This is a genomic window from Arthrobacter sp. H35-D1, from assembly GCF_030063185.1.
Classification (GTDB): domain Bacteria; phylum Actinomycetota; class Actinomycetes; order Actinomycetales; family Micrococcaceae; genus Specibacter.
In genome coordinates, this window is the sequence record NZ_JASISP010000008.1 from 55,408 (window position 1) to 111,021 (window position 55,614).

Below are 55,614 nucleotides of genomic sequence, written 5' to 3' on the forward strand. Positions count from 1 at the left end.
CGATGTGGTCAACCAGGCCGTCCAGCCCTCCGGGGCGGATCCGGAAGGTGTCCGTGTGCATCGCGACCAATCGGCTTGTGGGACACTTTTAATGCGCCTATACGGGACGCGCCTCACGGCTCGATTCGTCCAATTTTAGACGATGGGTTTCCTCTAACGGCTCGCATTTCGAGCTAGGCGCGACGCAGTGCACCTGCCACCTGCACCTGCCACCTTCGCGGCAGGCTACACAGCTAAGGACAGGAATTCTCTCGGATTCAAGGTCCGCATCAGACCGCGCAACCATGGCATAATTCCCTCCCCCGCTTCATAGAATCGAGGGTAGTCGCACGTCCAGGAATCGAAACGGGTGAGGTAACCATCTGCCTACTTCCAGACGACAGTGGCTAGACTCGATGACTAATCAATGAGGTAAGGGGAACCACATGAGTACGCCCACGGTGCCGACTCGCGCAGAGACTGGCCAACTGAACAAACTTGCTGTCGCCGCCATCGTTTTGGCTGTTTTGGCTGCAGCAGGAATCTGGCTGCTCGGGATACCGGGCTTGGCTGTCTTTGCGGTTGGCGCTGGACATGTGTCGCTGAATCAAATCAAGCTCAAGGGCCAAAGGGGCCGCTGGCTGGCGATGGCAGCTCTCGCGCTCGGATATGCCATAGCGATCATGGCTCTCATCAGCACACTGAGATACATCCCCGCACTACTCCAGCAATAATCGCCAACTACCCAAAGTTTCGCGTGACCAAACTGTCTGCGAAATCCGGCGGAGTCAGCCTTTCATGGTGACTTCGTTGTGGACGGTGTGCGCGAGGTGATCGAGTTTCCGAACCAGCAAGGTGCCCTTGGCGCACATGCCGTAACGGCCCAGTTCTCCTGACCGTGGCATGATCCGCCACGTCAACCGTGACCCGTCCTGGCGGGCGGCGTGACGCACGGGTGAGGCACTGGCGTCGGATATTTCACTTTTTTTAGAAGCGGCCCCCATACTGTCTGCTGCCTCGATCAATCTGGTTTTGCGCCTCCCTGAGGTCCCTCGCAACGTCGGAATTTCTGGCTTCGCTGTTGTCCGCGGTCTTGGCAAAACGTCGGAACGACCGAAACAAGACGGGCAGCAGACACAGAATGATGATCCCGGCGATGATCAAAATTGAAACAATATCCATTGGCGAGTTTCCCCCTACGTTTGCAAGCCAGCTGACCACGCGAGTTTAGCCTTTCGCGAGCCTAATCTTCGAGACTACCCCCGGCCGTCGCTTGACGAACAAAGGCTTCGTCGATTCTAAAGCCGGGCTCGTACTGAAGACGGCACATGCCTGTCCTCTCCAGGGTTCCGCTTATGGGCTCCGCGGCAATGAGAAAATTGGATCATGAGGACACGAACCAGCGATTTCGAGTTGACCATGGGCGAGCTGCGAGTCGTGGCACGCCATGTGGCGGAGGCGGCGCAGGAAGTCCTTCTGGTGTTTGAGGCAGCCACCGAATCCGTACGACTTGCTGCACGCACTGCGGGCGACGCCGCAGCCGCTGCGTACCTGCACCCAATTGCGAAAGCCACTCAGGTGGCTCATATCCTGCGCGGACCCGCAAGTGCGGCGCGTATAGCTGAGTTGGTTACAGCTGAGGATCCCGAGGTTGGTGGCATATTCATTGAGCGAGCCAAGAACCACGCCACACCAGTTTTGATTGATGTTCTCCGCCGGTATCCAATCGCGCCAAAGGGAAAGAACCGCGTCGCGCACCTCATGAGCACCTTGGACTCCAAACTTCGCGAGTCCCGCTGGGAGTACCCTTTCTGGAACTGCCATGGGGGGACTCTTCAGCTCATGTGCGCGCATGAATTCAAGGGTCGGTCGCCGACCGGTTTTTGGAACCGTGCACGGAAGGTTGTGCGCGAATCACTGTCGCATAGTTTCTGACAATTCCTCCGGGCTCAGCCGTCGGTCTGCATAGACAAGGCGAATCGCATTCGGGTCCGGGTTGCCAGCATCGATACCTCGATGAGCAAGGGAGAGTCCGACCTTTTCGGACACTCGTGCTGAAGCCACATTGTGTTCGAGCAAATACGCCACGATCGGCAGGCCGGGGAGGCTCATCTTCGCCTGCCTCACGGCTTCAAACGAGAGCTCGGTGGCATATCCATGGCCCTGGGCATCGAAGGCGAATCGGTATCCCAGATTCCAGAACGCACCTTGTTTGATAGAGCAGCCACCATAGCCGACTATCGTCTGGCTTCCGGGAATCCTTACGATCCAGGTGCCCAGCTTGTCGCGCTCCCACGAGGCAATCCATCGATCAAGCATCTCGCGAGTCTGTTCAATTTCGGAATGTCGCAGGCTGGGGAAATGAGTCCAGACTCGCGGATCGCTGCAGATGACGTGTAAACCAGCGGCATCCTCAGTCGTCGGACGGTCCAGGAACAGGCGTTTGGTCGCAGTGATCATTTGGAGATTCTAGTTACAAATCGTCGAATAGTCCCCCACACGGTTCTCCGTGAGGGCCGCTGAGCGTCGCGACCCTGGCGCTTGGGGATGCGTTATTTTGCGTTGAAAACCACAGCGGGCACCCCTCAATCCTGCTCCAGACCTCGTCCACGTTTTCAGTGACCAGCCCTGCCCGTTGCAGGCGTTCAATTTCCGCCAGACCGCCTTGTTGGAACGCATGGTGTTGTGGTCCGATGTCGGTTGATGTCCCAGGAACTGGCCACAGCCGTTGGGTTGCCCGTCCTTGCCCGCCATCTTCGAGGCCCCCGGAGTCTGCCATCCCGTCAAGGAAAGACTTGGCGTCGTCGGCGTTGAGCGCCAGCAGCTTGGCCACCGTATCCAGTTCCGCTGCAACAGTCTGCAGCGTGCGTCGAAGGACCGTGTTCCAGTCGCGGCGGAAACGGTCGCTGTCTTCTCCATACCAGCGGATGCGCGCGAGAACAGTGCTCAAGGAAAAGCCAATTCGGGTCAAACGCGGCGAATTCTAGGCCAGTTCCTTGGCGAATTCACGCAGCGCTGGAACATCTGCACCTTGAAAACCACCCGGCATTGCCCGTCCATTCAAAGATTGCTAAAAGGCCGCACACCGTGGCCATGCGTGACCATCGCAGAAAGCGACACCCGATGCGGTTCGAATTGGCGTCCCCGCGCAGGGTCCGGCAGCCGAGCGGCTGCCGGGCCTTTTCGCTATTTACCCCACACGATGGGGTTCTTGCGGTACTGGTTGTCCTTGTAGTTTTCGTAGTTGAAACTTGAATCGTCGTAGCTTGCTGTGGTCACGGCGTCGCCGGCAGGTGCCAGGAACACGTTGCACATGGTCTTCGTGGAGCCCACCACATAGGTGAAGTCGTCGTCGTCGCCGTCAGTGTCGAAGGAGCCGGATTCACAGTCGGCCATGGAGCCGAACACGATGAGCTTCTGTGCCTCGGTGCCGTCCTTCAAGTGTCCTGTGATGCGTGGATCGCCGATGCCGGCCGACGGCTTGGACAGTGAGGTCAGCAAGACGTCGGTGAAGACATAATAGGGGGTTTGGCCGGCAAACTTGGCCGCGTCCTCGAATTCGGCCATGTCCGCTTCGCTTCCTGCCACGATCTTCGTGACCTTGGTCTCGTAGGCGGCCTCCTTGTACTCCTCCGATCCGGCGTCTCCGCTGTTGCTGTGCGTGTAGGCAACTTCGCCGAACTTCAGGGATGTCCCGGGTTTGGTCAGCTTGGCTGCGTCGGCCGGGGCGGCGGCTTTGGGTGCCTGTGTGGAGGCCGGGGCAGAGTCCACTTCTTCGCCACCGCGCTCATTGGCAGCCACGGTCTCAACCGGTGCCGATGACTGTTCCTGCGCGGCAGGGCTCTCCTCGGCGGGGGCCTTCTCTGTGTTCCCGCCGATGCAGCCCGTTAGCGACAAGGCCAAGGCAATGCCCGTTCCCAGGGCTGCCATCGAGTGCTTGGTGCCAATGCGTGCGTGGTGTGTCATGGTTCTCCGTCTGTTCCGAATCGGGCGTTCGCCTCGCCATTAGCGTAATCATGGGCCGGGACGTCCGCGATGGGGAGGACTCACCATCCGCAGGGCCCGGGTGCGGATATACTTCAAAGCGTGCTTTCTGGACTGGTAATCGTAGACAAACCGCAGGGATGGACCAGCCACGACGTGGTGGGCCGAATGCGAAGGCTTGCAGGGACCCGAAAAGTGGGCCACGCAGGCACCCTTGACCCCATGGCGACGGGCGTGCTCGTGGTGGGCATCAACAAAGCCACCCGGCTGCTGACCTACATTGTGGGCACCTCGAAGACCTACGAGGCCACCATCAGGCTGGGTGCCTCCACCGTCACCGACGACGCCGAGGGCGACGTCACCTCCACCACCTCCACCGAGGGCGTCGCCAACAGTGCCATCGAAGCCGGAATCGCGGCCCTGCGCGGCCCCATCGAACAAGTCCCCAGCAGCGTCAGCGCCATCAAGGTCAACGGCGAGCGGGCCTATGCCCGCGTGCGCTCCGGGGAAGACGTCAAGCTCGCCGCCCGCCCGGTAACCATCCATTCCTTCCAGATCCTGGACATCCGCCGCGGCATGCAGACACAGGGACCAGGGGAGCTGCAGGATCCGGAAGTGCCCGGAACTGGGCTGCCCGCGACTGAGCTGCAGGGCGAGGATCCGGTGGCAGAGCACGACGGCGTCGCCTACATTGACGTTGACGTCGCCGTGCGCTGTTCCTCGGGCACCTATATTCGGGCCCTTGCCCGCGATCTGGGTGCCGGGCTGGGCGTTGGCGGACACTTGAACGCCCTGCGTCGCAGCAGCGTCGGCCCCTACAACCTGGAGCAAGCCCGCACACTGGAGGAACTGGCAGGAAAGCTGGAAGTCCTTGACATCGCCGACGCCGCCCGGGCCCTGATGCCCGTCCGCGAACTCACCGCCGCCGAAGCCGTTGAACTGTCCTTTGGCCGGCGCATCCCTGCCAGCGTCGAAGGCATGCACACCGTGGCAGATCCGGCCGCAGCTTTCGCCCCCGACGGCACGCTGGTGGCCCTGCTGGCGGACGCCGGCAAACACGCCAAACCGGTTTTGGTCTTCCCTCCGGATCCGGCACCTACCACGCCGGCACCCGCCATGCCTGGGGGCGCCGCGACTGCCACGCCGGGGGAAGCCAAGGAGCCCCTGTCGTGACCCTTGACGCCTGGTTCATCATTGGCACCATTGTGGGACTGGCCTCAACGGTGATCTGCGTCGTTGCGGCAGTGCTGAAAAAGAAACCCAACGATGTCACCTTGCTGGGCCTGGCCGCCGTCGAACTTTTCATTGTGGTCTACGCCATTGGCTCCCTTGTGCGGGTGCTGGGCGGGCAAAACATGGTGGGCGAGGCCTGGGAATTTTGGGGCTACATGTTCACCGCCGCGATGCTGCCCGTAGCAGGGTTCTACTGGGCCATGATGGAACGCACGCACTGGTCAAACTACGTCATGGGCGCAGTGGGGGTCACGGTGGTGGTCATGCTGGCCCGGATGGCACAAATTTGGTACGGCACCACCATGGCCGCGCAAGCACTGCAACCGCTGTACTTGCACCTAATGCAACAAGGAATTGGATGATGAGCACCCCTGACACCACTGCCCAAGAAGCCCCCCACGGACGCACCACGGGCGCCGGGCGGCTGCTGATCACCGTCTATGGCATTTTCGCCATCTCGGCCACGGCCCGGGCGGGCTACCAAATCGCCACCCATTTTGCCGATGCGCCGCTGGCCTACCTGCTCTCCGCCTTCGCCGCCGTGGTGTACATCGTCGCCACCATTTCACTGGCCAAGCCGGGTCGTGGCTGGGCGAAACTTGCGGTGGTCGCCATCTGCATTGAACTGGTGGGCGTGTTGGTCATTGGCGCCCTGAGCGTGTTTGATTCCGCAGCTTTCCCGCACGACACCGTGTGGAGCACGTTCGGCCGCGGCTACGGCTTTGTGCCGCTGCTGCTGCCGATCATCGGCCTGATCTGGCTGTACAGGCACCGGGAAGTGAAGTGAGCACGCTGGAACTTTCGACGGCGTGGCCGGTCCTCAGCGACGGGCTGACGTCCCTGCGCCGCTTCGGCCCCGGGGATGCGCCCGCGCTGGCCGCCATGCACCGCGACACCGAGAACGTCCGCTGGACCGCCTCCGAGGCAGCCATGGATGACGCCAGAGCAGCGGAGCTGATTGAAGGCTCCATTGCCCAAGGCTGGGAAACCGGGAGCTACCTGCGCTTTGCCGTGGCCGAAAACCGCGGCGGTGGGCAAGAAATCGTGGGAACCCTGAGCCTGCACGAAGTCTTCGCCACCTCCGGCGGCGGATCCGCGAGCGTGGGCATCAAGATGCTGCCCTCCGGGCGCGGCACGGGCAGCGCCCAGCGCGCCGTGGAACTGCTCACCGGCTATGCCTTTGGCAACCTCGGCCTGGAATTCCTGCACTGGCGCACCACGGCCGGGAACGCACGCAGCACGGCCTTGGCGGAGCGTTGCGGATTCATTCTTGTCGCAGAAATTCCCGGCTACGGCCATCTCGACGGACAAGTTGCCGACGGACTGGTATTTAGCCAAACGAGTGCCCAATACCGGGACCACGTGCAGGGCACAGCGCAGCAGCCGGCCCTGGACCCCCGGCCCACCGTGCCGGAGCTGCGCTCCGAGACGGTGGTGCTGCGTGCGCTGACCATGGCCGACGCGCCGCAACTGGTGGAAAACTGCAAGAACCCCGAGGCGGTCCAGTGGACCACGGTGCCGCTGAACTACACAGCCGAGCATGCCGAGTTCTTCATCAACTCCATCACTGCCCAGGGGTGGTCAACGGGGGAGACGTTGACCTTTGCGGTGGCCGATGCCGGCACCGATCGCCTGCTGGGCACAGTGGACTTGCAATGCAAGAACCCCGGCTCGGCTGCGATCGGGATCAACTTTGGCTCACAAGCGCGCGGCACCGGCGCGGCTCTTGCCGCCGTGCGCCTGCTGCTGGACTACGCCTTCAACCAGCTCAACCTCAGCTATCTGCACTGGAGCGCGCTGGTGCCCAATTGGGGCAGCCGCAAACTTGCCTGGAAGCTGGGCTTCAGTTTTGACGGGCAAATCCGCGGCGACTACAACGACCGTGGCACGCCGGCAGACCGCTGGGTGCTATCTCTCGCCGCGACTGATCCGCAAGCACCGCAGCAACCCTGGACGGGACCGGTGCCTCCCAGCAGGTAATCTTGAAAGGCCGGGCCCGCCCGGCACCGTCCCACGAGCAATCAGTGAAAAGGAACAGTAGTGCAGATTTGGAACTCGCTGGATGAAGTTCCCCGGGACTTTGGGCCCTCCGTGGTCACCTTGGGCAACTTCGACGGCTTGCACCGCGGGCACCAGGAAGTGCTGGCCCAGGTGCGTGCCGAGGCTGCCGCACGCAATGCCTTTTCCGTGGCGCTGACTTTTGACCCGCATCCGGCCGTCGTGCACCGGCCGGAATCGGCCCCCGAGCAGATCATGGGCCTGGTGGACAAGCTGGCCGCCATGGCGGCCCTGGGCCTGGATGGCGTCCTGGTCCTGCCCTACACCTTGGAATTTGCCCAGCAAACCCCGGAAGAGTTCGTCAAGAGCGTTTTCGTCAACGCCCTGGGCGCCTCAGCTGTCGTGGTGGGCCACGATGTTCGCTTTGGCCGGGGGAACACGGGGGATCTTGGCACCATGGTGGGGCTTGGCGCGGACCTGGGGTTCGACGTCGTCGTGGTCAATGACGAAGGCCATGACCGACGCTGGTCCTCCACCTGGGTGCGCGAAGCATTGCACAAGGGCGAGGTGCACACGGCCGCACAGGTGCTGGGACGCGCGCACACCATGAGCGGGGAAGTGGTGCACGGTGCGGCCCGGGGACGCGAACTTGGATTTCCCACCGCGAACCTCTCGCCCGACGCGTGCGGGATCATCCCGGCCGACGGCGTGTATGCCGGGTGGCTGACCGACACGCACGGGCACCGCTGGCCGGCAGCCATCTCGGTGGGCTCCAACCCCACGTTTGTGGGCGTCAGCCGCCAAGTGGAGGCATACGTCATCAACCGGCCGGAGGAGCCCGTGGAAGCCTTCAACCTCTACGGCCAGCACGTCAGCGTGGAATTTGTGCGGCGTTTGCGCGGCATGGTCGCCTACACGGGCCCGGAAGCGCTCATCGAGCAAATGCACCACGACGTCGACGACGCCCGCGCCCTTCTGGGCTGAAGCCGCTTCCAAATCGCGAGTCGCGGCCGATGAGGCGCATCTCACCCTCCTGCTTCGACAGATCCGGCCTTTCTGGACTAAACTGAAAGGTGGAATCCGGCTGCAGTCCGTGGTGGCTGGATTCTTCCGTGCTTGGCCAGGCAACTGTGCAGGGCGCGGAAACCATGTTCGCGGTACATTCAAGGAGTTACTTGTGGCATTAGAAGCCGCTGTAAAGCAAGAAATCATGCAGGCTTTCGCAACCAGCGAAGGCGACACCGGTTCGCCCGAGGTTCAGGTTGCAATGCTCACGCGTCGCATCACTGACCTGACCGAGCACCTGAAGATGCACAAGCACGACCACCACACCCGCCGCGGCCTCATGGGCCTGGTTGGTCGCCGTCGTCGTCTGCTTGGGTACCTCAAGGACACCGACATCGCCCGCTACCGTACGCTCATCGAGCGCCTCGGCCTGCGCCGCTAGTCTGTGAACAAAGGCGGTCTTCCTCCTGTCAGGGACCTTGCGTCCCCGGCAACAGGAAGGCCGCCTTTCACAGTGCAGGATCTTCACCGTGCAGGAATCCTGCGCCGTGAAAACATGTGCCGGGCGCCAAGGCTCGCGGCACGCACCTCTGCAGTACCAAGGGCAAAAACGCAAGCATTCACGCATTCGCGGTCCTCGGTAGTGGCTTCCGGGAGCAGACACTAAGAAGTGTTGTGCGCCCGTGGGCCTCGATCGAAGACCGGGTGTTGTACAGGGAGCCACAGCATTATCCGGTGGTGACTCTGGGAAGAATAAGCGCCGGGCTCTTGGGCAGGGGCTCAAAAGAAGCACATCTACCAAGAAATGGAGGTGACTCTCATATGGAGGGTCCCGAGATTCAGTATTCAGAAGCCGTCATTGACAACGGCCGCTACGGCAAGCGCGTGGTCCGCTTTGAGACCGGCCGCCTTGCCCAGCAGGCAGCCGGCGCAGCAACGGTGTACATCGACGAAGACACCGTTTTGCTCTCCGCCACCACGGCCGGCAAGCACCCGCGTGAAGGTTTTGACTTCTTCCCGCTGACAGTTGATGTGGAAGAGCGCATGTATGCCGCCGGCCGCATCCCGGGCAGCTTCTTCCGCCGCGAAGGCCGCCCCTCGACCGAAGCCATCCTGGCCTGCCGCCTGATGGACCGTCCGTTGCGCCCAGCCTTTGTCAAGGGTTTGCGCAACGAAGTGCAAATTGTTGTCACGGTTCTGGCGATCAACCCGGACGTGCTGTACGACGTGGTGGCCATCAACGCCTCCTCGATGTCCACCCAGCTTTCCGGCTTGCCCTTCAACGGTCCCATCGGTGGCGTTCGCGTCGCCTTGATCGATGATGGACAGGGCCCCCAGTGGGTGGCTTTCCCGAAGCACTCCGAGCTGGAAAACGCCGTGTTCAACATGGTGGTGGCCGGCAAGGTGACTGGCGACGACGTCGCCATCATGATGGTGGAAGCCGAAGCAACGGACAACTCCTGGAAGCTCATCAAGGAACAGGGCCACGCGGCCCCCACCGAAGAAGTCGTTTCAGAGGGCCTCGAAGCTGCCAAGCCGTTCATCAAGGCCCTGTGCGATGCACAGGCGGACCTGGCTGCCCGCGCTGCCAAGCCCACCGCTGACTTCCCCGTCTTCCTGGACTTCGAAGATGACACCTACGCCGCTGTCGAGAAGGCGGCCGCCACCAAGCTGGCCGCCGTATTCGCCATCGCCGACAAGCAGGAGCGCGAGAACGCCTCCGACGCTTTGAAGGATGAGACTGTCAAGGCCTTGGCCGGCAGCTTCGAAGGTCGCGAGAAGGAACTCTCCGCAGCCTTCCGCGCCGTAACCAAGCACGTCATCCGCCAGCGCATCCTCACCGAGCAGGTCCGCATCGACGGCCGTGGACTGACGGACATCCGCCAGCTCACCGCCGAAGTTGAAGTTCTGCCTCGCGTGCACGGCTCGGCAATCTTCGAGCGCGGCGAGACCCAGATCATGGGTGTCACCACGCTGAACATGCTCAAGATGGAACAGCAGATCGACTCGTTGAGCCCGGTAACGCGCAAGCGTTACATGCACAACTACAACTTCCCGCCGTACTCCACCGGTGAAACCGGCCGCGTGGGCTCGCCCAAGCGCCGCGAAATCGGCCATGGTGCCTTGGCGGAACGGGCCATCATGCCCGTGCTGCCCAGCCGTGAAGAGTTCCCTTACGCCATCCGCCAGGTGTCCGAGGCGCTGAGCTCCAACGGCTCAACGTCCATGGGCTCGGTATGCGCATCGACCCTGTCGCTGCTCAACGCCGGTGTCCCGTTGAAGGCTCCCGTTGCAGGCATCGCCATGGGCTTGGTCTCCGACCAGGTTGACGGTCAGACCCGCTACGCTGCCCTGACGGACATCCTCGGCGCCGAAGATGCTTTCGGCGACATGGACTTCAAGGTTGCCGGCACTGCAGAGTTCGTCACGGCCATCCAGCTGGACACCAAGCTTGATGGCATCCCGGCGTCGGTTCTGGCCGCTGCCCTGAAGCAGGCTCGTGAAGCCCGCTTGCACATCCTCAGCGTCCTGACCAGCGCCATCGACGTACCGGACGAGCTCTCCGAGTTCGCGCCCCGCGTCATCGCGGTCAAGATCCCCGTTGACAAGATCGGCGAGGTCATTGGGCCGAAGGGCAAGATGATCAACCAGATCCAGGAAGACACCGGCGCGGACATCTCCATTGAAGATGACGGCACGGTCTACATCGGTGCAACGAACGGTCCCTCAGCGGATGCCGCACGTTCAGCGATCAACGCCATCGCGAACCCACAGGTTCCCGAAATTGGCGAGCGCTACCTGGGTACCGTCGTGAAGACGACCACCTTCGGCGCCTTCATCTCGCTCACACCGGGCAAGGATGGCCTGCTGCATATCTCAGAGCTGCGCAAGCTCTCCGGTGGCAAGCGCGTGGACAACGTTGATGACGTGGTCGCCGTCGGCCAGAAGATCCAGGTGGAAATCACCAAGATCGACGACCGCGGCAAGCTCTCCCTCTCCCCGGTGGTTGCCGAGGACCAGGAAGCTGCCGAGGCTGTTTCCGAAGGCGCTGCTGAATAACTCATGGCGATAACCCTTTTGCCGCTGCTCAGCACTGCCGACGGCCTGGCTTCCGAAGCATCCTCACTCGTCTCCGGCACGGCGGGCGGCGCCGTGGTGCGCCGCTCGATCCTCCCTGGAGGCGTGCGGGTCCTGACCGAGGCCATGCCCGGGCAGCGCAGCGCGACAATAGGGTTTTGGGTTGGTGTTGGCTCTCGGGATGAATCCGAGGGCCAACACGGCTCGACCCATTTCCTTGAACACTTGTTGTTCAAGGGCACCAAACGCCGCACGGCGCTGGAAATCGCGTCCGCCTTTGACGAGGTGGGCGGGGAGTCCAACGCCGCAACGGCCAAGGAAAGCACGTGCTATTACGCACGGGTTCTTGACACCGACCTGCCCATGGCCATCGACGTCATCGCCGACATGGTCACCTCCGCCGTGATTGATCCGGCCGAGCTGGAGCAGGAACGCGACGTCATCCTGGAGGAAATCGCCATGGACGGCGACGACCCCACTGATGTTGCGCACGAATATTTTGTGGCTGCCGTGCTCGGCCGGCACGCCTTGGGCCGCCCCATCGGCGGCACACCCGACGCCATCAATGCGGTGGACCGCGAGTCGGTGTGGGAGCACTACCAAAAGCACTACCGCCCCGAAACGCTTGTGATCACCGCAGCTGGAGGCTTGGACCACGACGCTGTCTGCGCCCACGTCTTCGAAGCGCTGGGCACTGCGGGTTGGTCTCTTGACGAAGGGGTCGCACCTGTACAGCGACGCTCCAGCGACTTTGCTGCCGTGGCTGGGACCGCCGGCTTGCAGGTCATCAACAGGCAGGTGGAGCAGGCCAACATCATCCTGGGCTGCCCTTCGCTGCGTGCCACCGACACCCGCCGCTACGCCATGAGTGTGTTGAACTCCATTCTGGGCGGCGGCATGTCCTCGCGCCTGTTCCAGGAAATCCGGGAGAAGCGCGGCTTGGTGTATTCCACCTATTCCTTCGCTTCGGCCTATGCCGACACGGGCTATTTTGGCATGTATGCAGGATGTGCCCCTGCCAAGGTTGGCCAGGTTATCGGCTTGCTGAATGACGAGCTGGAGAAACTGGCTGAAACCGGCATCAGCGCCACTGAATTGACCAAGGCTGTCGGGCAACTTTCCGGTGGGATCGTGATGGGCCTTGAGGACAGCGGCTCGCGCATGTCCCGCTTGGGCCGCTCGGAGCTTGTCACGGGCGAGTTCCTGGACCTTGATGAATCCCTTGATCGGATCCGCAAGGTCACGGCTGCCGAAGTGCAGGAGCTGGCCCGGGAACTGGCGGCTTCCCCGCGCACCATCACCGTGGTGGGTCCCTTCGACGAAACCGAAACCTTCGGCCTGTAGCAATGCCGGGCGGGGCCGGTCCCCGCGGAGTTGGTGGTGCGAGGCCGGTGTGTAATTCTGCTCACGGTTGAAACCTAACGGTGCGCCACTGCTACGGTGGCGCACCGTTCGAGTCCCATGGTGCGCAGGTGTTGTGTTGAGCCCCGTTGGCCGAGTCTGCTGAGACTGAGTCTCGGGGTGGTGGTGCGAGGCCGGTGTGTACTTCTGCGCACGGTTGAAACCTAACCGTGCGCCACTGCTACGGTGGCGCACCGTTCGAGTCCCATGGTGCGCAGGTGTTGTGCGGAGGCTTCCCTTTAACCGCCGGCGAACGGCGGCAGCACGTCCACGACGTCGCCCGGACTGAGCTGATGGGTCAGGTTCCGCGTAGAGACCTCGTTGACGAGGAAGCTGCATCGCGGGAGAATTTCCGCCAGCGGGGGAGTATGCCCGGATGCCGAGACGGGGAAGGACTCCACGAGCAGCTCCGACAGCCCCGCAAGGGTGAACGGTTCCGCTTCGGCCAAGGCGCCCACGTCAACACGTTGCTCTTCAACACCTGTGGCCGCTGCGGCTGCGGCAAAGAAACGTACGTTCATGCTCATCCTCCGATGGCACTCATGCTGCGGTCCGGCTGGACAAAGTCTGCGTCACCCAGTCCGGGGTGGCCCATGCCATGGGCGCGGGGCTTGGCCCACATGGCGTCCTGCCATCGATCGATGACGGCATCGTCGTCGCTCGGAGCATCACCGGCACGGAGCAGCGCCAGCAAGTCGACCTCCGTGCGGGAAAACAAGCAGCTCATCACCTTGCCTTCGGCCGTGATCCGGGTGCGGCGGCAGTCGGCGCAAAACGGCTCCGTGACGGAGGCGATGATGCCCACCGTGCCCAACAGCTTGGCGTTCCCGTGCAGCCTGACCTCGAAGCGTTCGGCCGGGGCGCCGTCGCGGGCACGGGGATCGTCGGACAGGTCAAAGCTGCCGGCGAGCAAATCGCGGATTTCAGCGGCGGTGATCATGCCTTCACGCGTCCAACCGTGGTCGGCGTCCAGCGGCATTTGCTCGATGAAACGCAGTTCATATCCGCGGTCAAGCGACCATTGCAGCAGCTCGGCCGCATGGTGGTCGTTGACGCCGCGCAGCAGCACGGCATTGATCTTGATGGGCGCCAAGCCTGCGGCGGCGGCAGCCTCAATCCCGGCCAGCACCTGGTCAAGGAAAGGCCGGCGTGTCAGCTGTAGGAACGCGTCGTGGTGGAGGGTGTCCATGGACACGTTCAGCCGCGTCAGTCCGGCGTCGGCCAGTGCCTGCGCCTTCTTGGCCAACCCCACACCGTTGGTGGTCAAAGAAATGGGTAGCTCGGGGTGGTTCGTGCGCAGCCCGGCGATGATGTCCACGAGGTCGGCCCGCACCAGGGGCTCGCCGCCGGTCAATCGCAGTTCGCGTACGCCCAACCGCTTAACTCCGAGGCCCACGAGCCGGACAATTTCGGCAGCGGTGAGCACCTTGTCCTTCTTCAGCCATTCCAGCCCGGCTTCGGGCATGCAATATGTGCAGCGTAGATTGCACTTGTCGGTCAGTGAGAGCCGCATGTCGGTTGCGACCCGGCCGAACTGGTCCAGCAGCCCCGTCTCCGCACCTCCGGTGCGAGGCGCTCCGGAGACCGAGAGGTCGGGGGCGGACAAGTCGGGGCGCACCTCTGGCATGCCCAGCGAAACAGATTCAGTGTCCATACTTCAACGCTACGCCATATCTGCGTTCGTGGGGCGCCGCGAGGCAAACTCGACGGCGTGGCCAGCCCCATGCATTCATCCCGCATCGGAGTGGAAAGAGGCAGACTGATCGACGCGGCTGCCACGAAGGACCGCAAACCTATCCCAAGGCGTGCTGGACGAAAGCCTTTGAAGCTTCGATGTTGCGCAGGATTCGTGCTTTGCGCCGACTCTCCGGGAGGGCCGCCGCGGCTGCGATCTCGGCGGCGGTCCATGGCAGGACGTCACGGGTGCCGCCCGCTGCCCGCCACCGGCGGTACCACGGCGGGCCAAGGAACGGCGGCCACCACACGATCGAGAGCATCAGCAGCGCCATGGGGATCCAAAACGGCACAGCCCAGACGAACGTTCGAGCGCTCTCCCAGTGCAACGCCTCAAACACGAGTGAAGGCATTGCGGTGAGGACCGCCAGCCCCGCGAACAACAGCGAAAATGGAAAATAGGTGGTTGGCCTGCGCCACTGCAGGTTGTTGGTGGGAGGTGCCACCGTCCAGGACCGCCAGTCGCCTCGCAGCGCCAAATAGGCGGGATAGAGGAGCGCGGCAACCACCATCGTCATCAGCGGGATGCCCACAAGGATTGCTTCATCCAGAAGCCAACTCATGCTCGAGGGGATTTTCATGGTGCCTTTCGCTCGTCCAGAAATTTTCATGGTAGCAAATAATCCGCCCGTTCCGCCCGCCATGGCGCCCTCGCCTAGGATGGGGGAAAAGGGTCGCCGCCCGGCCCCCTACGGAAGGAATCCATGCGGAGAACCGTTGCCGATCACCAAAAGGCCGTCGCGGACTTGTTGGGCGGTGCCTGGAAAGTCCTGCCTGGGAACGGCGGAAGAGACGTTGGCTCGCCGGTCCCGCTCTTGGAAGCCCGGGGACGGGTGTTGGCCACCGACCTGGTGGCTCCCATCGACCTGCCGCCCTTTGCCAATTCGCAAATGGATGGTTATGCCATCCACATGGACGCGCTGCAACCTAAAAGTGTTGATTCGAATCAATCAACCAGTTATGCGGTGGTGGAGACCATCGCTGCCGGATCCGTTCCTGAACGGCTGGCCGAGGGGTCGGCGGCGCCCATCATGACGGGTGCCATGCTGCCGCGCGGAGCCAACACAGTGGTCCCCATCGAAAAGGCCTTGCCGGACACCTTTGCAGCCGCGGGCGAGACAGTTGAACTGCCGGCCACCCTGGCGGGCACCTTTGTCAGGGAGCAGGGAAGCGACGTGCAGCTGGGTGAGACGGTCATTGCCGCCGGAACCCTGCTCAACGCGGCGCATTTGGGACTTGCAGCAGCTCTTGGTTGCACGCAGCTGACGGTCGCGCGCAAGGTGCGTGTGCTGCTGTTGACAACCGGAGACGAGGTGCTGGCCCCCGGCGATCCGCTGGCCGCCAACGGCTTGCCGCCGGGCATGATCTTTGATGCCAATGCGGCATTGCTGCGCGCGGCCTTGGCCGAGTCGGGCCTGGAGGTGATTCAGGCCGATGTTGTCAACGACGATCCCGCCGCACTGCTGCGCCTCTTGGAGGAAAACGTGGGCGGTGTTGGTGGGGGCCCGGACGACGCGGCGCAGCCCGGTTGCCAGTTGATCATCTCAGTGGGTGGCATCAGCGCCGGGGCCTTTGAAGTGGTGAAACTGGCGCTTGCCAACGCTGGGCCCCAATCCGACATGGCATTTTGCTCCGTGGCACTGCAACCGGGCGGTCCGCAGGGCTTGGGAACCTTTCGCGGGGTGCCGTTCCTGGCCTTCCCGGGAAATCCCGTCAGCGCTTTTGTCTCGCTTGAAATGTTCCTGCGCCCGGCCCTTTCCACGCTGTTGGGCACCCCGGCACCGCGTCAGCGGGTGGTCGCCGTGCTGGAGCACCCCATGACTTCCCCGGCAGGCAAGCACCAGGTCCGGCGTGGCATCTACTCAGGACCCGCCTTTGAATCGGCGCCCTCCGTGCGGGAGGTCGGTGGGCAGTCCTCGCATTTGCTCGGCGCCCTGGCCAAGGCCAATGCCCTCATCAACGTCCCGGCAGGTGTTACTGAATTGCAGGCCGGAGCAAAGGTGGAAGTATGGCTGTTGTGACTAGCGAACAAACACCTTCCCTGACCCATGTGCGGCAAGACGGAACCGCCGCCATGGTTGACGTCTCGGCCAAGCCGGAAACCAGCCGCGAAGCCACCGCCACTGGCACCGTGGGCACCACCGCAGCAGTGATGAAGCTGCTCGGCGCCGGCGGACTGCCCAAAGGCGACGCCCTGGCCGTGGCACGCATTGCCGGCATCATGGGAGCCAAGAAGACCCCTGACCTCATCCCGCTGTGCCATCCCTTGCCCATCTCCAAGGCGACGGTTGACTTTGAACTGGGCGAAACCACCGTCAGGGTGTTTGCCACCGTGAAAACCCGCGGCCCGACGGGTGTGGAAATGGAAGCCCTGACAGCTGTTTCAGTGGCAGCCCTCAACGTGTACGACATGATCAAGGCCGTGGACAAACACGCCGTGATCTCCGACATCCACGTGCTGGCCAAGAGCGGCGGCAAAAGCGGCGACTGGAGACTTGCCCCAGAGACCCTTGCCCCAGAGGCGGAACAGGACCCGACGCACGGCCGGGAAGCACCCACCGAAGGGCCCCTGGCATGAGCGCCTGCGAACCCGGAGCAGCCTTGGGCACGGCCGCCGTCGTCATCGCCTCGACTCGCGCAGCCCTGGGCGTCTATGAAGACAAAACGGGACCGGTCATCGTCGATTGGCTGAAGGAGCACGGCTTCGAGACCATGGCACCGGTGGTGGTCCCCGACGGCGCCCCGGTCGGTGCGGCGCTGCGGGCAGTGCTCACCCAACACCCCGCCGTCGTCATTACCAGCGGCGGCACGGGCCTGAGCCCCACGGACCAAACCCCGGAAATGACCCTGCCGCTGCTTGAACGCCAGATCCCCGGCATCATGGAAGCCGTCCGGGCCGCCGGTCTGGCCAAAACGCCGATGGCCGCACTGAGCCGGGGACATGCGGGCCTGGTCGGGAGCACGTTCGTCATCAACCTGCCCGGCTCGCCGTCGGGCGTCATGGACGGGCTGGCCGTGCTGGACCCCATCATCAAGCATCTTTGCGATCAGGTAGGCGGACACCATGGGCATTAATGTTGACGTGGTTTACGCCGCCTTGAGTACCGAGGCCATCTCCGTCGACGCGGCCATCGCCGCCGTGGAATCGGACGCCGCCGGCGCCGTGGTCAGCTTCAGCGGCGTGGTCCGCAACCACGACGGCGGCAAGGACGTCACGCGGTTGAGCTACAGTGCGCATCCACTCGCCACCGGCGTGCTCAACGACATTGTGTCCTCCCTCGCCGGCGGCACCGCTGACCCCGACGGCCACCCCGTGCGTGTTTGGGTGGCACACCGGGTGGGGCCGCTGGAAATTGGTGAACCGGCGCTGGTCTGTGCTGTCGCGTCCTCGCACAGGGCCGAAGCCTTTGAGCTGTGCTCGAACCTCGTGGAACGGATCAAGGCCGAGGTGCCGATTTGGAAGGAACAGTTCTTCAGCGACGGCAGCGTCGAATGGGTGGGTGCCGGAACCATCCCGAACGAAGGCGCCGGGGAAACCCAGTAGGCTTAAACGCATGACTGAAATGCTGAAGGTCGCCGTGCTCGGCGCCAAGGGACGAATGGGAACGGCTGCCGTGGCGGCCATTGATGCGGCACCGGATCTGGAATTGGTGGCAGCCCTGGGCCGCAGGGACCCCTTGGAGACGCTGCGTGACTGCGGCACCCAGGTCATTGTTGACCTGACAGTGCCGGACTCCACCGAAGCCAACGTCCGTTTTGCCGTCACCCACGGCATTCATGCAGTGGTGGGCACCACGGGCTGGGACGCCGCACGCTTGGCCGCACTCGAGGAACTATTGGCGCAACACCCCGAAACCGGCGTCCTCATCGCGCCCAACTTTGCCTTGGGATCGGTGCTTGCCACCCGCTTCGCCACCCAGGCCGCCAGGTATTTCGACTCGGTGGAAATCATTGAATTGCACCACCCGCGCAAGGTCGACGCCCCCTCCGGTACGGCACTGCGCACAGCCCAGCTCGTGGCGTCGGCCCGCCTGGCTGCCGGTGTGCCAGCGGCCCCGGATGCCACCACCACCGAGCTCGACGGCGCCCGCGGCGCTTCGGTGGACGGCATCCCGGTCCACAGCGTGCGGCTGGCCGGGCTCACGGCCCACCAAGAAGTGCTCTTCGGCAGCCACGGGGAGGCGCTGACCATCCGCCACGACTCCTTCAACCACGAGTCCTTCATGCCCGGGGTTCTCCTCGGGGTGCGCACCGCCGGCACTCGCCCCGGTCTGACCGTGGGCCTGGACGGCTACCTGGACTTGGAAGGCTAGGGCCGTGGCCAAAGTGACGCTGTCCAAAACGAAGATCTGGGTGGCGCTGATCGCCCTCCTGCTCGTGTTTTATCTGGTCATCATGATGCAGCGGGCCGTGCTGCTGCTGGCCGCCCCGGAGTGGATCGCCAAGCTGATTGGCTTAGCCTTCCTGGTCATCCCGTTCGTGGCGGCGTGGGCGCTCATCAGCGAAGTCCGCTTTGGCGCCACCACTGAACGCATGGCCAAGCTGCTGGAAACCGAAGGCGGGCTGCCCGAAGACAATCTGCCGCGCACCCCCGGCGGCCGGATTGTCCGCGAAGCCGCCGACGCGGAATTTGAAAAGTACAAGGTCGAGGCCGAAACGGCGCCCAAGGACTGGCGCTCCTGGTTCAGGCTGTCGTGTGCCTACGACGCCGCCGGCGACCGCAAGCGCGCCCGCCAGTCCATGCGGGACGCCATCGCCCTGTTTCGCGAAGCCTGAGCGTGGCTCTCGCACACAACCCGGCCGACGGCGCCGAGCTTTCCTATGACGCGGTGGGGGAGGGGCCGCCCATTCTGCTGGTGCACGGCAGTGCCCTGAGCAAGGCGATTTGGCGCGGATTTGGCTACACCAAGGCGTTGCGGGAGGATTACCGGGTCATCGCCATGGACCTGCGCGGGCACGGTCGCAGCTCCAAGCCGCACACCGCCGGGGCCTACGCCATGGACACACTGGTGGCCGACGCCCTGGCCGTGCTGGATGACGCCGGCGCCGCGCAGGCCCACTTTGGCGGCTACTCCGTGGGCGGGCGGCTGGGCTTTTCGTTGGCCGCGGCCGCCCCCGAGCGGTTGCTGTCCCTGGCCACTTTTGGCGGGACGTACAGGATTCAGCCCGGCAGCGTGGGCGAGCTCTTCTTCCCCGAGTACGACGCCGCTCTCGGCTCCGGAGGCATGGCCGCCTTTGTCGCGGGCTGGGAGGCGCACATGGGCACCAGCCTCGACGGTCAGACACGGGCAGCCTTTTTGGCCAACGACGGCCAGGCGCTGCGGGCCTATTTTGCCCACACCGAGGCCGAACCGGCCATCCCCGAGGACGTGCTGGCCGCCATCGAGGTGCCCGCGCTGCTCATGGCCGGCACGGCGGACACCGCCCGGTTGGAGGATTCCCGCCGCGCCGCCGCCCTCATGCCCCGAGCCCGCGTGGCGGCACTGCCCGGCCGCACCCACGGTTCCAGCCTTGTCCCGGCCCAACCCGTGCTGGATGAATGGCTGCCCTTCCTGCGCGGTCTCTAGCCCCAAGTGCGGCACCAGTCATGGCGGAAGAGTCGGCATGCCCACGCAAAGCCTGGACTGCGACTCGTGGACTGCTTTGAACAAAATCAGCATCCAGCAGGTAACGTTTTACCCATGTCTGTCTCTAAAACCGCCCTGCGTCCCTTTGGAACTTTGGTGCCCGCCATGGCCACCCCCTTCACCGTCGACGGGGAAGTGGATTACAAGGCTGCCGGCGAGCTTGCCAACAAACTTGTCGACGACGGTTGCGACGGCATTCTTGTCACAGGCACCACCGGGGAAACATCCACCCTGACGGATGAAGAAAACCTTGGCATGTTTCAAGCCGTGATCGACGCCGTGGGCCACCGCGCCCGGGTCATTGCCGGCACCGGAACCAATGACACCCGCCACTCCATCAACCTGTCCCAGCGCGCAGCCAAGCTTGACATCGACGGGCTGCTGCTGGTCGCCCCGTACTACAACAAGCCCAGCCAAGCCGGCATCCAGGCCCACTTCGAGGCGATTGCCAACTCCACCGAACTGCCCGTGATGATTTATGACATCCCCGGGCGCAGCGGCATTGCCATCAGCACCGAAACCATCATTCGCCTGGCCGACCACCGTCGCATTATTGCCTTGAAGGACGCCAAGGCCGACTTCACCGAAACCAGCCGTGTGCTGGCCAACACCGATCTCGATGTTTACTCGGGCGACGACGGACTGACGCTGCCGCTGATGGCTGCCGGCGCCGTCGGACTTGTCAGTGTCAGTGCACACATTGCTGCACCCGCTTTCCGTGCCCTCATTGACGCCGCGGCAGCCGGGGACTTCGTCACGGCCCGCCGGATCCACTTTGCACTGGACCCCGTCATCCGGGCCGTGATGGGCCATGTGCAGGGCGCCGTGGGTGTCAAGCAAATTCTCAAGTGGCAGGGATTCCTGCCCAACTCGGTGGTCCGGCTTCCCTTGGTGGAACCGGGCGAGGCCGAGATCGCCTTGATCAAAGCTGACCTTGCAGAAGCCGGAATGGAAGTTTAGGCATGACCCAAATGACTGAGCCGGGGCTGCGAATTCCGCCCAGCCTGGCCAAGGGCACGCTGCGGATTGTCCCGCTGGGCGGCATTGGCGAGATTGGCCGCAACATGACCGTCTTTGAAATGGACGGCAAGCTGCTCATTGTCGACTGCGGGGTGCTGTTCCCGGAAGAGGACCAGCCGGGCGTTGACGTGATTCTGCCCGACTTCTCCTACATCAAGGACCGGCTCGAGGACGTGGTGGGCGTGGTGCTCACGCACGGGCACGAGGACCATATTGGCGCGGTCCCGTACCTGCTGCGCCTGCGCAACGACATTCCGCTGATCGGCTCGCAACTGACGCTGGCGTTCATTGAAGCGAAGCTCATGGAGCACCGCATCAAGCCCTGGACGCTGACCGTCAAGGAGGGCCAGGTTGAACAGCTGGGCCCGTTCCAGTGCGAATTTATTGCCGTCAACCATTCCATTCCGGACGCCATGGCCGTGTTCCTGCGCACCGAGGGCGGCTCCGTGCTGCACACGGGCGACTTCAAAATGGACCAGCTGCCGCTGGATGGCCGGATCACCGACCTGCGCCACTTTGCCCGTCTCGGGGAGGAAGGCGTGGACTTGTTCCTGGTTGACTCCACCAATGCCGACGTGCCCGGCTTCACCACCAGCGAAGCTGAAATTGGACCCACTCTGGAAGCGTTGTTTGGCAAGGCTGACAAACGCATCATCGTGGCCAGCTTCTCCTCCCACGTGCACCGCGTCCAACAGGTGCTCAACGCCGCGGTGCTGCACCGCCGCAAGGTCGCCTTCGTGGGCCGTTCCATGGTCCGCAACATGGGCATCGCGGAAAAGCTGGGCTACCTGCACGTCCCGGCCGAGGTGCTCGTGGACATGAAGAACGTGGGCAACCTGCCGGACAACCAGGTGGTGCTGATGTCCACCGGTTCACAGGGCGAGCCCATGGCGGCACTGTCCCGCATGGCCAACGGCGACCACAAGATCACAGTGGGCAAGGGAGACACCGTCATCCTGGCGTCCTCGCTCATCCCGGGCAATGAGAACGCCGTGTTCCGCATCATCAACGGCCTGCTGAAGCTCGGTGCCGACGTCATCCACAAGGGCACTGCCAAAGTGCACGTTTCCGGCCACGCCGCGGCCGGCGAGCTGTTGTACTGCTACAATATCCTGACGCCCAAAAACGTCATGCCCGTCCACGGGGAAACCCGCCACCTCATCGCCAACGCCAACATTGCCATCTCCTCCGGCGTGCCAGCCGAGAACGTGCTGTTGACCGACGACGGTTCCGTCATCGATTTGAAAGACGGCGTGGCGAAGATTGTGGGCCAGGTTGAGTGCGGCTTCGTCTACGTCGACGGGCAAAGCGTGGGCGAGATCACCGACGCCGACCTGAAGGACCGCCGCACGCTTGGCGACGAGGGGTTCATCTCCATCATCACCGTCGTGAACCGTGCCACCGGGAAGATCGTTTCCGGCCCGGACATCCACGCACGCGGTGTTGCCGAGGACGATTCGGTCTTCGATGACATCAAGCCCAAGATCGCCGCGGCCCTTGAAGAGGCAGTCATGGCGAGCACCGAGCACACCACCCACCAGCTGCAACAGGTGGTGCGTCGCGTCATTGGCACATGGGTCAACCGCAAGCTGCGTCGCCGCCCGATGATCATTCCGGTGGTCCTGGAGGCCTAGCCGCGGGGGAGGCAACCGCACCATGACGGTCGTTATGGTTCACGGGGTGTTCGGGCGTAAAGTAGTCACGCAAAACGGTTCATTTGGGGGTGGACCGGGAAATTATCAGCGTGAGCGGAGCCCTCAGTGAACCAAGCAAAACCTTCAAAAACGCCACCCGGCAAGGAAGGCTCCCGCAGGCTGGTGTACACGATCGCCATCGTCACGGCGATCGGCGGCTTGCTGTTCGGCTACGACACCGGGGTCATTTCCGGAGCGCTGCTGTTCATCGGAGACGAGTTCGAACTTGATGCCCTGTCCGAGGGTATTGTCGTCAGTTCGCTGCTGATCGGTGCCATGGTTGGAGCGATGGGCTGCGGCCCGCTGGCAGACCGGTTCGGCCGCCGGTACTCCATCACCGGGGCGGCCGCGGTTTTCGCCATTGGTGCCCTTGTGGCCACCGTCGCTCCGAATGTCGAGACGCTGATCCTTGCCCGGGTCGTCCTCGGCGTTGCCGTAGGCGCTGCCTCGGTGCTGGTCCCTTTGTTTATAGCCGAGGCGGCGCCGCCGGAAATCCGCGGCAAGCTAGTCTCCTTCAACCAGCTCATGATCACCATCGGCATCTTGGTGGCCTATCTGACCAACGCCGCGTTCGCCTATGAAGGTGGCTGGCGCTGGATGTTCGGACTGGCGTTGATCCCCTCGGCTGCGCTGGGCATCGGGATGCTGTTCCTGCCCGAAACACCGCGTTGGCTGGTGGAAAAGGGCAGGTTCGAGGAGGCTGCGGCGGTGTTGCGCCGGCTCCGCGGAGATCGGGCGGGCAGTATTGAACTGGCCGAAATCCGGAAGACGAAAGAGAACGAACCACGCAAGTCCACGCTGCGCGACCTGGCCAAGCCTTGGGTCCGTCCGGCGCTGATCGCAGGCATCGGCGTCTCCGTCATCGGCCAGGCCAGCGGCGTCAACACGGTCATCTATTATGCGCCGTCCATTTTCAACGCCACCGGCCTGGGGCCGTCGGCGGCCATCCTCGCAACTGCCGGTGTTGGTGCCGTGAACGTGGTGATGACCCTGGTCGGCATGTCCCTGGTGGATCGGGTGGGGCGCCGGAAGCTGCTCATGGTCGGCTTTGCCGTGATGGCAGTGAGCTTGGTCATACTGGGCCTTGTTCTGATGCCCGATCCGCTGCCGGCCTTTGCCGGTTGGGTTGCGATCGCCTGTGTTGCGATCTACATTGCCGCGTTCGCCACCAGTGTCGGTGTGGTGGTGTTCGTGCTGCCCTCCGAGCTCTACCCGCTGAGCATCCGTGGCTCCGCCATGAGCACCACGTTGCTGTGCAACTGGGGGATGAACTTCATCGTGTCGCTGACGTTCCTGTCCCTGTTTCAGAGTCTTGGCCGGTCCCCGGTGTTCTGGCTCTACGCCGTCGTCTGTGCCCTGGGCTGGCTGTTTGCGGTCAAGCTGGTGCCGGAGACCAAGGGCAGGAGTTTGGAAGAGATCGAGGAATGGTTGCGGAACAAGGGCAAGGTGACCGGTTCGGTACAGCAGCCCTGACGAATTGGGGATGGACCGGGCCGTCGCATCGGCGGGGGTGTGGCGTGCCGGGCGGTGCGCCACCACCCCTTCGTGGGTGTAAATCCGCGGGGAATCGCACCAAGGCGGGTAATGTGGCGGGTATGGCGACTCGTTCTTCCCCCGCCCGTACATCCGCCGGTCAGAAGGGTGGCGCCTCGTCGCGCGCGCCCAAGACCACCAAGATGCCGCGTGGCAAGGCGCCGGAGCCGGAGGTCTCGTTGGTGTGGCCCGTGCGCATGGTTGTTGGCTTCTGGCAGGGACTGGGCCACTTGATTGGCGGCGCCATCCGGCGCATGGGCACCGACAAGTCGGGCATGCCAACGAATGAGCGCCGCGACGGCTCGGGCCTGCTTTTCATTGTGCTGGCCATCGTCATCGCCACCTTTGAATGGTGGGGACTGCAAGGTGCTGTTGCCAACGCCGTGCAAGGGGTCGTTGAAGGCACGTTCGGCTGGTTCGCCGTGCTGCTGCCGCCCATGTTCTTGATTTTCTCAGTGTTGGTTTTCCGCCAACCCAGCAATATGTCCAGCAACAACCGCACGGCGCTGGGCTTCGCCATCATGACGCTCGCCGGCTGCGCCATTGCGCACGTGGTGGGCGGCAGCCCCAGCATGGCCGAAGGTTTTGACGGTGTCAGGGCAGCCGGTGGCATGGTGGGTCTGTTGGCCGGCGCCCCGATCGCGAACCTGAGCCCGGTGGCGGCCCTGATCGTGTACTCCCTCGTGGCGTTTGCCAGTGTACTTGTTCTCAGCAACACCCCGGTGCGCCACATTCCAGGACGCCTGCACTGGGTCTACGAAAAGCTGATGGGCGCCCCGGAAACCGCGCCAAGCGCCGACGGCCACGACCAAAGTTACCTCTACGACCGCGATAAAAAGCCAAAGAAGACGCGCGGGGCACGCGGACGCCAAAAAACGGCCCAAGAGGAATCGGACGACGACGACGGTACGGCCGGTGCCTTCGCGACGGCACTCATTGGGGGCGACGAGGACGGCGCCCAGGAGCAAGACTCAAGTACGCCGTCGCTACGCCCCGGTGTGCGGCGACCCACCCGGGACGAGCTGGCCGCCGACAAGATCAAGGCCCGCCAAGGGCTGCCGACCACCTCTGAGGTCTTTGACGTCCAGCAGGGCCAGGACGACGACGAGGCCGTCACCGAGGCCATTGGAATTGTGTCCGCCGGTGCGTTGGGCATGGCAGGCCCCGGCACCGCGACCATGGATGCAGCCGTGGCCCGCAAGGTCCCGGCCCCGCCCATGTCTCCGCCGGCACCCATCCCGGCCCGTTCGGAGCAGCTGCAACTCTCCGGCGATGTCACCTACACGCTGCCGGAGTCGGAGTACCTCCCGGCCGGGCCGCCCGGCAGGGATGCCACGGCGGCCAATGACACCGTGGTGGCCGCACTGACGGACACCCTGCAGCAGTTCAACGTCGATGCCGCAGTCACCGGCTTCAGCCGCGGACCAACAGTGACACGCTATGAGATTGAGCTGGCATCGGGCACCAAGGTGGAGCGGGTGACGGCGCTGAGCAAGAACATTTCCTACGCCGTGGCCTCCTCGGATGTGCGCATTCTGAGCCCCATCCCCGGCAAGAGCGCCATCGGCATTGAGATTCCCAACGCCGACAAGGAGATCGTTGTCCTCGGTGACGTGCTGCGTTCTGCCAACGCCCGGCGCACCGAACACCCCATGGTCATGGGGGTGGGCAAGGACGTCGAAGGCGGCTTCGTGGTGGCCAACCTGGCCAAGATGCCGCACCTGCTGGTGGCCGGTGCCACCGGTGCGGGCAAGTCCTCCTTTGTGAACTCCATGATCGTCTCGATCCTGATGCGGGCCACCCCCGATGAAGTCCGCATGGTGATGGTTGATCCCAAGCGCGTGGAGCTCACCGCCTATGAGGGGGTCCCGCACCTGATCACCCCCATCATCACCAACCCCAAGAAGGCCGCCGAAGCGCTGCAGTGGGTGGTGCGTGAAATGGACACCCGCTACGACGACCTGGCCAACTTTGGCTTCAAGCACATCGACGAGTTCAACAAGGCCGTCAAAGCCGGGACTGTGCATCCTCCCGTCGATTCCAAGCGCGTGATCAAGCCCTATCCCTACCTTTTGGTGATTGTGGACGAGCTCGCCGACCTGATGATGGTGGCCCCGCGCGACGTGGAGGACTCCATTGTCCGCATCACCCAGCTGGCCCGTGCCGCCGGCATCCACCTGGTGCTGGCCACCCAGCGACCCTCCGTGGACGTGGTGACCGGCCTGATCAAGGCCAATGTGCCCTCCCGCATGGCCTTCGCCACCTCCTCGGTCACCGACTCGCGCGTGGTCCTTGACCAGCCCGGTGCCGAGAAACTGCTGGGCCAAGGCGACGCCTTGTTCCTGCCCATGGGCCAATCCAAACCGATTCGTGTACAGGGCGCTTGGGTGACGGAAGCTGAAATCAAGTCCGTCGTGGATCACGTCAAGGGCCAGCTGGCGGCCAGCTACCGCACCGATGTTGCCGTCGAAGCGCCCAAGAAGGTCATTGAAGACGACATTGGCGACGATCTTGAGGTGTTGCTGCAGGCCACCGAACTGGTGGTGACAACACAGTTTGGCTCCACTTCCATGCTGCAGCGCAAGCTGCGCGTGGGCTTCGCCAAGGCCGGCCGGCTCATGGACCTGCTCGAATCACGCGGCGTGGTGGGACCCTCGGAAGGCTCCAAGGCACGCGACGTGCTGGTCAAGCCGGACGACCTCGCCGAAACCCTTGCCGCCATCCGCGGCGACGGCCCGGCGGCAGGGGGCTCCGGCGTCGAACCTTCCGAAGAAGGCAGTGCGCCTGCTGCCGATCCAATGACCGCGGCCCTGGCCGAGAACGCCAACGCCAACCACGGTTGGGGCGAGGATCTGGTGGGCCAGGATCTGGAGAACCGGGCCCAGGCGGTCGAATATCACGACGGCGACGACGAAGAGGGCGGCGACGACGCATGGTCGCTGACTGGACGGTGACGGGCCGGGCAACTGCCGAAAATGCGGTTGCCGCAGCTATTGACGATAGCCTTGTGTTGTGAATGACAAGGTGGCGCCGCGCCCATCCAACTGGAACCTGCCCAATGCCCTGACACTTTTGCGCATTGTGATGGTGCCGTTCTTCATCTGGGCCTTCCTGGCCGACGACGGGGCGTACGGGCCGCTGCGCTGGGTGGCGGTGGTGCTGTTTGTGCTCGCCATCTACACGGACAAGCTTGACGGCGACATCGCCCGGGCGCGCGGGCTCGTCACCAGCTTCGGCAAGATCGCGGACCCCATAGCCGACAAATTGCTGATTGGCTCGGCCCTGATCATGCTTTCCGCAGTGGGCGAGCTGTGGTGGTGGGTCACGATCGTGATGCTGGTGCGCGAGGTAGGCATCACGGTGCTCCGATTTGTGGTGATCCGCTACGGAGTCATGGCAGCCTCCAAGGGTGGAAAGCTGAAGACCGTCATGCAAACCGTGGCGATTTTCGTGTTCCTGCTCCCCGTCACCCCGGCGATTCCCTGGCTGTCGGTGGTGGCGTATGTCATCATGCTTGCAGCTCTGGCCGTGACGGTTGTGACGGGCGTGGACTACCTCGTCAAGGCTTGGCAGCTGGTCCGTTCGGGGCGGGGCCGGGCCGGAACCGCCCCGGTCAAGGAGTAGCCGGTGTTGACTGAAACGAGACTGGCCGAGCTGATCGCCTCTGCCGTGTCGGCGGGGCTCACCGTGGCAACGGCGGAGTCGCTGACCGGCGGCATGGTGGCGGCAACCCTTGTCCAGGTGCCCGGCGCATCGGGAATGTTGCAGGGCGGGGTGGTGGCGTACCAGAACGAGGTCAAGGAGCGCTTGCTGGGCGTGTCCGCGGCACTGTTGGAGAGCAACGGCGCCGTCGACCCCCAGGTCGCCTGTGCCATGGCGCTGGGTGCGTGTGCCGCGACCGGGGCTCGGGTGGGGATCTCCACCACGGGAGTCGCCGGTCCCGAACCGCACCAGGGCAAGAATGTGGGCACCGTGTACATTGCCGTGGCACTCGACGGGGAAGCGCAGTCCTATGAATACCACTTCGGCGGAGACAGGGAAATGATCCGGGTGCAGGCCGTGCAGGAAGCCATTTCACTGCTCGAACAGGTCATTAGATGTGCCGGGGAACAAAAGTTGTGACTAGATAGTTAGTCATAGTGAACGCGAAGTGTGCCAATCCACTCTAGGATAAGAACACCAAGCGGTCATGGCGTCCACCGGAATCAGCCGGAACGCACAACCAATTGAATTGTTGTGAACAAACAAGGAGTAAGGCGATACCAATGGTGAAACAACCCGTATCCGTAAACGGCGTCGTGCGCTGGCGGGATGTGGGTTTGGCAGACGAAAAACCGCATCAGCGCAAGGAACGCAAAGTCGTGGTTTTGCGCCACGAAATTGGGGATGTCTTGCGCGATGTGCGTCAACGTCAGGGCCGCACATTGCGCGAAGTCTCACACAATGCACGAGTGTCACTGGGCTACCTCAGCGAGGTGGAGCGTGGTCAAAAGGAAGCATCCTCAGAGCTGTTGTCCTCCATTTGTTCCGCACTCGAGGTGCCGCTGTCTCTGATGCTGCGTGAAGTGAGCGACCGTCTGGCCATTGCTGAAGGCGTGGCTGTCCCGGACACTGTTCCCCAGGAATTCTCAGCCCGTTACGGCAGGGACCTGAATGAGGAACTCTCCGACGAACTGAGCAAGGGCCTGATGTCCAACGCTTTCTAAGCCTGGCTGTCCCGAACGCCGGGGTTGCCCCCTAAACCAAAACTGGATTCCGTCGTTGGACGGGATCCAGTTTTTTGGTCTTAAGCCCTGGTGTTCTTTGTGGCGGACGGTGATGGTTGCGGGGCGTAGCCGGCATTGAGCTTGGCGATGAGTGTTTCCAGGGCCGTCAGCTCAGTTTCGTCCCAGTCCAGCAGGAGATTGCGGAAGGCCAATTGCCGGCCGGCGAGGACGGCACCCATCCTGTCCCTTCCGGTGGATGTGAGCTCGATAATCTGAGCGCGGCCGTCCTTTGGGTCCGTCTCCCTGCCCACCAGGCCCACGGCCACCAGGAAGGTGATCTGCCTGCTGACCGAGGGCTTGCCCACGCCAACGCACCTCGCCAACTCCGTCAGGCGCATTCCGCCCTGGTTCAGCAGCACCGAGAGCAGACCGTAGGCGGCAGGCTCCAGATCGGGGTGGACGCTGCGGCTGAGCTCGTGATTCATCGCCCGGGCCCGGCGCCATAGCAAGCTCAGCTGGGCATCAAGACCTTCCAGCGCGGCGAGCTTCCCGGGGCTTGCTGCGGCTGGCAGGTCCTCGAAGGTTGTCATGGGCCAATTCTATCCATCAGACGGATAAAAGGGTCGTCCGCGCCAAGGCCTGCACATGCGAGAATGGGGGAGTGCGTACAAGTGAATTTTGGAGATTGATGGATGAGGAATTCAGCCAGGGCTATTCGCGGGTTTTGGCCAGGGATCTGGTCCTCAACGGCGTCGGTGGCAACACGGCAAGTGAAGCCCTGAGGGCTGGATACGACCCGAAAGAGATCTGGCGAGAGGTGTGCCGCGTCCAGGACGTCCCGCCCTCGCGCTGGCTGGGCCGGGACATTCCGCTGAAGGACTAGCCTGACACTGCTGGGGGGTCGGGCTGATGGGCCGGGCTCATGGGCCAGGGACGGTGGGCAGGGCCGGGCAGCGACACTCCCGTCCACAATCTTCGAATATCTATTCGATGAGCGCTATAATGGTTTCGAGGCCGCGCCGTGGTGGGCAGAGAAAGTTCTCCACAATTTGCGGGTTGGGGCGTGGAAGCCGCAGACAATGTCAGTGCCTTGAACTAGCGTTTTAGTTAACGAGACAAGCCTGCTCAGGCGTTTGCTGCAGCAGGAAGCCGGGAAACCGGTGAAGATCACAAAAATTGCACAAGCAATGCATAAGACCACAGACCATGAATTGCGCGTTCCGCGCAGCTGCATGGGGGCCGGCAACGGCACAAAGGAAAGACCGAGGTGAATCATGGCCGCTCCCGCAGACCGTGAAAAGGCGCTGGCAGCAGCATTGGCCCAAATCGACAAGCAGTATGGCAAAGGTTCAGTCATGCGCTTGGGTGATGACGTACGCGCACCCATTGAAGTGATCCCCACGGGGTCCATCGCCTTGGACGTGGCCCTGGGCATTGGCGGACTTCCGCGTGGGCGTGTCGTTGAAATTTACGGGCCGGAGTCTTCCGGCAAGACCACGCTGGCCCTGCACGCCGTAGCCAGTGCCCAGAAACTAGGTGGCATTGCTGCGTTTATTGACGCAGAGCACGCGCTGGACCCGGACTACGCGGGAAAGCTCGGAGTCGACGTCGACGCGTTGCTGGTTTCCCAGCCCGACACCGGTGAGCAGGCCCTGGAAATCATGGACATGCTGATTGGCTCCGGTTCCCTCGATGTGATCGTCATTGACTCCGTTGCCGCCTTGGTGCCGCGCGCAGAAATCGAAGGCGACATGGGCGACAGCCACGTCGGCCTCCAGGCCCGATTGATGAGCCAAGCGCTGCGAAAGATCACCGGCCGCCTGAGCCAGACCAAGACCACCGCAATCTTCATCAACCAGTTGCGCGAAAAGATCGGCGTGTTCTTCGGCAGCCCGGAAACCACCACCGGTGGCAAGGCACTGAAGTTCTATGCATCAATCCGCATTGATGTGCGGCGCATCCAGACTTTGAAGGAAGGCGCCGACGCGGTGGGCAACCGCACCAAGGCCAAGGTCGTCAAGAACAAGATGGCTCCGCCTTTCAAGATCGCCGAGTTCGACATTATTTATGGTGTGGGCATCTCGCGTGAAGGCGGCATCATTGACATGGGCGTTGAGCACGGCATCATTCGCAAGTCCGGCTCCTGGTACACCTACGACGGGGATCAGCTGGGCCAGGGCATGGAAAATTCCCGGCGTTTCCTGAAGGACAACCCCGAACTGACGGAAGAGCTTGAGCGTCTGATCAAGGCAAAGCTCGGAGTCGGCGCCATTGTTGAAACCGAGGAGGAGAGCGCTCCCAAGCTCAAGGCCGTCGACGGCTTCTAGGGAGCTTTTGTGAACACCAAGGGACCGGCGCCCGAACTGGATGCTGACGCCAATCCGGCGTCGGCGGCCAGGGCCATCGTACTGCGCCAGCTGACAAACTCTCCCAAGAGCCGGCTCCAGCTCAGCCAGAAGCTTGCCGAACGCAACATCCCCCAAGACGTTGCCGAGGCCGTGCTGGATCGTTTTGAAGAAGTGAAACTTATCGACGACGCTGAATTCGCCCAATTGTGGGTCCGCAGCAGGTCCATGAGCAAGTCACTCGCCAGGGGAGCCCTGCAACGTGAATTGGCGGAGAAGGGGATCGACCCGGAACTGGCCCAGGCAGCGTTGGAGCAAATTGACGACGACACCGAGCGCGGGCAAGCCAAGAGTCTTGTCCAACGCAAGATCCGGGTCTCCCTGGAGCTCAGCGACCGCACCGAACGAGACAAGTACACACGCCGGTGGGTGGCCATGCTGGCGCGCAAGGGATTCAACCCCTCCTTGGCCTACCAAGTTGTTGGCGAGGCCATCGACGAAAGCCTGGAAGAGCACTAGCGCAGCCCACGGATGAGGGCAGCAGCCTCCCGGAGGGTCGGCGTGGGCACACCGGGGGCACGAACCGGCTATGCTAGCGGCATATGAGTAAGCAGCTGCCAACACATAAACGTTTGCTGGCCGTCCCCGTGGCGGCCGGTTTTTTGCTCGTCTCCGGCCTCGTTGCCCTGCCCGCCCAAGCCCAGGAAGCCCCGCCGTCGGACTTTCCCAGCTGGTCCGAAGTGGAGACGGCGAAGGGCAACGCCGCAGCCGCGGCAGTCGAAGCGTCGAAGATCACCCAAGCACTGGATGCGCTTGCAAGCGACGCAGATGTCCTCGGCAGCGCTGCCGTGCAGGCAGGCGCGGACTATGCGCTGACGCAAAACAAGTTGAACGAGGCCACCGCTGAAGTCGGAGTCTTGAACGCACAAGCCGAGCGTGCGGCCGAGCAAGCCGGAAAATACAAGAAGGAGGCCGTGGCGGTGGCCGTGCAAAGCTACAAGCGCGGCGGGACCGGGCTGGGATTGTTTGCCACCATGACGGCACTCGAGTCGCCGGAAAGCCTCAATGGCGTGGCGATGATGCAACTGGTGGGTGAGCAGGCGGCCATGAAACACACACGGGCCAGTGAATCACAAGCCGCCGCAACTGCCTTGGAAGAGAATCGGCAAGCTGCACAAACAGCACAATCGGAGCTGACAGCAGCAGCTTTGCAAAGCAGGGATTCCGCCGTCGCCGCCCAGACCGCGGTGACAGAGCAGCTGCAGGCAAAGAAGACGCAAAGCGCAACGCTTGTGGCACAACTGGCAGCGCTGAACAACACCACTGTCGCCACCGAGCAGGCATACCGCAAGGGCAAGACTGAACTGGCTGCCTACGAGCAGGCCCAGGCTGCCAAACGAGATGCTGCCGCTGCAGCGGAAGCGCGCGGTGCAGCCAGGAGCCAACAACAACGGGCTGTTCCCAACCCGCTGCCAAACGCTGCTCTTCCCAACCCGGCCGTTCCCAACCCGGGGCTACAACCAGTCAAGCCGAACCCGGCCCCGAAGCCAGTCAGTCCAGTTGCACCTCCGGCTCCCGTGGTCCCAAGCCCCGGCGACGGGTACATCCCCGTTGAAGATTTGCTGCCCAACATTCCCGGTGGCGCTGTTAATGACCCCGCCGGAGCCAAAGCCTACGCGGCGTCGCGGCTGGCTGCCCGTGGCTGGGCGCAAGGACAGTTCCGGTGCCTGAACCAGCTGTGGGAACGCGAATCGAACTGGCGCACGAATGCCACCAATCCTTATAGCGGTGCGTACGGAATCGCCCAGGCGCTGCCCCCGGGCAAATATGGGGAGGCGGGGGCCGACTGGCTCACCAACTACCGGACGCAGATTATATGGGGCCTGGGCTACATCAAGAACCGCTACGGTTCGCCTTGTGGCGCCTGGGACCATTCCCAAAGCGTTGGTTGGTACTGACGCGGCGGTCCCGGGCCTCAACCCACAACCCTCCTGCCCCGTACTGGCTGTGCCCCGCTTTGTCTACCCAGCCCTGGCCCGCGTGCCCGTGCCTGGCCCGCGTGCCCGTGCCTGGCCCGCGTGCCCGCGCCTGGCCCGCGAAAGAGAGGTTGCCCGGCAGCGGTTTCGCGGGCCAGGGGCGGGTATGCGGGGAGGGCGCTCTCTCGCGGCCCCAGTAGGGGACGGTTTTCACGGCTGGGTCGCTCCACAGCCGCCATATCGGCCCGGAATCAGTGGCGGAAACGCCTGGTTTAGCGGATAGGCGGTGGCAGGTCTTAAGCTTGTCGGGTGAGCCTGATCCAAAACAGCGTTGATTCGTCCGCCAGCCCAGAGACCCCAAGCACCGGCACGCTCAAGCAGCCCCGCACCTACCAGGTGCGCACCTACGGCTGCCAAATGAACGTGCACGACTCCGAGCGCATGGCGGGGTTGTTGGAGACCGCGGGCCTAGTGGCCGTGGAGGAAGCCGGCCCGGCTCGAATTCTCGACACCAACGGTGAAGCCGTGCCGGACGTGGTGGTTTTCAACACCTGCGCCGTCAGGGAGAACGCCGACAACAAGCTGTATGGCAACCTCGGCATGCTGGCCCACATCAAGGAAAGCAACCCCGGTATGCAGATCGCCGTGGGCGGCTGCCTGGCGCAAAAGGATCGCGACACCATTCAAAAGCGGGCACCGTGGGTGGACGTGGTCTTTGGCACACACAATGTTGGAGCCTTGCCTGTGCTGCTCGAGCGCGCCCGCCACAACGCCGACGCGCAGCTGGAGATTCTGGAATCACTGGACGTCTTCCCTTCCACGCTCCCCACCCGTCGCGACTCCGTGTATTCAGGCTGGGTCAGCATTTCCGTGGGATGCAACAACACGTGCACTTTCTGCATTGTGCCTGCCCTGCGTGGCAAGGAACGAGACCGCCGCCCGGGTGAGATTCTGGCCGAGATCCAAGCCTTGGTGGACGACGGCGCCATCGAAGTGACGCTGCTGGGCCAGAATGTGAACTCCTACGGCGTGGAATTCGGCGACCGGCTGGCATTTGGCAAACTGCTGCGCGCGTGCGGGGAAATCAAGGGCTTGGAGCGCGTGCGATTCACGAGTCCGCACCCCGCCGCCTTCACCGACGATGTCATCGCGGCCATGGCCGAGACCGCCAACGTCATGCCGCAACTGCACATGCCGCTGCAGTCGGGCTCGGACAAGGTGCTGAAGGACATGCGCCGCTCCTACCGCTCGAAGAAGTTCCTCGGCATCCTGGACAAAGTCCGCGAGCAGATGCCGCAGGCCGCCATCTCCACCGACATCATTGTCGGTTTCCCCGGCGAGACGGAAGAGGACTTTCAGGCAACGCTCGACGTCGTCGAGGCGTCCCGCTTCGCCACCGCCTTCACTTTCCAGTACTCCAAGCGCCCCGGCACGCCCGCGGCTGATCTGCCGGACCAGCTGCCCAAGGAAGTCGTGCAGGAGCGCTTCCTGCGCCTGACTGCGCTGCAGGACAGGATCGCCGCGGAGGAAAATGCCAAGCAGTTGGGCCGCAAGGTGGAGGTCATGGTCACCGCCTCGTCAGGGCGCAAGGCTGCCGAAACGCACAGGCTCTCCGGCCGCGCCCAGGACCAGCGGCTTGTTCACTTCAGTGTTCCCGAAGGCGCACAAATTCCGCGCCCCGGCGACCTAGTCACCGTCACCATCACCGAGGCGGCTTCCTTCCACCTTGTCGCTGACCCGGCCACCATGGCCGACTACTCGCTGCGGCGTTCACGCGCAGGGGACGCGTGGGATCTGGCACAGGCCGAATCCTGCGGTGTCCCCACTGCCGGCGGAAACGACGCCGCCCGGCCCAAAGTGAGCCTGGGCATGCCGTCCCTGCCCGTCCGCACGGCGTGAGCACGGGCGCGCTAGAACTGCCGCTGGTCGCCGTGGTTGGTCCCACAGGATCGGGGAAGTCCGAGCTGGCCCTGCAGCTGGCCGAACGATTCAACGGCGAGGCCATCAATGCCGACTCCATGCAGTTCTATCGCGGCATGGACATTGGCACGGCCAAGCTGCCGCCGGAACAGCGCCGCGGGATTCCGCACCACCTCATGGACTTTCTGAGCGTTCGCGAAGACACCACCGTCGCAGCCTTTCAAACCATGGCCAGGGCGGCGATCGCGGACGTTCGCTCCCGTGGAAAACTGCCCATTCTGGTGGGCGGATCCGGACTCTATGCCAGGGCCGCCCTGGACATCCTGGAATTTCCCGGCACCGACCCAGCCGTTCGGACCGCGTTGGAGGACGAGCTGGAGAGCGCAGGGCTGGCCGCGATGCTGGCACGGCTGACAGCAGTGGACCCGGTCTCGGCAGCCCGCATCAGCGACGGAAAGCGCGTGGTCCGAGCGTTGGAAGTGCATGAGCTGACCGGACGGCCGTTCAGCTCCTTCATGCCCGTGCGGCAGTACGTCACGTCCACTGTGCAGATTGGACTGGACGGAAACCGCGCCGAGCTGCATCGGCGCCTGGCTGCGCGCGTGGAAACCATGGTGTCCGACGGGCTGCTCGATGAGGTTGCCTCGCTCATTCCGGAAGGCCTGCGCGATGGCCGCACCGCCCACAAGGCTCTGGGTTACCAGCAGTTCCTGCGCGTCGTCGACGGCACCTCCACGGTGGCGCGGGCCACTGAGGAAACCATCGTGGCGACCCGCCAATTCGCCCGCCGCCAGCTCACCTGGTTCCGCGCCGACCCCCGTGTGCAATGGCTCGATTGGGCCCAACCCGACTTGTTTGACGCCGCGGCAGCCCTCGTGGCCCAGCCAGCCAAGGGTGCGGCGGACGCCTGAGCTGCCGTCCGCCGTCGAACTCAAGGTGCTTTAGGCTTGAAGCATGACTGATCCCGCACCATCCCTGACAGGTCTCCGGTTTGCCAAAGGCCACGGCACCGGCAACGACTTCGTATTGCTGGCAGACCCGGAAGGCGTGCGCGAGCTGACCCCCGGGCAGATCACCAGGCTGTGCGACCGCCACCAAGGCATTGGTGGTGACGGGCTCATTCGTGCAGTGCGTTCCCGGCAGCTGCCCGAGGGTGTGGCCCTGCTGGAGGACCACCCCGAAGCCGAATGGTTTATGGACTACAGCAACGCCGACGGCTCGCGCTCGGAAATGTGCGGCAACGGGGTGCGGGTGTTCGTGCACTTTCTAGTGACACAAGGGCTCGTGGTGTTGGAGCCCGGCGAGGAACTGACCATTGGCACGCGCGCCGGTGCCAAGGTCGTCGCGCGCACCGGTGCAGGCTACCGCGTGGACATGGGCCCGTGGGGTTTCATCCACCCGGAGCTGGCGGCGGAGCGCGGCATGGATTCACTCGTCGAGGCGGCAGGCCTGCCGGTGGAGCGCCCCGCACTGTCCATCACCATGGGCAACCCCCACACGGTTGTGGCGCTGGCAGACTTGGAAGAATTGGCAGCGATGAGCCTGATCCCGACCCCGGCCGTCACACCGCTGCCCCCGCACGGCACCAACGTTGAATTCGCTGTGCCTGCCGATCCGCTGGTGATGGACGACGTCGGACACATCAGCATGCGCGTCCACGAACGTGGCGTGGGGGAGACACTTTCCTGCGGCACAGGGGCGTGCGCCGCAGCGGCCGCCACCCGCTTCTGGGCCGGCACCGGGGCCCCCGACGACTGGGCCGTGGCAGTGCCCGGCGGCGTGGTGGCAGTGCGGTTCTTTCCCGGCGCCGAAGGCCGCGAAAACGTTGAACTCAGCGGCCCGGCCGTCATCGTTGCCGAAGGGGTCGTTGCCGACGGCATTCAGTAGTGCTGCTTGGGCGTGCAACCGGCTGGGTGCCAGTCGGGCAACGCCGGCGGGTCGGGGCCTGGGCCGGCGGGTCAGGGCTTGGTGCGGGTGACCTTCAGTATCCTGAAGGCCTTGTTGGTGGAGTCGCGGGCCACGGTGAAACCAGCTTCCGGGAACTGTTCGCCCAGTTCGGCGGCCAACCAGCGCTGCAGGGAATCCGAGCCGAGGTTTTTTTGCACCACCAGGTAGGCGTTTCCCTGCTGGGCCAGTCGAGGCAGCCACATCAGCAGGATCGAGTGCAGCTCCGACTTGCCCACCCGGATGGGCGGATTGGACCAAATGGTGTTGAACCGCAGGTCGGGGTCGACGCCCTCGGGCGTGGAGGCGTGGACATTGTCCAATCCCAGCGCCTTCGCGTTGTCGTTGGTCAGCTCAATGGAGCGCTCGTTGACGTCCACGGCGTGGACGGTGGCCGCGGGGGAGCGCAAGGCCAGGGTCAGGGCGACGGGCCCCCATCCGCAGCCAATGTCGAGCAGATGGCCTTCGGCGGCCGGCGGCGGCGTCTCGTTGAGCAGGATCACGGTGCCCTTGTCGACGCCGTCGGGGCTGAAGATGCCCCCGGCTGTTTGCAATTGACGCTTTTCACCGACCAAGACGACGCTGAGGGGCCGGCGCTTCATCGGCGTCGACGGTTGTGAACTGAAATAATGATCTGCACCCTGAGTACCCATAGTCATGCCAGATTAGTGCCGATTTGCCGCTTTGTGTATCTAGGCACGCCTTAGCACAACGACTCTCGGCGAATGATTGTCCACAGTGACTGGAGCATGTAGGTGTGCGTGTGGACGCGGCGGACTAAGATTGAGGGTAAGCGCCTATAAGGAGAACATGTCCAACGCATCTGCACACAATGGTTCCGACGACAACACCACACCCCACAACGCCGGGGACGGGGAGACAACTGACAGCTTGGATGCGTCCGGGCAGGAGCTGTCGGTCGCCGAAATTGAGGCTGTGATCAACCGCATTTTGGCCAAGGACGCCGCTGCCGCTGCCACGGAGCGTGCCGATGACGAGGTTGAAGCACAGGACCCGCACCGGGGGACCCCGTCGAGCCGACCACTGTCGGCCCGCGCGCAAGCCGTGTCGTCGCTGGACTTCCAGCACAGCCGCTTTGACGGCGACCAGAGCGAACTGGCCGAACGCAATGCCTTGCGTCGGAAAGCCAGCCTGTCCACCGAGCTCGAAGATGTCACCGAGGTTGAATACCGCCAGCTGCGCCTTGAACGTGTTGTGCTGGCAGGGCTGTGGTCCCAGGGCACCATGGCTGATGCCGAAAACTCGTTGCGTGAATTGGCTGCGCTTGCTGAGACTGCCGGCTCGGAAGTCCTCGACGGGTTGGTCCAGCGCCGGGCCAAGCCTGACCCGGCCACCTATCTGGGCACCGGCAAGGCCCAGGAATTGAAAGAAATCGTTCAAGCCACAGGTGCCGACACCGTGGTTATCGATGGTGATCTGGCCCCCTCCCAGCGCCGCACCCTGGAAGAAGTGGTGAAGGTCAAGGTCATTGACCGCACGGCCTTGATCCTGGACATTTTTGCCCAGCATGCAAAGTCCAGGGAAGGTCGCGCCCAAGTGGAGCTGGCCCAGATGGAGTACCTGCTGCCGCGTCTGCGTGGTTGGGGTGAATCCATGTCCCGCCAGGCTGGCGGGCGCGTCGGCGCAGCCGGCGGCGGCATTGGCTCCCGCGGCCCTGGTGAAACGAAAATGGAATTGGACCGGCGCAAGATCCGCACCCGGATGGCCAAGCTGCGCCGTGAAATCGTTGCCATGCGACCTGCACGCGAAACCATGCGGGCCAACCGCAAGCGCAACAGCGTGCCGTCGGTGGCCATCGCCGGCTACACCAATGCCGGAAAGTCGTCCTTGCTGAACCGGCTGACCGACGCCGGCGTGCTGGTAGAGAATGCCCTGTTCGCCACCCTCGACCCCACCGTGCGCAAGACTGAAACCGCCGACGGCTTGGGCTACACCCTCGTCGACACTGTCGGTTTCGTCCGCTCCCTGCCTACCCAGTTGGTTGAGGCTTTCAGGTCCACGCTGGAGGAAGTGGCCGACGCCGACCTGATCCTGCACATCGTGGATGCCTCGCACCCGGACCCGGAGGGGCAGATCTCAGCCGTGCGGACGGTGTTTGCCGAAGTGGGGGCCATGCAAATCCCCGAGATTATTGTTTTGAACAAGGCTGACATCGCCGACCCGTTTGTTGTTGAACGGCTGCGTCAGCACGAAGCCCGCACGGTGGTGGTGTCCGCCCGTACCGGACAGGGCATGGATGAGCTGATGGAGGCCATCAGCGAGGGAATTCCGCATCCCAGCGTCACCTTGACACTGTTGGTTCCCTACGATCGCGGCGATGTGTTGAATAAATTGCACCGCAGCGATGCTGAAATCATCAGCTTGGAACACGGCGAGCACGGCACGTTGGCCAATGTCCGGGTCCGGGAGGACCTGGCCGCCGAGGTTGAGCCGTTTGTCCAGCATGGCTGAGAGTGAATTTTCAGAACAGGCCATTGAGCTCTTGGACAAAGCCGTTTCAGCAATGGGCGGCCAGCGCCGGGACGGCCAGCATGAAATGGTGCGCCGCGTGGTGGAGGCCATCGAAACTGGCGACCACCTTCTTGTCCAGGCAGGCACTGGAACTGGAAAGTCGCTGGCCTACCTGATCCCCTTGATCGTGAACTCACTCACGAGCGACAAGCCCTCGGTGGTGGCCACCGCAACCCTTGCGTTGCAAGCCCAGATCGTGGGTCGCGACGTGCCCAGGCTGCTGGAGGCCTTGGCCCCTCTTCTGCCGCGGCCCATTGATGTGGCCCTTGTCAAGGGTCGCAGCAACTACGTGTGCAAGCACAAGCTTGGCGGCGGTTTTCCCGCGGAGGACACCGGCGAAGGGGCCCTGTTCAGCCTCGGAGAGGACAGCAGCGTTCCCCACCCTTCCGGAGTAGCCTCCGGCCCCACGTCTCAGCTCGGCAGGGAAGTGGTGCGGCTGCGCGAATGGGCGCAGGATACCGAAACCGGGGACAGGGATGAACTGGTGCCCGGGGTCGCCGACAAGGCCTGGCGCCAAGTCTCCGTGACATCGATGGAATGCCTGGGTGCACAAAAGTGTCCGCTGGCCGCAGAGTGCTTTTCAGAATTGGCGCGGGCTCGAGGCGGTGAAGCAGACATTGTGGTGACAAACCACGCAATGCTGGCCATCAGTGCCTTCGAAGGGATAGCCGTCCTGCCCGACTATGACGTGGTGGTGGTGGATGAGGCCCATGAACTTCAGGATCGGGTGACAGGTGCTGTCACCGGGCAGCTCTCCGTGCAGATGGTGCAGGCTGCCGCCTCCAGCACCCGCAAGCACACAGGTGTTTCAGTTGACGCCCTCCATGCCAGTGCCGCCGCCCTCGACCTGGTGTTGGCGGGCATACCTGAGGGGCTGCAACCCAACGGGTTGAGCGACGTGCAAACGCAAGCTGTTGAACAAGTGCGGGACGCCGTGCGGGCGGCGTTGTCGGATTCCAAGCCGGAAGGAAATTCAGGTGCCGACGGCGGACGCTCCATTGCCAGGTCCCGCTTGAACTTGATCTTTGACCTGTGTGAACGATTGTTGGCCGCCAATGACGCCCGTGAAGTGGTGTGGGCATCGCGCCCGGGCAGCTTCACCCCCGGCAAGGGCTACCAAAAGGCGGATGAAAACGAACCGGCCGTCATCAATATTGCCCCGTTGAGCGTGGCCATGAAACTGCGGGAAGGACTGTTTGCCGACCGCACTGTGGTGCTGACCTCCGCCACGCTGTCCATCGGGGAATCGTTCCAATCCACGGCGGGTGGACTTGGGCTGTTGGGGCCCAGCGCACCCAGCTGGAAGGGGGCCGACGTCGGGTCCCCGTTCGACTATCCCAAGCAGGGCATGTTGTATGTGGCCGCCCACCTGAAAAAGCCCGGCTTCGGAATGTCCCAGGAACAGTTGGATGAGCTCGCTGCCCTCATCACTGCTGCCGGTGGCGGAACACTGGCGTTGTTCTCCTCTCGGCGAGCTGCGGAAGACGCGGCCGAGAAGTTGCGCAAGAAGCTCTCGGTGAAGATCTTGTGCCAGGGCGATTCATCGATGGCCGGGCTCATCAAGGAATTTGCCGCTGAACCGGACACCTGCCTCTTTGGCACCATGTCGCTATGGCAAGGTGTCGACGTGCAGGGGGCTTCATGCCGGCTGGTTGTCATTGATAGAATTCCTTTCCCGCGCCCGGACGACCCGCTTGTCACGGCCAGGGCCAGGGCCGTGGCACAGAGCGGCGGCGATGGATTTATCGCCATCTCGGCAACACACGCAGCCGTCCGCCTTGCCCAAGGAGTAGGTCGCTTGATCCGTTCCAGCGAGGACAGGGGTGTGGTCGCGGTGCTGGATTCACGCCTGGCCAACGCCAGTTACGGCGGCTTCCTGCGTGCGGCACTGCCACCATTTTGGGCCACGAAGGACAAGACAGTTGTCCTTTCAGCGCTGAAAAGGCTATCGGGCCATTGAGCCTGCGCCGAGCCTGAACAGTGCGGCTGACCAGTGCGCCAGAGTCCTCTGCCTGGCCAGTGATCGGCCACTGACCCGGCATAAAAAGAGCACCCCGGTCGTTCCCGTCCGGGGTGCTCTTCGCTGTGCCGACCGGCCCTCCGCGGGGGCGTTTGGCTTGCGGTTGTCTCTTGTTAGAGGCTGCGCAGCACCGAGACAACTTTGCCCATGATGGTTGCATGGTCGCCGAGGATGGGCTCGTAGCGGGTGTTCTGTGGCAAGAGCCACGTGTGCCCGTCGCGCTGGCGGAAGGTTTTCACTGTTGCCTCATCCTCCAACAACGCCGCAACGATGTCGCCGTTGTTGGCTGTTGGCTGCTGCCTGACAACAACCCAGTCACCGTCGCAAATGGCGGCGTCGATCATCGAATCACCTTGGACCCTGAGCATGAACAGCTCGCCGCTGCCCACGATCTGCCGTGGCAGCGGCATAATGTCATCGACTGACTGATCGGCCAGGATGGGGCCGCCGGCCGCGATGCGCCCCACGAGCGGAACAAAGGCCGTGTCCGAGGAACTGCTGAGTTCGGCAAAGTTCAAGCCGTTGGAACTGCGCAGGTGGCTGGGGGAGTTGACTCCCTCAATCTCCACTTTGCCATTGTCAAGTACCAGTGGAATAAGCACTTCCATGGCACGGGGCCGCTTGGGATCGCGCCGCAAATAGCCGTGGCGTTCAAGCTGGGTCAGCTGGTGCGTGACGCTGGAGAGACTCGCCAGCCCCACTGCGTCGCCAATTTCACGCATGGAGGGCGGGTAGCCCTTGTCTGCGATGGAGCGTTGGATGCACTCGAGGATCTTCTTTTGCCTGACGGTCAACCCCTTCATGCCTGCGCGGCTCGGCGCCTGGGGAATGCGGTGCGGAGGGTCTGGAAGCGCCATGGTTCCGAGTTCCTTTCGTGGCTGCCCTGACCAATGTCAGTGCCTGCTGGTGGACTGCATCTAACGCTCAATCCTTGTTCCCCCAAGTTTAAGCCACGAACAGGGTAATTTCAAACATTTGTTCGATCAGGTCTTGGCAAGTGTCGTCCATAGGTGCTAAAACTGTACTAGTAGCAAGTTCGAACATACATTCTAACGAATATGCAATGCATGGAGATTTGATCCAGACGGTGTTGGTGGCCACGGATCCGGATCCATGGCGAAAGGACCAGAAGTCATGAATGCAATGGTTTTCCCGACAGCAGCATTTGGCCGCACCTACAGCCGCCAGAACAAGGGCAGAATCAGTAATGGCAGCAGTGTGGTGGCGAGCAAGGCCGACATCGTGGCCGGTGGTGTTTCGGCGGAAACCACCGTCGGCCTGCAGTTGAACCGCCGCGGCCGGTTGGTGCTTTTGGGCATCCCTGCCATCACCCTTGCAGCGGTTCTGATGTTTGCCTCCCTCGCGTTTGTGTTCGGGTCGATGGCGGCTCCGGCGCACGCCTCGGCGGCGTACCCGGCCGTGGACATGGCCGATTACGCCAGGACGGTGACAGTTCTCCAGGGTGAGAGCTTGTGGAGCATTGCAGCAGCCAGCAACCCGCATGGCAATGTTCGCGAGGTGGTACGCGAAATCGTGGCCCTGAACGAACTTGGCACCGGTGTCCTTCAGGCCGGACAGCAACTGTTCGTGCCCCTTCCCAAGTAGTGCCGGCCGCATGGCCAAGCACGCTCCGAAGGGTGCCAGTGCCGAGGCGAAGTGTCCGCATGGTGTCGCCGTTTCGGCCTTTGGCCCGGTCAGCAAATACCATGGAGCCATGGATCAGTTTGAACGCCTAGGCCAATTGCCACTCCGCGACGACCTGCGCGGACAGCACCCCTACGGTGCACCCATGCTCGATGTCCCCGTGCTCCTGAACGTCAATGAAAACACCTTCGGCGTTCCTGCCGACGCAAAGGAAGCCATCCTGGACGCCGTGGCCGCCGTACTCGAGGGCCTCAACCGCTACCCGGACCGTGAATTCGTTGTTCTGCGTCAAGAACTCGCTTCGTATCTGGGCCACGGCCTCGACGCAGGCAACCTGTGGGCGGGCAATGGGTCCAATGAGGTGCTCCAGCAGCTTCTGCAGGCTTTTGGCGGACCGGGACGGACTGCCATGGGTTTCCCTCCCACGTACTCCATGTACCCGTTGCTCGCCAGTGGCACGGGAACCGGCTATCTCGAGGGCGTGCGCGCTGCCGATTACAGCCTGAGCGCGGAGTCGGCGGCCGAGCAAGTTCGCCTGCACGCCCCGAACATTGTCTTTCTGTGCTCACCCAACAACCCCACCGGGACAGCTCTGGGCCTGGACGTGGTGAAGGCGGTGTACGAAGCAGGCGAGGCATCACAGGCCATCGTTATTGTCGATGAGGCGTATGCGGAATTCGCCCACACCGGCACGGCCAGCGCACTCAGCCTGCTTCAGGGGCGACCGCGCCTTGTGGTCTCGCGCACCATGAGCAAGGCCTTCGCCCTCGCCGGGGCACGCCTCGGGTACCTGGCCGCCGCGCCGGAAGTCGCCGACGCGTTGCGCCTGGTCAGGTTGCCTTACCACCTCTCGGCCATCACCCAGGCAACGGCGGTTGCCGCCCTGCGCAACTCCGCGTCACTGCTGGCCAACGTTGAACAGATCAAGATCCAACGGGATCGAATAGTTCGCGGGCTGAAGGAAATGGGTCTCACCCCGGCTCCCTCGGATTCGAACTTTGTCTTCTTTGGCGGCTTGGACAACCCCGCGGAAGTCTGGGCAGCCTTGCTGGCCCAAGGCGTGTTGATCCGCGATGTGGGAATTTCCGGACACCTGCGCGTCACCGCCGGCACGGAAGCTGAAACCAGTGCGTTCCTCACCGGATTGCGCACCATCCTGGCCGGATAGGCGGCAGCGGGCCTACGCCGTCGACCGTCCCGGACATGGAGCCGGGAGCGGACTGTTTGGGCAATAGCACCGCTCTTCTTCTAAACTGGTGTTATTCACAAGGATCGTTCGTGCGCCCCACTGCGCCCTGCACACGGCAGGGGCACAAGTGCACTTAGCAAAGGACAGCTGCAATGACTGAGATCACGCCCGGCCAAGGACGTACAGCCCGTTTGGAGCGGGCAACGAGCGAGTCGAGCGTCATGGTTGAAATCAACCTCGACGGGACAGGGGTGTCGAACATTGACACGTCCGTGCCGTTTTATGACCACATGCTGACAGCGCTGTCCAAGCACTCCTTGATCGACATGACCATCAAGGCCACCGGCGACACCCACATCGATGCCCACCACACAGTGGAGGATGTTGCCATTTCGCTCGGCGAAGTCCTAAAGGTGGCGCTGGGCAACAAGGCAGGCATCCGCCGCTTTGGCGAGGCCAGCGTCCCGTTGGACGAAGCGCTGGCAAATGCCGTGGTCGACGTCTCGGGTCGCCCGTACCTTGTCCACGGTGGAGAGCCGGCAGGGCAGGAATACCACCTGATCGGCGGCCACTTCACGGGCTCGCTGACCCGGCACGTTTTTGAAGCCATCACTCTTCACGCACAGATCTGCCTGCACATGAGAGTCCTTGCCGGCCGGGACCCGCACCACATCGTCGAAGCGCAGTTCAAGGCGTTTGCCCGTGCCCTGCGCTCAGCCGTTGAAGCCGATCCCCGCGTCACAGGAATTCCTTCCACGAAGGGCCTTTTGTGAGCTCTGCAGGACTCGATTCAACAACCACAAAACCCACTGTGACAGTTCTGGACTACGGTTCGGGGAACGTGCGCTCGGCAGTGCGCGCCCTCGAACGTGCCGGCGCCACCGTGACGCTGAGTGCCAAGAGCGATGACGTGCTCAACGCCGACGGACTGGTTGTTCCCGGCGTCGGTGCCTTCGGCTCCGTCATGGCCGAGTTGAAAAGCGTCGATGCCCTGCGCATGATCGGCCGAAGGGTGGCCGGCGGTCGCGCCGTGCTGGGGATTTGCGTGGGGATGCAGGTCCTGTTCGACGCCGGTGTTGAACACGGCATTGAAGAAGAGGGCATGGGGGAGTGGCCGGGCACAGTGGAACTGCTGCCTGCCGACGTCGTCCCCCACATGGGCTGGAACACTGTCAGGCCGGCAGAAGGTTCCATGCTGTTTGAAGGCATCGAAGACGAGCGCTTCTATTTTGTGCACTCTTATGGCGTGCAGGCCTGGGACTTTGAAGTGCTCCAGCCGAAAATGCGCCCCCCGCTTGTCACGTGGTCCGAGCACGGTGCTCCCTTCATTGCGGCCGTTGAAAACGGACCCTTGTGTGCAACACAGTTCCATCCGGAAAAATCCGGCGACGCCGGCGCTCGGCTCCTGCGCAACTGGGTGCAGTCGCTGTCCAAAGGGGCACACTGATGTGGTCGCTGCTGCTGATGGGTTTGGCCGGTCTGCTGATTGGCGGCGCCTACACGTTTTACCAGCAGAAGACAGCCCGCTGGATACCCGTTAGTTTTGCTTTTCTCGCCGCCATGGCGCTGATTGCAGCATTTCTTTTCACCCAATAGCAGTACCGCAATGACAGGGTCGCTGTGGCAAGACCGCAGTGGCACGATGCACCAACACCGCCCCGAGTGGCCGACGCCCGGTCGCTCCCAATCCGAGCACCAACCCCCGGTGCCAAAAACGTTGAGGATCCCATGACCACCCCCATTTTGGAATTGTTGCCCGCCGTGGACGTAGCGGACGGCCAAGCGGTGCGCCTGGTGCAGGGCGAGGCAGGCTCGGAGACCGGGTACGGTTCACCCCTGGACGCTGCCCTGAACTGGCAAAACAACGGTGCCGAATGGGTTCATCTTGTTGACCTTGATGCAGCTTTTGGCCGCGGTTCCAACGTTGAGTTGCTGCGGGAAATGGTCGCGGCCCTGAGCGTCAAGGTTGAACTCTCCGGCGGCATCCGTGACGATGCCTCCCTTGAAGGCGCCCTCGAGCTCGGGGTTGGTCGCGTGAATCTGGGCACGGCGGCGTTGGAAAATCCGGATTGGACCGCCAAGGTCATCGAGCGCTTCGGGGACAAGATCGCCGTGGGCCTCGATGTGCGCGGCACCACGCTGGCCGGCCGCGGTTGGACGAAGGAAGGCGGGGACATTTGGGAAGTCCTGACCCGTCTCGAAGACGCAGGCTGCGCACGGTACGTGGTCACCGACGTCACGAAGGATGGCACCCTGCGCGGTCCCAACGTGGAACTGTTGCGTGAAATGTGCTCGCGCACCGCAAAGCCTGTCGTTGCCTCGGGCGGTATCTCAAGCCTCGAGGACCTGCGCGTGCTGCGTGAATTGGTGGGCGAGGGCGTTGAAGGTGCCATCATCGGCAAGGCACTCTACTCCGGCCAGTTCACCCTGCCGCAAGCCCTCGACGTCGCAGGCCGCCGCTAACTCATGGTCAAGAAGCCCGCCTCCGAAAGCCCCGGGGCAGAGCTGCCCGAAAAACAGCTGCCCGGTCACATCGCCGCGGCACTGGCAGGCGCCGGCGGAAGCGCCGATTCAGCAGGGCAGCCCTGGGCCGGACGGGACCTTCCGGCGCAGGAGAAATACCACAACTTTGACACGGACGACGGCGCCATGGATGCGGACTTCGCCGCCGCAGTGGCGGACCTCGCCGCAGGGGACGGCACGGAAGCGCAGGTTGTGGCGGCCCTCGCCAAGGCCCGCGTTTTCATTCCCATCGTGGCCCAAGTAGCCGAGACCACAGTGGGGGAGAACGGGCTGGTCTCCGACAAGGAATCGGACATGGCCCTTGTGACCCTCCAGGGACCGGACGGCCGCACGGCACTGCCGGCCTTTTCCCATGCCGAGGCCTTGGCCCGGTGGCATCCGGAAGCGCGGCCGGTGGCCGTCTACGCCGCCCGGGCAGCATTGTCGGCAGTGGCGGAGGAAGCACAGTTGCTGGTGCTTGATCCTGGTTCGCAACGGCCCTTTGTTGTGCGCAGGCCGGCCATGTGGGCCCTGGCCCAACAGCACCAGTGGCTGCCGAGTTATGCCGATCCGGCAGTTGTGTCCGTGCTGGAAGCGTCGCTGGCAGCGTTGAATAATCCAAGCGTCGTTGGCATTTCAGCTAGTGCCGGTGTCGGCGTGAAATCCCAATGGGACACAGGTTCCACCGCTTCGGGTCGGATGGTTCAAGGCGGCGGCAGCGGTCCGGAACTGTGCGTCACCTTGACCCTGCTGCCAGGGCTTGACCAGCCATCGATAAATGGCATGCTGTCCTTGTTGCAGGATTTCTGGGCCGGGAGTGAAGTCTTTGCCCAAGCAGTGGATTCTGTCCAGATTCGACTGCGACACCCAACCCCACACAGCTAATTCATCGCCACGTTGTCCTTGTGATGGATCACAGGAGAGAGTAGTCCCCAACGTGAATTTTGCAGCCTACCGCGAAATACTCGCGGTTGGAGCGGTGCGCAACTTGCTGGTTGTCGCCATGCTTGCCCGCGTTCCCCATGCAGCAGCCGGAGTATTGCTGACCCTGCACGTGGTTGAGACCATGGATTTGGGCTACGCGGCGGCAGGCATCGTCGCTGCCGCCATCACCATCGGCATGGCCTTCGGCGCGCCGTGGCGCGGCCGGCTGGTGGACATATACGGTTTGCGCCGGGCTCTGGCGCCCTCGGTGATTGCTGAAGTGGTTGTCTGGAGCACTGCACCTTTCCTGAATTTCCAGCTACTGATTGTCGCGGCATTCATTGGTGGTCTTTTTGCCGTGCCCATTTTCTCTGTGGTCCGTCAGGCGCTGGGAGTCATGGTTCCCCCTGAACAACGCCGCACCGCCTATGCCCTGGATTCCATGGGCGGGGAAATCACGTTCATGATTGGTCCGGCCACCGGCGTTGTGCTGGCGACCAGCACGCATACGGTGGCCGGCCTGATCATCATCGGCGTCACTGCTTCCATGGCCGGAGTGTTCTTGATGTGGTTGAACCCGCCCACACGGACAGGTCAGAAGGGTTCTTTCGTGGCTGTTGGTGCGCCGGAGATCCAGCCCGCCGACCCAGTTGAAGACCAAGAAGCACCGGATTTTCAAGGCCGCAACGTGCTTGCCCGCTTTTGGGCCCTGCAGCGGCACAATCTACGCTGGATCAACCTTGCCATCTTGGCCATTTTGGGCACTTCACTTGGCGCAGGCCTGGTTCTGGCCGGCACCAACGTTGGCATGGTCGCCACCATGCGCCACAACGACAGGGTGGGCGACCTTGGCATAGTGTTCTTTTTCTGGTGTGGTGCCTCGATTGTTGGCGGCATCATCTACGGGGCGTTGAAGCGCTCGATCAATCCCTTGTGGCTCCTTGGTGCCATGGCCGTGCTGATCATTCCCATGGGTTTTGCCACCAATGCGTGGACCCTTGGGCTGCTGTGCATCCTGCCGGGACTGGTGTGCGCTCCGCTGCTGACTTCGAGCGCCGAACACATTGCGGACATGGTGAGCGAACGACGCCGCGGCGAGGCCATGGGGTGGTACGGGTCTTCCCTGACGCTTGGCAGTGCCTTGGGAGCGCCCTTCGCCGGGGCGGTGATCGACGGCATCGGCTCATGGGCCGGCTTCGCCATTGTGGGTGCGATCTGCACTGTCCTGGCAGCCATCGGACTGATTGCCATGCGTTCCTGGCAACGAGGCGTCGCCGCTGGTCGGTTGGAGGTCGACGAAGAACTCAACGGCCTGGCGGCGGAACCTGAGCTGGTGTGAGAAGGCACTGAGGCCGCCCGACACCGTCTGGCCGGGGGCCACGCAGCAAAAATGCCGTCCTTTGACGGAAATGCCATGGAACAAACTGTGGCATTTCCGTCAAAGGACGGCATTTCTGGTGAAAGCGACCACTGCGATTTGCCTGGGCCCACAATCCCGAGGGGCCCCAAGGGGGTACGCGCCAGCGGTTCTTGCGGGTCGCCTGGGCCCACAATCCCGAGGGGCCCCAAGGGGGTTCGCGCCAGCGGTTCTGGCGGGTCGCCTGGGCCCACAATCCCGAGGGGCCCCAAGGGGGGTACGCGCCAGCGGACCCCCTTGGGGAGGGATTGGGGATTAGTTGACGGCGCCGGTGAACTTCTCGCCGGGGCCTTGGCCGGGGGCGTCTGGATGTGAAGAGGCTTCGCGGAAGGCCAGCTGCAGGGCGCGCAGTCCGTCGCGCAACGGTCCGGCGTGCTGGCTGCCAATTTCCGGGGCTGCAGCCGTGATGAAACCGGCCAAGGCCGTGATGAGCTTGCGGGCTTCATCCAGATCTTTGAGCTCCTCGGCATTGTCACCCTCGGCCAGCCCGCACTTGACCGCTGCTGCGCTCATGAGGTGAACGGCCGCCGTCGTAATGACTTCCACGGCCGGAACTTCGGCGATGTCACGCATGACAGAGGCTGCATGTGCGTCGCTCATGGCCTCTTCCGGGGAGGCCTGAAAGGTGTTGCGGGGGTCCGAATTATTATCTGAGCTACTCATACTGCTAAGCTTGTCACAGACCACCTCGATGCTGTTATTTATCAGCGCCTGAAAAGATGAAAATCAACAGGCTGCAAGAGATGCAGCAGCGAGTTTGCAAGCGGAGTCCTCTCCCACCTTTCGACCCTTCATGGCGTTGTCTGGTTCAGGTCGGTGCCTACTCCCTAGGGGTGGACAGGTCCCTCGTCTGGGACCCTGCGCCGATCCATTCGAGGCCTCCACTGCATCAGCAGATTGGAGGCCTTCTTCGTTGCTGATGGTATTCACCTTTTTCTTAGGCAACAGGAGCAACAGATTAGCGAGCCACGCATCAATGATCGAATCCGCGTCCCCGAGGTGCGGCTGGTTGGGCCAGCAGGCGAACAAGTAGGAATCGTCCGCATTGAGGATGCCCTTCGTTTAGCAGCTGAGTCCGACTTGGATCTGGTTGAGGTAGCGCCGACGGCCAAGCCGCCGGTCTGCAAACTGATGGACTTCGGCAAGTACAAGTACGAAGCCGCAGTCAAGGCTCGTGAAGCCCGTAAGAACCAGACCAACACCGTCTTGAAGGAAGTCCGCTTCCGCCTCAAGATCGACAAGCACGACTACGAGACCAAGCGCGGGCATGCCCTGCGTTTCCTCGGATCCGGTGACAAGGTCAAGGCCATGATCCAGTTCCGTGGACGTGAGCAGCAGCGCCCGGAAATGGGAATCCGTCTCCTGCAGAAGTTCGCTGCAGATGTGGCCGAAGTTGGCGTCATCGAGTCGAGCCCCCGCATTGACGGTCGCAACATGGTCATGGTTATTGGTCCCTTGAAGAACAAGGCTGAAGCCAAGGCCGAGGCCCGCCGCAACCAGCAACGCGCAGAGGCCAAGGCCGAAAACGATGCAGTTGCCAATGGCACGGCCCGCGTTGACGTGGACCGCGACAACAAGGTGCCCATGACGCAGTCTCTCGCAGATCTGCTCCCTGACGGTTTGCACCTGACGGACGGCGACAAGGCTCCCGCAACCGAGGCTGTCCAGGAGGCGCCCGCTCCGGTTGCCGAAGCAGCCCCGGAAGCGTCTGCGGCCGTGGACGCTCCTGAAGCCGCCGCTCCGGCAGCAGAGCCGGCTCCCGCCGTCGTGCCTGCCAAGGCTGAACCTGCCAAGGCTGAACCGGCCAAGGCTGAACCGGCCAAGGCCGCTGCACCCAAGGCTGCCCCGGCGAAGGCTCCGGCACCGAAGGTGGCAGCTCCCAAGGCTGCAGCCAAGCCGGCTGTCGCACCCAAGCCCGTCGCTGCGCCGAAGCCTGTAACCGCGAAGCCCATCCCCATGCCGAAGCCCATGGCAAAGCCTGCAGCCGCAAGGCCTGCAAGCAAGCCCGCCGCCAAGGCAGCAGCAAAACCGGCCGCAACGCCCGCCTCCGCAAAGAGCGAGCCTGCGGCCGAAACCCCCAGCTCAGCTGAATAAGGTATTTCCTTTTCAGCGGTGAATACACCCACACAGTGACCCAACTGGTCGCTGCAAGAGAACCACAGGCAGCGCCGGTGGATACGTAAGGAGACAGGTCCTCATGCCTAAAATGAAGACACACAGTGGTGCGAAGAAGCGATTCAAGCTTACCGGTGCCGGTAAGCTTCGCCGCCAGCAGGCCAACCGCCGCCACTACTTGGAGCACAAGTCCTCCAGCTTGAAGCGCCGCCTGAAGGGTGACCTCTTGGTCGCCAAGGCAGATGTGCGCAACATCAAGAAGATGCTCGGCATCTAATTTCGCAAGTCAATCGGTGTGATTCCCACTTTCGGGATGATCGCCATTCCAAACAAAGCCTTCCCCGGCATGATTGGCTTGGGATCTTTAAACTTGAAGGAGTACGCACGTGGCACGTGTGAAGAGGGCCGTAAACGCCCACAAAAAGCGTCGGGTTGTTCTTGAGCGCGCAAAGGGTTACCGCGGACAGCGTTCACGCCTTTACCGCAAGGCCAAAGAGCAGCTGCTGCACTCGTTTGTGTACAGCTACGGCGACCGCCGCAAGCGCAAGGGCGACTTCCGTCGCCTCTGGATCCAGCGCATCAACGCTGCATCACGCGCCAATGGCCTGACCTACAACCGCTTGATCCAGGGCCTGAAGGCCGCTGAGATCGAGGTTGACCGTCGCATGCTGGCCGACCTGGCCGTGAACGACGCCGGTGCCTTCGCCGCTCTGGTGAAGATCGCCAAGGCTGCCCTGCCTGCTGACACGTCAGCCCCGGCCGCCAAGTAATTCCAGTTTTGCCTTCAGGAACGTATTGGTTCCTGATTCCTGCGAGGTGACTGCTACAGTCCTAAGCATGAGTGAACCCGGGCGCCCGCCAGCAGAAGCAATGACAAATCCTCGAGCAGATCGAGTGAGGGACGTTGCCAAACTGGTCGGGCGCCCGGGCCGTTTAAAACGCCGCCAGTTCCTGGCCGAAGGACCCCAAGCTGTTCGGGAAGCCCTGCGCGCGCACCGTGAATGCCTGGCCGCTGGCGGGACACCTGTGGTGGAGGCGTTGTATGCAACAGTGGAGTCCCTGAAGAAGCACCCCGACCTGCTCGAACCGGACTCTGCGCCGGGTTCGCGTCTGCAGGTGCGCATAGCCAGCGAACTGGTGCTGGCAGCCATGACAGACACGGTGTCCCCTCAGGGAGTGCTGGCCGTGTGCAATTTTGTGGACGTTCCCCTTGCCGAAGTGTTTGCTTCCAAGCCCAAGTTGATCGCCATGCTGGTCCAGGTGCGGGACCCCGGCAACGCCGGAACGGTGCTGCGGGCGGCAGATGCTGCCGGTGCCGATGCCGTAATCTTCTCCCACTCCAGTGTGGACATCTACAATCCAAAGGCCGTGCGGTCCACCGCCGGATCTTTGTTCCACCTTCCCATTGTGCTGGGCGCTGACCTCGCCGAAGTGGTGGAGGCTGCCAATGCTGCCGGCGTGGGCACCCTGGCCGCCGACGGCTACGGCCAGCTGAACCTCGACTTGCTGCAGGACGAAAGCGCGGCGCGTTCCTTCGACCAGCAGATGCCCGACTCCAGCTATGCGCTGGAAGATCCCACGTTGTGGCTCTTTGGCAACGAAGCGCAGGGCCTGGCTGGTGAAGAGAAAGCGTTGGCCGACCACCGTGTCGCGGTGCCTGTGTACGGGGCTGCGGAGTCCCTGAACTTGGGCACGGCCGCCACTGTCTGCCTGTACGCGAGTGCCAGGGCGCAGCGCCGGACGCAGTAGCCTGGGCGTGTAATCAGGCACAGTACGGTGGTGCTAGAGCCAGATCCGGTAGCGTGGCCCTGTAGAATACTTTTCGTTGTGGGCATCTGGCCCATGCCGGCGTGCCAGCAGGGCCGCCACGAACGAGGGGGAAGCCACCGTGTCTCATGAAGGCAGCAACAAGGCAATAATTGCGGCGCTTGTCGCCAATGTTTGCATTGCCGTATTGAAGTTTCTGGCCTATTTTTTGACTTTGTCTTCATCGATGCTGGCCGAAGGCATCCACTCTTTGGCAGATTCAGGCAACCAGCTGTTGCTGTTGGTGGGCGGGAAGAAGGCCAAGCGCCAGGCCAGCCCAGAGCACCCGTTTGGCTACGGGCGTGAACGCTACGTTTATGCTTTCATCGTCTCCATCGTGCTCTTTAGTGTCGGCGGTCTCTTTGCCCTGTATGAGGCCTACCAGAAGGTGCAGCACCCGCACGGCATAGAACCGCAATGGGCATGGGTTCCGGTGGCAGTGCTGCTGGGGGCGATCGCTTTGGAAAGCCGGTCCTTTTATGTGGCCCTGCAGGAATCAAACGCTGCTCGAGGCAAGCGCAACCTGATCCAGTTTATCAGGACGTCTAAAGCACCCGAATTGCCGGTGGTCCTACTCGAGGACGCCGCAGCCCTTGTGGGCCTTGTCTTTGCACTCTTCGGCGTGTCCATGACAATCGTTACCGGCAACGGTTTGTGGGATGCGGCCGGCACTGCTTTGATTGGCCTGCTGTTGGTGTGTGTGGCGGTCATCCTGGCGCTGGAGACCAAGTCGCTGCTCCTGGGGGAGTCCGCCACGGTGGAGGATGTGCGTGCGGTTGAAGCGGCCCTTGTGGGACCAGGGGTGAGTAGCATTATCCACCTGAAAACCTTGCATCTGGGACCGGAGGAGCTGCTGGTGGCGGCCAAGATCGCCGTGTCGGAGTGTGAAACCGGTGCGCAGATTGCCGCAGCCATCAACGCCGCCGAATTGCGGGTACGCGCCGCCGTTCCCATCGCCACGGTGATCTATCTGGAACCAGACATCTATGCGGAGCAAGCACCTGCTCCCAAGCCGTAATCAGCATCGCGCCCCCGCTCCGGGCATTATCTGGCTACAGGCCTGAACAGGCCTGGACAGGCCTGCGGGACAGGCCGGCGTTGGATGCGGCTCAGATTGGCAGGGTGGCCTTGCTGCCGACCTTGTCGAGGAGGCCGCTGAACAGTGCAATGGCCAGCCCCAGTACGGCAAGTGCCGCACCCACCATCGCCGGGGCGGTGTAACCCCAGCCCCAGGTAATGACAAGGCCGCCGGCAAATGCGCCGAGGGCGTTGGCCATGTTCAGTGCGGAGTGGTTCAGCGACGAGGCGAGCGTTGGGGCTCCTGGGGAAACATCGAGCAGGCGAGTCTGCAGCGACGGCACGAGCATGGACCCGGAAGCTCCAATGACGAAGATCATCACCAGTGCCATCAGTGGGATGTGCACGGTGGCTGCGTAGATCACCAGGATCACGGCGATGAAGCCCATCATGGCGTAGATGCTGCCCATGACGGACCAGTCCGCCATCCTGCCGCCAATGTAGCTGCCCGCCACCATGCCCAAGCCGTACAGCCCCACGATGATGGGGAGGAAGTCGGAGGGGAAGCCGGCAACGTCCGTCATGGTGTTGGCGACGTAGGTGTACACGGCGAAGAAGCCGCCGAAGCCGACAACACCCACCAGCAGTGTCAGCCAAACCTGGCCGCGACGCAAGGCGCTGAGCTCACTGCGCAAGCTTGCGTCGGGATGGGCCTTCTGGGCCGGGACAAAGATCGAGATGAACACGATGGTGACGAGACCAATGATGGCCACCAGCACGAACAACCAGCGCCACCCAAATTGTTGCCCCACAAAGGTGGCCAGCGGTACGCCCAGCACATTGGCCACGGACAGGCCCATCATGACCATCGAGATGGCCCTGCCCCGTTTGGTGGGTGCCACCAGGGATGCCGCCAATACGGCGGCTACGCCAAAGAAGGCGCCATGGGGCAGGCCGGCAATGAAGCGGGTGAAAAGCAAAGTTGTGTAGTCCTGGGCGAAAACGGACAGCAGGTTGCCCACGGTAAAGAGCACCATGAGCCCCAGCGCCAGAGCTTTGCGCGGCATCTTTGCCCCGACGGCCACCAGCAGCGGAGCGCCCACCACGACGCCCAGTGCGTAGGCGGAAATCACATGCCCTGCCGTGGGCACGCTGACCCCCACGCCTTCGGCGACATTGGGCAGCAGGCCCATCATGGCAAATTCGGTGGTGCCGATGCCAAAGCCTCCGATGGCCAGCGACAGGATTGCCAGGGCCACAATGTTTGGGGA

Annotated in this window: 59 protein-coding genes (2 of these 59 cut by a window edge); 46 read left to right on the forward strand and 13 right to left on the reverse strand. The window is 63.1% G+C overall.

Annotation, left to right across the window (positions count from 1 at the left end; all coding sequences use genetic code 11):
* Nucleotides 1-61, reverse strand: partial view of a hypothetical protein gene (locus QMG25_RS10575; protein ID WP_283459991.1) — the 5' end (the start) only. It extends 338 nt beyond the left edge of the window; only the first 61 of its 399 coding nucleotides appear in the window; it begins with the start codon at nt 59-61; the stop codon falls past the left edge of the window.
* A 364-nt stretch (nt 62-425) separates the two neighbouring features.
* Between QMG25_RS10575 and QMG25_RS10580 the strand changes: the two genes are divergently transcribed.
* Entirely contained in the window at nt 426-713 is a 288-nt protein-coding gene (locus QMG25_RS10580) for a DUF4190 domain-containing protein (RefSeq protein WP_283459993.1), read from the forward strand.
* A 253-nt stretch (nt 714-966) separates the two neighbouring features.
* Here the strand turns inward: QMG25_RS10580 and QMG25_RS10585 are convergent, their stop codons facing one another.
* Nucleotides 967-1,161 (reverse strand): hypothetical protein, encoded by a 195-nt coding sequence (locus QMG25_RS10585; RefSeq protein ID WP_283459995.1) that lies wholly within the window; start codon nt 1,159-1,161, stop codon nt 967-969.
* Between the two features lie 204 nt (nt 1,162-1,365).
* Between QMG25_RS10585 and QMG25_RS10590 the strand changes: the two genes are divergently transcribed.
* Entirely contained in the window at nt 1,366-1,914 is a 549-nt protein-coding gene (locus tag QMG25_RS10590) for a hypothetical protein (protein WP_283459997.1), read from the forward strand.
* On the opposite strand, the gene QMG25_RS10595 is transcribed toward QMG25_RS10590, so the two are convergent.
* The 3 genes from QMG25_RS10595 to QMG25_RS10605 all read right to left on the reverse strand — a co-directional run bounded on the left by QMG25_RS10595 (nt 1,894) and on the right by QMG25_RS10605 (nt 3,945).
* Nucleotides 1,894-2,439, reverse strand: coding sequence for a GNAT family N-acetyltransferase (locus tag QMG25_RS10595; protein ID WP_283459999.1), 546 nt, complete (start codon nt 2,437-2,439; stop codon nt 1,894-1,896). The two genes, QMG25_RS10590 and QMG25_RS10595, sit on opposite strands and share 21 nt — an antisense overlap.
* 13 nt (nt 2,440-2,452) lie before the next feature.
* On the reverse strand, nt 2,453-2,929 hold the full coding sequence (locus QMG25_RS10600) for a hypothetical protein (RefSeq protein WP_283460001.1): 477 nt from the start codon (nt 2,927-2,929) through the stop codon (nt 2,453-2,455).
* A gap of 236 nt (nt 2,930-3,165) precedes the next feature.
* The gene (locus QMG25_RS10605; protein WP_283460003.1) at nt 3,166-3,945 is read right to left on the reverse strand and encodes a hypothetical protein; all 780 of its coding nucleotides are present in this window, start codon (nt 3,943-3,945) and stop codon (nt 3,166-3,168) included.
* A 120-nt stretch (nt 3,946-4,065) separates the two neighbouring features.
* Between QMG25_RS10605 and truB the strand changes: the two genes are divergently transcribed.
* The 8 genes from truB to QMG25_RS10645 all read left to right on the forward strand — a co-directional run bounded on the left by truB (nt 4,066) and on the right by QMG25_RS10645 (nt 12,621).
* The gene (gene truB, locus QMG25_RS10610; protein ID WP_283460005.1) at nt 4,066-5,136 is read left to right on the forward strand and encodes a tRNA pseudouridine(55) synthase TruB; all 1,071 of its coding nucleotides are present in this window, start codon (nt 4,066-4,068) and stop codon (nt 5,134-5,136) included.
* Nucleotides 5,133-5,558 (forward strand): hypothetical protein, encoded by a 426-nt coding sequence (locus tag QMG25_RS10615; RefSeq protein WP_283460006.1) that lies wholly within the window; start codon nt 5,133-5,135, stop codon nt 5,556-5,558. Before truB ends, QMG25_RS10615 begins: the two co-directional genes overlap by 4 nt.
* Nucleotides 5,555-5,983 carry a hypothetical protein gene (locus QMG25_RS10620; protein WP_283460008.1) on the forward strand — a complete coding sequence of 143 codons (429 nt, stop codon included), beginning with the start codon at nt 5,555-5,557 and terminating at the stop codon, nt 5,981-5,983. Before QMG25_RS10615 ends, QMG25_RS10620 begins: the two co-directional genes overlap by 4 nt.
* On the forward strand, nt 5,980-7,176 hold the full coding sequence (locus QMG25_RS10625) for a GNAT family N-acetyltransferase (protein WP_283460011.1): 1,197 nt from the start codon (nt 5,980-5,982) through the stop codon (nt 7,174-7,176). Before QMG25_RS10620 ends, QMG25_RS10625 begins: the two co-directional genes overlap by 4 nt.
* A 60-nt stretch (nt 7,177-7,236) precedes the next feature.
* Entirely contained in the window at nt 7,237-8,178 is a 942-nt protein-coding gene (locus tag QMG25_RS10630; protein WP_283460013.1) for a bifunctional riboflavin kinase/FAD synthetase, read from the forward strand.
* 193 nt (nt 8,179-8,371) lie between these two features.
* Nucleotides 8,372-8,641, forward strand: coding sequence for a 30S ribosomal protein S15 (gene rpsO, locus QMG25_RS10635; RefSeq protein ID WP_283460015.1), 270 nt, complete (start codon nt 8,372-8,374; stop codon nt 8,639-8,641).
* A gap of 380 nt (nt 8,642-9,021) precedes the next feature.
* Nucleotides 9,022-11,259, forward strand: coding sequence for a polyribonucleotide nucleotidyltransferase (locus QMG25_RS10640; protein WP_283460017.1), 2,238 nt, complete (start codon nt 9,022-9,024; stop codon nt 11,257-11,259).
* A gap of 3 nt (nt 11,260-11,262) precedes the next feature.
* Nucleotides 11,263-12,621: a M16 family metallopeptidase gene (locus tag QMG25_RS10645; RefSeq protein WP_283460018.1), complete on the forward strand. Its 1,359-nt coding sequence runs from the start codon at nt 11,263-11,265 to the stop codon at nt 12,619-12,621.
* 296 nt (nt 12,622-12,917) lie between these two features.
* Here QMG25_RS10645 and QMG25_RS10650 read toward each other — a convergent pair whose 3' ends face one another.
* The 3 genes from QMG25_RS10650 to QMG25_RS10660 all read right to left on the reverse strand — a co-directional run bounded on the left by QMG25_RS10650 (nt 12,918) and on the right by QMG25_RS10660 (nt 14,993).
* On the reverse strand, nt 12,918-13,205 hold the full coding sequence (locus tag QMG25_RS10650) for a MoaD/ThiS family protein (RefSeq protein ID WP_349307126.1): 288 nt from the start codon (nt 13,203-13,205) through the stop codon (nt 12,918-12,920).
* Nucleotides 13,202-14,305 carry a GTP 3',8-cyclase MoaA gene (gene moaA / locus QMG25_RS10655; RefSeq protein WP_502866386.1) on the reverse strand — a complete coding sequence of 368 codons (1,104 nt, stop codon included), beginning with the start codon at nt 14,303-14,305 and terminating at the stop codon, nt 13,202-13,204. Before moaA ends, QMG25_RS10650 begins: the two co-directional genes overlap by 4 nt.
* Before the next feature lie 166 nt (nt 14,306-14,471).
* Entirely contained in the window at nt 14,472-14,993 is a 522-nt protein-coding gene (locus QMG25_RS10660) for a hypothetical protein (protein ID WP_283460022.1), read from the reverse strand.
* A 123-nt stretch (nt 14,994-15,116) separates the two neighbouring features.
* On the opposite strand from QMG25_RS10660, the gene QMG25_RS10665 reads away from it, so the two are divergent.
* The 14 genes from QMG25_RS10665 (at nt 15,117) to QMG25_RS10730 (ending at nt 28,992) form a co-directional block, all read left to right on the forward strand.
* Nucleotides 15,117-16,433: a molybdopterin molybdotransferase MoeA gene (locus QMG25_RS10665; RefSeq protein ID WP_283460024.1), complete on the forward strand. Its 1,317-nt coding sequence runs from the start codon at nt 15,117-15,119 to the stop codon at nt 16,431-16,433.
* Nucleotides 16,421-16,990: a cyclic pyranopterin monophosphate synthase MoaC gene (gene moaC / locus QMG25_RS10670; protein ID WP_283460026.1), complete on the forward strand. Its 570-nt coding sequence runs from the start codon at nt 16,421-16,423 to the stop codon at nt 16,988-16,990. Before QMG25_RS10665 ends, moaC begins: the two co-directional genes overlap by 13 nt.
* Entirely contained in the window at nt 16,987-17,487 is a 501-nt protein-coding gene (locus QMG25_RS10675; protein ID WP_283460028.1) for a MogA/MoaB family molybdenum cofactor biosynthesis protein, read from the forward strand. The genes moaC and QMG25_RS10675 overlap by 4 nt, the downstream gene beginning before the upstream one ends.
* Nucleotides 17,477-17,956, forward strand: a complete 480-nt coding sequence (locus QMG25_RS10680) for a molybdenum cofactor biosynthesis protein MoaE (protein WP_283460030.1) — start codon at nt 17,477-17,479, stop codon at nt 17,954-17,956. Before QMG25_RS10675 ends, QMG25_RS10680 begins: the two co-directional genes overlap by 11 nt.
* 10 nt (nt 17,957-17,966) lie before the next feature.
* Entirely contained in the window at nt 17,967-18,725 is a 759-nt protein-coding gene (gene dapB / locus QMG25_RS10685) for a 4-hydroxy-tetrahydrodipicolinate reductase (protein ID WP_283460033.1), read from the forward strand.
* An 82-nt stretch (nt 18,726-18,807) separates the two neighbouring features.
* Nucleotides 18,808-19,188 carry a hypothetical protein gene (locus QMG25_RS10690; RefSeq protein WP_283460168.1) on the forward strand — a complete coding sequence of 127 codons (381 nt, stop codon included), beginning with the start codon at nt 18,808-18,810 and terminating at the stop codon, nt 19,186-19,188.
* A gap of 2 nt (nt 19,189-19,190) precedes the next feature.
* Complete coding sequence (locus QMG25_RS10695; protein ID WP_283460035.1) at nt 19,191-19,979, forward strand: alpha/beta fold hydrolase; 789 nt, start codon at nt 19,191-19,193, stop codon at nt 19,977-19,979.
* Nucleotides 19,980-20,093: 114 nt separating this feature from the next.
* A complete protein-coding gene (gene dapA, locus QMG25_RS10700; RefSeq protein WP_283460037.1) occupies nt 20,094-20,999 on the forward strand; it encodes a 4-hydroxy-tetrahydrodipicolinate synthase in 906 nt (301 codons plus the stop codon).
* Nucleotides 21,000-21,001: 2 nt separating this feature from the next.
* On the forward strand, nt 21,002-22,693 hold the full coding sequence (locus QMG25_RS10705) for a ribonuclease J (RefSeq protein ID WP_283460040.1): 1,692 nt from the start codon (nt 21,002-21,004) through the stop codon (nt 22,691-22,693).
* A 126-nt stretch (nt 22,694-22,819) separates the two neighbouring features.
* Nucleotides 22,820-24,226, forward strand: coding sequence for a sugar porter family MFS transporter (locus QMG25_RS10710; protein WP_283460043.1), 1,407 nt, complete (start codon nt 22,820-22,822; stop codon nt 24,224-24,226).
* Nucleotides 24,227-24,348: 122 nt separating this feature from the next.
* Nucleotides 24,349-27,240: an FtsK/SpoIIIE family DNA translocase gene (locus QMG25_RS10715; RefSeq protein WP_283460045.1), complete on the forward strand. Its 2,892-nt coding sequence runs from the start codon at nt 24,349-24,351 to the stop codon at nt 27,238-27,240.
* A 58-nt stretch (nt 27,241-27,298) separates the two neighbouring features.
* Nucleotides 27,299-27,910, forward strand: a complete 612-nt coding sequence (pgsA, locus tag QMG25_RS10720; RefSeq protein ID WP_283460047.1) for a CDP-diacylglycerol--glycerol-3-phosphate 3-phosphatidyltransferase — start codon at nt 27,299-27,301, stop codon at nt 27,908-27,910.
* A gap of 6 nt (nt 27,911-27,916) precedes the next feature.
* Nucleotides 27,917-28,408 carry a CinA family protein gene (locus tag QMG25_RS10725; RefSeq protein WP_283460049.1) on the forward strand — a complete coding sequence of 164 codons (492 nt, stop codon included), beginning with the start codon at nt 27,917-27,919 and terminating at the stop codon, nt 28,406-28,408.
* A 143-nt stretch (nt 28,409-28,551) separates the two neighbouring features.
* A complete protein-coding gene (locus tag QMG25_RS10730; RefSeq protein WP_283460051.1) occupies nt 28,552-28,992 on the forward strand; it encodes a helix-turn-helix domain-containing protein in 441 nt (146 codons plus the stop codon).
* 80 nt (nt 28,993-29,072) lie between these two features.
* Here the strand turns inward: QMG25_RS10730 and QMG25_RS10735 are convergent, their stop codons facing one another.
* Nucleotides 29,073-29,582: a MarR family winged helix-turn-helix transcriptional regulator gene (locus QMG25_RS10735; protein WP_283460053.1), complete on the reverse strand. Its 510-nt coding sequence runs from the start codon at nt 29,580-29,582 to the stop codon at nt 29,073-29,075.
* A 71-nt stretch (nt 29,583-29,653) separates the two neighbouring features.
* Here QMG25_RS10735 and QMG25_RS10740 point away from each other — a divergent pair, with 71 nt between their 5' ends.
* The 7 genes from QMG25_RS10740 to dapF all read left to right on the forward strand — a co-directional run bounded on the left by QMG25_RS10740 (nt 29,654) and on the right by dapF (nt 37,120).
* Complete coding sequence (locus QMG25_RS10740; RefSeq protein WP_283460056.1) at nt 29,654-29,875, forward strand: DUF3046 domain-containing protein; 222 nt, start codon at nt 29,654-29,656, stop codon at nt 29,873-29,875.
* A 391-nt stretch (nt 29,876-30,266) separates the two neighbouring features.
* Entirely contained in the window at nt 30,267-31,319 is a 1,053-nt protein-coding gene (recA, locus tag QMG25_RS10745) for a recombinase RecA (protein ID WP_283460057.1), read from the forward strand.
* Nucleotides 31,320-31,328: 9 nt separating this feature from the next.
* Nucleotides 31,329-31,856 (forward strand): regulatory protein RecX, encoded by a 528-nt coding sequence (locus QMG25_RS10750; RefSeq protein ID WP_283460059.1) that lies wholly within the window; start codon nt 31,329-31,331, stop codon nt 31,854-31,856.
* Nucleotides 31,857-31,939: 83 nt separating this feature from the next.
* A complete protein-coding gene (locus QMG25_RS10755; RefSeq protein ID WP_283460061.1) occupies nt 31,940-33,295 on the forward strand; it encodes an aggregation-promoting factor C-terminal-like domain-containing protein in 1,356 nt (451 codons plus the stop codon).
* 336 nt (nt 33,296-33,631) lie between these two features.
* Nucleotides 33,632-35,212 carry a tRNA (N6-isopentenyl adenosine(37)-C2)-methylthiotransferase MiaB gene (gene miaB, locus QMG25_RS10760; protein ID WP_502866387.1) on the forward strand — a complete coding sequence of 527 codons (1,581 nt, stop codon included), beginning with the start codon at nt 33,632-33,634 and terminating at the stop codon, nt 35,210-35,212.
* Nucleotides 35,209-36,144, forward strand: coding sequence for a tRNA (adenosine(37)-N6)-dimethylallyltransferase MiaA (gene miaA, locus QMG25_RS10765; protein ID WP_283460063.1), 936 nt, complete (start codon nt 35,209-35,211; stop codon nt 36,142-36,144). Before miaB ends, miaA begins: the two co-directional genes overlap by 4 nt.
* A 43-nt stretch (nt 36,145-36,187) precedes the next feature.
* Complete coding sequence (dapF, locus tag QMG25_RS10770) at nt 36,188-37,120, forward strand: diaminopimelate epimerase (protein WP_283460065.1); 933 nt, start codon at nt 36,188-36,190, stop codon at nt 37,118-37,120.
* A 71-nt stretch (nt 37,121-37,191) separates the two neighbouring features.
* On the opposite strand, the gene QMG25_RS10775 is transcribed toward dapF, so the two are convergent.
* Nucleotides 37,192-37,836, reverse strand: coding sequence for a class I SAM-dependent methyltransferase (locus QMG25_RS10775; RefSeq protein ID WP_502866382.1), 645 nt, complete (start codon nt 37,834-37,836; stop codon nt 37,192-37,194).
* Between the two features lie 151 nt (nt 37,837-37,987).
* On the opposite strand from QMG25_RS10775, the gene hflX reads away from it, so the two are divergent.
* A complete protein-coding gene (gene hflX, locus QMG25_RS10780) occupies nt 37,988-39,649 on the forward strand; it encodes a GTPase HflX (protein ID WP_283460067.1) in 1,662 nt (553 codons plus the stop codon).
* Entirely contained in the window at nt 39,642-41,669 is a 2,028-nt protein-coding gene (locus tag QMG25_RS10785; protein ID WP_283460069.1) for an ATP-dependent DNA helicase, read from the forward strand. Before hflX ends, QMG25_RS10785 begins: the two co-directional genes overlap by 8 nt.
* Nucleotides 41,670-41,842: 173 nt before the next feature.
* Here QMG25_RS10785 and lexA read toward each other — a convergent pair whose 3' ends face one another.
* Nucleotides 41,843-42,586 carry a transcriptional repressor LexA gene (gene lexA / locus QMG25_RS10790; protein ID WP_502866383.1) on the reverse strand — a complete coding sequence of 248 codons (744 nt, stop codon included), beginning with the start codon at nt 42,584-42,586 and terminating at the stop codon, nt 41,843-41,845.
* 277 nt (nt 42,587-42,863) lie between these two features.
* Between lexA and QMG25_RS10795 the strand changes: the two genes are divergently transcribed.
* From QMG25_RS10795 to QMG25_RS10830, 8 genes are all read left to right on the forward strand, one after another.
* The gene (locus QMG25_RS10795; RefSeq protein WP_283460071.1) at nt 42,864-43,334 is read left to right on the forward strand and encodes a LysM peptidoglycan-binding domain-containing protein; all 471 of its coding nucleotides are present in this window, start codon (nt 42,864-42,866) and stop codon (nt 43,332-43,334) included.
* A 109-nt stretch (nt 43,335-43,443) separates the two neighbouring features.
* Nucleotides 43,444-44,541 carry a histidinol-phosphate transaminase gene (locus QMG25_RS10800; RefSeq protein ID WP_283460075.1) on the forward strand — a complete coding sequence of 366 codons (1,098 nt, stop codon included), beginning with the start codon at nt 43,444-43,446 and terminating at the stop codon, nt 44,539-44,541.
* A 173-nt stretch (nt 44,542-44,714) separates the two neighbouring features.
* Nucleotides 44,715-45,335 (forward strand): imidazoleglycerol-phosphate dehydratase HisB, encoded by a 621-nt coding sequence (gene hisB, locus QMG25_RS10805; protein WP_283460077.1) that lies wholly within the window; start codon nt 44,715-44,717, stop codon nt 45,333-45,335.
* Complete coding sequence (hisH, locus tag QMG25_RS10810; protein WP_283460079.1) at nt 45,332-46,009, forward strand: imidazole glycerol phosphate synthase subunit HisH; 678 nt, start codon at nt 45,332-45,334, stop codon at nt 46,007-46,009. The genes hisB and hisH overlap by 4 nt, the downstream gene beginning before the upstream one ends.
* Entirely contained in the window at nt 46,009-46,158 is a 150-nt protein-coding gene (locus QMG25_RS10815) for a CG2302 family histidine operon protein (RefSeq protein WP_283460081.1), read from the forward strand. The genes hisH and QMG25_RS10815 overlap by 1 nt, the downstream gene beginning before the upstream one ends.
* 132 nt (nt 46,159-46,290) lie before the next feature.
* On the forward strand, nt 46,291-47,025 hold the full coding sequence (gene priA, locus QMG25_RS10820; protein ID WP_283460083.1) for a bifunctional 1-(5-phosphoribosyl)-5-((5-phosphoribosylamino)methylideneamino)imidazole-4-carboxamide isomerase/phosphoribosylanthranilate isomerase PriA: 735 nt from the start codon (nt 46,291-46,293) through the stop codon (nt 47,023-47,025).
* A gap of 3 nt (nt 47,026-47,028) precedes the next feature.
* Nucleotides 47,029-47,949 carry an SseB family protein gene (locus QMG25_RS10825; protein ID WP_283460085.1) on the forward strand — a complete coding sequence of 307 codons (921 nt, stop codon included), beginning with the start codon at nt 47,029-47,031 and terminating at the stop codon, nt 47,947-47,949.
* Nucleotides 47,950-48,001: 52 nt separating this feature from the next.
* Nucleotides 48,002-49,327: an MFS transporter gene (locus QMG25_RS10830; RefSeq protein ID WP_283460087.1), complete on the forward strand. Its 1,326-nt coding sequence runs from the start codon at nt 48,002-48,004 to the stop codon at nt 49,325-49,327.
* A 333-nt stretch (nt 49,328-49,660) separates the two neighbouring features.
* Here QMG25_RS10830 and QMG25_RS10835 read toward each other — a convergent pair whose 3' ends face one another.
* Complete coding sequence (locus tag QMG25_RS10835) at nt 49,661-50,005, reverse strand: DUF1844 domain-containing protein (RefSeq protein WP_502866388.1); 345 nt, start codon at nt 50,003-50,005, stop codon at nt 49,661-49,663.
* A 399-nt stretch (nt 50,006-50,404) separates the two neighbouring features.
* Here QMG25_RS10835 and infC point away from each other — a divergent pair, with 399 nt between their 5' ends.
* From infC to QMG25_RS10860, 5 genes are all read left to right on the forward strand, one after another.
* Nucleotides 50,405-51,499, forward strand: a complete 1,095-nt coding sequence (gene infC / locus QMG25_RS10840) for a translation initiation factor IF-3 (protein ID WP_502866384.1) — start codon at nt 50,405-50,407, stop codon at nt 51,497-51,499.
* Nucleotides 51,500-51,602: 103 nt separating this feature from the next.
* Nucleotides 51,603-51,797, forward strand: coding sequence for a 50S ribosomal protein L35 (gene rpmI / locus QMG25_RS10845; protein WP_283460093.1), 195 nt, complete (start codon nt 51,603-51,605; stop codon nt 51,795-51,797).
* 109 nt (nt 51,798-51,906) lie between these two features.
* Nucleotides 51,907-52,290 (forward strand): 50S ribosomal protein L20, encoded by a 384-nt coding sequence (gene rplT, locus QMG25_RS10850; RefSeq protein ID WP_104091346.1) that lies wholly within the window; start codon nt 51,907-51,909, stop codon nt 52,288-52,290.
* Between the two features lie 67 nt (nt 52,291-52,357).
* Complete coding sequence (locus tag QMG25_RS10855) at nt 52,358-53,269, forward strand: TrmH family RNA methyltransferase (protein ID WP_283460098.1); 912 nt, start codon at nt 52,358-52,360, stop codon at nt 53,267-53,269.
* Between the two features lie 139 nt (nt 53,270-53,408).
* Nucleotides 53,409-54,344, forward strand: a complete 936-nt coding sequence (locus tag QMG25_RS10860) for a cation diffusion facilitator family transporter (RefSeq protein ID WP_283460101.1) — start codon at nt 53,409-53,411, stop codon at nt 54,342-54,344.
* 91 nt (nt 54,345-54,435) lie between these two features.
* On the opposite strand, the gene QMG25_RS10865 is transcribed toward QMG25_RS10860, so the two are convergent.
* Nucleotides 54,436-55,614, reverse strand: the 3' portion of a protein-coding gene (locus tag QMG25_RS10865; RefSeq protein WP_283460103.1) for an MFS transporter. The gene runs 39 nt beyond the window's last position; 1,179 of the gene's 1,218 nt are visible here — the last part of the coding sequence; its start codon lies beyond the right edge, outside the window; the stop codon is at nt 54,436-54,438.

Coding starts and splice junctions, on each gene's coding strand:
- QMG25_RS10815 (WP_283460081.1), top strand. CDS start 46,009: ATGTGGTCGCTGCTGCTGATGGGTTTGGCCGGTCTGCTGATTGGCGGC.
- priA (WP_283460083.1), top strand. CDS start 46,291: ATGACCACCCCCATTTTGGAATTGTTGCCCGCCGTGGACGTAGCGGAC.
- moaC (WP_283460026.1), top strand. CDS start 16,421: ATGGCTGTTGTGACTAGCGAACAAACACCTTCCCTGACCCATGTGCGG.
- hflX (WP_283460067.1), top strand. CDS start 37,988: ATGTCCAACGCATCTGCACACAATGGTTCCGACGACAACACCACACCC.
- recA (WP_283460057.1), top strand. CDS start 30,267: ATGGCCGCTCCCGCAGACCGTGAAAAGGCGCTGGCAGCAGCATTGGCC.
- QMG25_RS10835 (WP_502866388.1), bottom strand. CDS start 50,005: ATGAGCGACGCACATGCAGCCTCTGTCATGCGTGACATCGCCGAAGTT.
- dapF (WP_283460065.1), top strand. CDS start 36,188: ATGACTGATCCCGCACCATCCCTGACAGGTCTCCGGTTTGCCAAAGGC.
- QMG25_RS10605 (WP_283460003.1), bottom strand. CDS start 3,945: ATGACACACCACGCACGCATTGGCACCAAGCACTCGATGGCAGCCCTG.
- rpmI (WP_283460093.1), top strand. CDS start 51,603: ATGCCTAAAATGAAGACACACAGTGGTGCGAAGAAGCGATTCAAGCTT.
- dapA (WP_283460037.1), top strand. CDS start 20,094: ATGTCTGTCTCTAAAACCGCCCTGCGTCCCTTTGGAACTTTGGTGCCC.
- QMG25_RS10715 (WP_283460045.1), top strand. CDS start 24,349: ATGGCGACTCGTTCTTCCCCCGCCCGTACATCCGCCGGTCAGAAGGGT.
- QMG25_RS10755 (WP_283460061.1), top strand. CDS start 31,940: ATGAGTAAGCAGCTGCCAACACATAAACGTTTGCTGGCCGTCCCCGTG.
- QMG25_RS10645 (WP_283460018.1), top strand. CDS start 11,263: ATGGCGATAACCCTTTTGCCGCTGCTCAGCACTGCCGACGGCCTGGCT.
- QMG25_RS10640 (WP_283460017.1), top strand. CDS start 9,022: ATGGAGGGTCCCGAGATTCAGTATTCAGAAGCCGTCATTGACAACGGC.
- QMG25_RS10785 (WP_283460069.1), top strand. CDS start 39,642: ATGGCTGAGAGTGAATTTTCAGAACAGGCCATTGAGCTCTTGGACAAA.
- QMG25_RS10675 (WP_283460028.1), top strand. CDS start 16,987: ATGAGCGCCTGCGAACCCGGAGCAGCCTTGGGCACGGCCGCCGTCGTC.
- QMG25_RS10800 (WP_283460075.1), top strand. CDS start 43,444: ATGGATCAGTTTGAACGCCTAGGCCAATTGCCACTCCGCGACGACCTG.
- QMG25_RS10735 (WP_283460053.1), bottom strand. CDS start 29,582: ATGACAACCTTCGAGGACCTGCCAGCCGCAGCAAGCCCCGGGAAGCTC.
- moaA (WP_502866386.1), bottom strand. CDS start 14,305: ATGCCAGAGGTGCGCCCCGACTTGTCCGCCCCCGACCTCTCGGTCTCC.
- QMG25_RS10590 (WP_283459997.1), top strand. CDS start 1,366: ATGAGGACACGAACCAGCGATTTCGAGTTGACCATGGGCGAGCTGCGA.
- QMG25_RS10620 (WP_283460008.1), top strand. CDS start 5,555: ATGATGAGCACCCCTGACACCACTGCCCAAGAAGCCCCCCACGGACGC.
- QMG25_RS10795 (WP_283460071.1), top strand. CDS start 42,864: ATGAATGCAATGGTTTTCCCGACAGCAGCATTTGGCCGCACCTACAGC.
- QMG25_RS10825 (WP_283460085.1), top strand. CDS start 47,029: ATGGTCAAGAAGCCCGCCTCCGAAAGCCCCGGGGCAGAGCTGCCCGAA.
- QMG25_RS10585 (WP_283459995.1), bottom strand. CDS start 1,161: ATGGATATTGTTTCAATTTTGATCATCGCCGGGATCATCATTCTGTGT.
- QMG25_RS10690 (WP_283460168.1), top strand. CDS start 18,808: ATGATGCAGCGGGCCGTGCTGCTGCTGGCCGCCCCGGAGTGGATCGCC.
- QMG25_RS10660 (WP_283460022.1), bottom strand. CDS start 14,993: ATGAAAATCCCCTCGAGCATGAGTTGGCTTCTGGATGAAGCAATCCTT.
- lexA (WP_502866383.1), bottom strand. CDS start 42,586: ATGGCGCTTCCAGACCCTCCGCACCGCATTCCCCAGGCGCCGAGCCGC.
- QMG25_RS10665 (WP_283460024.1), top strand. CDS start 15,117: ATGCGGAGAACCGTTGCCGATCACCAAAAGGCCGTCGCGGACTTGTTG.
- QMG25_RS10855 (WP_283460098.1), top strand. CDS start 52,358: ATGAGTGAACCCGGGCGCCCGCCAGCAGAAGCAATGACAAATCCTCGA.
- QMG25_RS10650 (WP_349307126.1), bottom strand. CDS start 13,205: ATGAGCATGAACGTACGTTTCTTTGCCGCAGCCGCAGCGGCCACAGGT.
- dapB (WP_283460033.1), top strand. CDS start 17,967: ATGACTGAAATGCTGAAGGTCGCCGTGCTCGGCGCCAAGGGACGAATG.
- QMG25_RS10705 (WP_283460040.1), top strand. CDS start 21,002: ATGACCCAAATGACTGAGCCGGGGCTGCGAATTCCGCCCAGCCTGGCC.
- QMG25_RS10595 (WP_283459999.1), bottom strand. CDS start 2,439: ATGATCACTGCGACCAAACGCCTGTTCCTGGACCGTCCGACGACTGAG.
- QMG25_RS10730 (WP_283460051.1), top strand. CDS start 28,552: ATGGTGAAACAACCCGTATCCGTAAACGGCGTCGTGCGCTGGCGGGAT.
- QMG25_RS10580 (WP_283459993.1), top strand. CDS start 426: ATGAGTACGCCCACGGTGCCGACTCGCGCAGAGACTGGCCAACTGAAC.
- hisB (WP_283460077.1), top strand. CDS start 44,715: ATGACTGAGATCACGCCCGGCCAAGGACGTACAGCCCGTTTGGAGCGG.
- QMG25_RS10775 (WP_502866382.1), bottom strand. CDS start 37,836: ATGACTATGGGTACTCAGGGTGCAGATCATTATTTCAGTTCACAACCG.
- QMG25_RS10680 (WP_283460030.1), top strand. CDS start 17,477: ATGGGCATTAATGTTGACGTGGTTTACGCCGCCTTGAGTACCGAGGCC.